Source organism: Acidimicrobiales bacterium (assembly GCA_041394245.1).
Lineage (GTDB): Bacteria > Actinomycetota > Acidimicrobiia > Acidimicrobiales > Aldehydirespiratoraceae > JAJRXC01.
On the sequence record JAWKIR010000004.1, the window covers coordinates 1 to 56,719 of the forward strand.

Sequence of the window (56,719 nt, forward strand, 5' to 3'; positions counted from 1 at the left end):
TTCGCGGTGAGCTGTTCGTCGCCTTCGATGAGCGGGTCGCTGTCCAGCTCCTTGCGGGTGAGCCGGAGCATCGCTCCACCCGGGGAGACGACGGAGCAGACGTAGCCGTCTCGACCCAGCGCGAAGTACTTGAGCTCGCTCATTCTGCCGGGTGCCTCCGCTCGCACGCTTCTGATCTCGAGTCAGCATCGCACGCTTGTGGTCAACGGTGGAGTCTGCTGGATCTGACTCGTTCTGCGTCAAAGAACATGCGCAAACCCCGACTGACGACGAGGCCTGGCAGGTGCGATCTCAGACCTTGGTGACCTGCAACCCGGCGACGTTCGGGAAGTCGTCGTCCTGCGTCACGACCGGCACGTCGAGCGCGAGCGCGGTTGCGGCGATCCACGAGTCGTTGACCGGCATGCGCTGACCGCTGTCACGCAGCTGCACCCGCAGGCGCGCCCACGCAGCGGCAACGTCGTCGTCGACAGGGACGGGCTCGAGCCGGAGCGCCGCGGTGAGGGTGGTCAACCGGCGGTCGCGAGTCTCCACGGACTCGGCGGCCAGGACGCCCGCTCGCAGTTCGCCGATCGTGATGATCGACACCGCCAGCTCGTCCGGCAGCGCCTCGACGTCCAGCGGCCTGCCGCCCTCACGGGCGATGAAGACCGAGGTGTCGGCGAGTCCGCGGCTCACAGCGGCGGGAGTTCGTCGGTCATCTCGCCGGCGAGATCGGCGAGGTCTTCGGCGAGCCCGGGATCGGCCTGATGTTCCAAGATGGTCGCAGCGAACTCGGACCGGGCGAGCCAGCGCGGCCGGTGACCGATCGGCGCCAGCACCGCCTTCGGTCGGCCGTCGACCGTGATCGTGATCGTCTCGCCCGCCTCGACGCGATCGAGCAGCGATCGTGTCGAGTTTCGCAGCTCCCGAGAGGCAACGTCAGACATGCGACAATCGTAGCGAATGTGCGACAGCGCACCAAGGGCTACTTTCATCCCCGGAGCTGACCGAGCACACTCGCGAGAAGCATCGACCGGACCGCGCTGCGTATCCTGGCCGACGAGACGACGCCGGACGGGCCGGCTCCGGGGGGATCGCGATGCTGACATGGCAGATCGGTGACGTCACCGTCACTCGGGTCGTAGAGCTGGAGATCCCGGTGCCGTACCACCCGGAAGGGGCGTTGCTCGCCGATGCGACTCCCCAGGCCCTGGCCGAGATCCCGTGGCTGTCGCCGCACTTCGTCACCGAGGACGGGGCGCTGCGGCTGTCGATCCACGCGCTGGTGGTGAACGCGCCGGGTCTCAACCTCATCGTCGACACGTGTGTCGGCAACGACAAGCCGCGGGCGCTGCTCGGGGGCAGCGCGCTCCAGACGGAGTTCCTCCGCAGTCTCGAGGAGGCCGGCTGCCCACCGGACACGGTCGATGCGGTCGTGTGCACCCACCTGCACGTCGATCATGTGGGCTGGAACACGATGCTCGTCGACGGCGAGTGGGTGCCGACGTTTCCCAACGCCCGCTATCTGATCGGTCGTCGCGAGTTCGATCACTGGACCAGCGAGGGCGACGACGATCAGCAGGCGATCCTCGGCGACTCCGTCCAGCCGATCTTCGATGCCGGCCTCGCCACCTTCGTGGAGATGAACCACCGGATCAGCGACGAGATCAGCCTCACCCCGACCCCGGGTCACACCCCCGGCCACGTGAGCGTGAGCATCGAGTCGAGGGGCGAGCGGGCGCTGATCACGGGCGACGTGATGCACCACCCCTGCCAGTTCGCTCGCCCCCACTGGTCGCCCTCGTTCGACTCCGACCCCGTGGCCGGCGCCCACATGCGCCGCGCCGTCATGGAGCATGTCGCCGACGCGCCGGTGCTCGTGATCGGCACCCACTTCGCCGCGCCCACCGCCGGCCGGGTCCTGCGCGACGGCGACGCGTTCCGCCTCGACATCGGCTGATCCACCACGCTCGACCTCGCGGCGCTCGTTCTTCGAGCGGGACGAGTCGTCGTGCCACTCGCCCGGCTCCGTCGATCTGGGTAGCGTCGACGTGTGCGCGCAACTCTCACGTTCACCGAGCCGGGCCATGTCATGCCCGACGCCGAGCGTTCCGGACTCCTGCGAGCCGACTTCGCGGCCGAGGACGGCACCGGAGATGTCCGCGGCTGCGAACTCACCGACCTGTCGGCGCCCGGCACGACGGAGCCGGGACTGGAGGCCGCGGGGTTCGAGACGATCGACCTCGAGGCCAACACGGCGCTGCAACGCGCGCTCGACGATGTCCGCCGGCGTGACCGGTTGACCGGCGACGCCGAGGCGGCCATCCGACAGAGCCTGACCGGCATGGAGGTGGCGCTGGCGAACGGCACCCGCCTGCGCATCGACCTCGTCGTCGACGACGGCTTGTTCTACCGCCGATCCGGGCCTGCCTGGACCGACGTGAATCCGGGCGGGATCGACGGTGTCAACGGTCACGGTGGTGCCAAGTACGTCCACGGTGATCAGGACGTCTACGGCACACCGCTGCGCCAGCTGATGCACGGCACCGCCCCGGACACCTTCCGTCATGTCACCCCCGACGGCCGCAACGACGATGCCACCACGTTCCTGCTCAACCTGTGGATTCCGATCCACGCGCCGGTGCAACCCCTCGCGCTGATGGATCAGCGCACCGTCGACGGCGTGCGCCACCAGCTGCGGTTCGGTCTCCCCGTCGACGGCTTCCTCGAACGCGACGAGGACGCGGAGATCAACGACATCTGGCGCTTCCTGTACCACCCGGACCAGCAATGGTTCGCGCGGACCGACATGGACTCCCGCCAGGGCTACCTGTTCAACACGCTCGGCACCGGTCACGGTGCCGCGTGCCTGGCCGGCGAGGACGCACTCGCCCCGCTCTTCCTGGCGTTGTCCGAGGCCGTCGGCGCGATCGAATCCGGCGACACCGACCCGACGATGGCCACCATCGACGTGTCGACGCCGGAGCCACCTGGCGACGCGTCCGGTGCGATCCGCGACGCATGGAAGCGGTTGACGCGGCAGGTCGACGCGGCGAACGCCATCATCGCCGGTTCCGGCTCCGATGCCCTTTGGGACGAGTGGCGCATCCAGACCCGCGAGGCGCTCGACTCGGTCGTGCGACGCTCGGTCGAGCTCCGCCTCGTCGCCTCGGTCATCGACGACGACTAGGGACCACGCGTGGGCCCACTCGATCGGGGTGACGGCGGCGCATCGTCGCGCTGGGCGCCGCGGGTCAGGCGGTCTCGAAGCTCCCCAGCCCGTAGTCGCCGGCGATTGTCGTGCGGTGCATGCAGCGGGGATGCTCGGGCGGCATGCCCGATACCGAGTGCAGCACCCGCCAGTTGTCCCAGATCACCATGTCGGTCGGCTCCCACTCGTGGAAGTAGCTGAGATCGCGGGCGGCGGCGACGATCTCGTCGCACACCTCGTGCAGGAGCGCGGCACCGTCGGCCGGGGAACGCCCGGCGATGCCCTTCGCCATCCACGGGGAGACGTGGAGCACCTTCTCGCCGGACGCCCGGGTCCACACGGCGGGATGCAGGGCCAGCGGCCGATCGGCGTATTCGTCCATCACGTTCTGGGCCTGGGCCGCCGGTCGGACCTCCTCGAACCCGTCGGGTCGTCCGAACTCGAGGTTGTCGAGGATGACGTCCATCGCATAGCGGACCGTCTCGCCCTCGATCCGGTCGCGCACCTCGGGCGAAATGGCGTCGTACAGGGCGATGCCGTCGACGAAGCCGGTGCGACCCCCCTCCGGCGGGATCTCGACGGCCCGCAGCACGCCGGCCCGGTTGAGCTCGTTGTTGTAGCAGTGGTCGAAGTGCCACGGCAGCCACTGCGACAGCATCTCGCCGCCCATCCGCACCATGCCGCCCTGCTCGGGGTTGTGGCGGATCTCGATCACGCCGAGGAGGTCGTCGCCGTCGCCGACCCGGGGAGTGGCCTTGCTCGGGTGGTCCTTGAGTGGCCCGAACACCGTGCTGAGGGCGACCTGCATCGCCGACGTGGGCTCGACATCCTCGAAGATCAGCACCCCGCGCTCCTCGAAGAGGGCGTTGAGCTCCGCCCGGAGCGCGTCGTCGGCGAGACCTTCGGGGGTGATGCCACCCACGCGGGCGCCGAGATCGAGGCCCTCGCGGGCCGGCTGGATGCTGAGGGTGGTCATGATCCTGCTCCGATCGTGCGGTCCGACCATTCGATGAGCTGCGGCACGAGGAGCGGCCAGCGCACGAAGAGCGAGCCGGTCTCCTCCACCGCGGCACGGCGTTCGTTCCATTCCTCGTCGCCCCACGGCGGTTCGGCGAGTTCAGCGCCGGGGAGTCCGACGGCCAGCGCCTCCGATGTCGCCCGGGTGTGCGACATGTCCGATGCCCCGCTGCGGAACACGAGGATCGGTGCGGCCAGGGCGGCGACGTCGTCATCGGACAGACCGGGGACGAGCGTGTCCTCGCACGGGCAGTAGGCGAGCATCCAACGATCGATCACGTCCATGAACTCCTGGCGATCCATCGCCAGGAACCGGTCCCGGTTGGCCGGGTTCTTCGCGATGACCTCCTGCCACTGGTCGAGCTCGACCACCGCCTCCATGCCGCCGTGCCACGCGGCATCGGCCGAGGGCATGCAGTAGTAGTTCGCCAGCTGGATCAGGCCCGGTGCGCCGCCGCTGATCCACAGCATCGCGAGGCCGGCGGTGACATCGGGATTGCGGGCCGCGGCGATGAGCGACACGCGGGCACCGCCGGAGCCACCGACCATCACGGTCGGGCCGAGATCGAGATGGCGCAACAGGGCGCCCAATGCCTCGGCCTGGACCTCCGACTCCGATGCCCCCCGGAACACGACCGACGATGCCCCGCAGTTGGGCCGGTCCCACGTGAGCACCTGTTTGCCGTGGTCGACCAGCGTCTGCGCCATCTCCGGAAGGCCGCCGACCTCCTTGGTGAAGCGACCCCCGGGCGTGAGTACCCACGGCTGTCCCTCGCCCACGAGCTCGTAGGCGATCTCCATCCCGTCCAAGTCCGCGATCGGCATGTGACGACCCCTTTCGTCGAAACCCGTTTCTAACACTCGCGTCAGGTCCCGTCACGGCCGACCGCGCGGGTGATGGGTCAGCCGAGCTCGGCGGACAAGGCCGTGAGAACGTCGGCAGCGACGGCGGCGCCCGCGTCGGCGTCCATCCGTTGCTCGAGCTCCTCCGCACTGTCCGCGAGGCCACCGGCCGACATGAAGTCGGGTGTGACCATCACCGTGATCAGGTTGGTGCCGTCGTGAGTGATGGCCCGGTAGGAGTTGGCGGTGGCCTGACCGTCGTCTTGATCGACGAAGCTGCGGAAGTAGATCGCCAGCACGGTTCGTCCGGCGAGCTCGACCGGGCCGATCTCCTCGACGAGGTCGGGGTTGTCGATGTGGAGACGCGGCAGCAGGCTGCGGGCGTTCTCGCGGCGCTGCTCGTCGATCTCGGCGTTGAGGTCGGTGCAGCTGAACGGGTCGCACGCCTGGAAGGTGACCAACGCCGACAGCGCCACCGGCCCGGCGGGGACGTCCTCGAGGTACTGCACGGTCGCGTTGCCGAACTCGGAGACGTTGGGGTTCTGGAGCGTGTAGCCGTCGACCTCGAGGGTCACGAGCCGTTCGAGGTCGACGTCGGTCCAGGCCGTACCGCCTGCGTCGCTGCCGTCGCTCTCGCCCGCCGGTTCCCCGGTGTCGATGGTGTCGCCGTCATCGCCGCACGCACCGAGCGCGAAGCCGCCGACGGCGAGCATCGCGACGAGCCAGGTGAACGTGGACTTCTTCCGCTGCTTGTCTGCCATCGCACGAAAGTAGTCCGGACCATGGCGGGTTCGGCCGATGTCACCGGGTGTTCGACGCGGTCCGGCTAGCCCGATCGTCGGGCGTCGGTCGGCTCGAGCTGCTCGGTCTGGCCGAGCTGCTCGGTCTGGTCCAGTGGGCGCGTGCCACGGAGCCGCTCGTAGGGGCACACGATGTAGCAGAACTCCACCAGCCGACGCATCACGGTGGGTGAGATGTCGTCGAACACGGTGCCGAGCTGGAACTCGTCGCCTTCGGGTCGGCACAGCACGACCCGGGCCCGGAGCTCGGCATCGAAGGGCGCACCCATCGCGTCGCACAGTCGGGTGGTGAGGGTCACTTCCGTTCCCGGCTCGATGGCCGCCGCGACGACCACACGGGCGCCACGCGTGGAGATGTCGAGCAGGCGGCCCGCCGTCGACAGGGGGGCGACGCGCAGCGCGCCGGACTCGATCGTGATGATCTCGGCCGGTTCGTGACACGGGAAGCGGAACTCGCTTCGTCGCTGGCGTCGCCGCGCCACCAGCCGCAGGGTCCGAGCGACGCGTCGCAGCTCGATGACGGCGAGTACCGGCACGATCGACGAGGCGATGCCGGGCAGCGAGGGCAACACGTCCGGTCCGAAGAGCCCGATGATCCGAAGGATCACCCCGAGCGTGAGCGCGCCGGCCACGGCCATGACGACCTTGAGACGACGCAGGTTCGCCAGGCCGGCATCGTCGGTCCCGCTCTTCGGCGTCACCTTGAAGGCGGTCTTCGCCGGCCTGACCGCGCAGCGCAGCGCCCGGCCGTAGACCTCGGCCGTGCAGAGCTCGAAGTGGGTCGAGTCGGCGATCTTCATGAACCCCCGGGAGAGCGCGGACGCGGCCAACAGGGACAGCACGACCGAGGGGAACCAGAACACGGCTAGCGGCAGCAACGATGCCCGCAGCGGGAGCGCCCCCGTCCACAGTGTGCCGACCAGGATCAGCAGCGACAGCACCCGGACCGGACCGGCGGCATACGACGTGAGCGACGCGAAGAACGACAGCCGCTGCTTGGCGGTGAGCTCCGACGCCCGCAGCGGCGACTCCGGGGTCGTGAACACGGCGAGGTTGCCGCGGGCCCAGCGATCGCGCTGCAGCAGGTAGCCGTCGAGGTCGTGCGGGCCGAGCCCCTGCACGAGCACCTCGTTGTGGTACTTCGTCGTCCAACCCTTGCGGTGCATCTTGATCGTCGTGTGGAAGTCCTCCGCGATGGTCTCGACCGCCACGCCCCCCACCTCGACCAGCGCCTCACGGCGGATCAGTGTGGCCGATCCGCACCAGAACGCTGCGCCGTGGCGGTCCTTGCCCGGGCAGATGACGTCGTAGAAGATCGATTGTTCGTGACGCCCCACGGCGTAGTGCTGGGCCGAGTCCTGGTTGTAGAAGTCGTGCGGGGTCTGCACGAGCGCCAGGTTCGGATCGTCCATGTAGCCGACGACGGCGCTGAGCGCGTCGGGCATCGGGACGTGATCGGCATCGAGGATGAACAGCAACTCGCTGCCGGTGCAGCCCAGCGCATGGTTGATGTTGCCGGCCTTGGCGTGGCTGTTGTCGGGGCGGGTGAGCCAGATCGCACCCATCTCCTCGGCGAGCTGTTGCATCTCGGGGCGACGCCCGTCGTCGAGCAGGTACGTCGTGTGTGGGTAGTCGAGGGCGGCGCAGCCGGCGAGTGTGGTGCGCAGCAAGTCGACACTCTCGTCGTAGGTGCACACGAGCACGTCGACCGAATGATCCGCCGACACCGGCGGCCGGATGCATGCCGGGCGTTCCCACCCGAAGAACGTCAGGGTGAACAGCGACCAGAACCCGAACATCTCGGCGACGAGAAGGGGAAGCCACAACCACCACACGGTGCCCTCGCCGCTCCAGCCGACCCGCCAGGTCAGGTACACCGCCGTCCACAGCAGTGCCCCGACCGCGACGGCCTTGATCGCCCGCGGGTGATCGCACCACCAGGCCCCGAGACGGGTCTGTGTCGGGCCGGGATGGGTCTGAGGTTCGCTCGCGTTGTAGCGCTCCGGCGCGCCCAGCACGCGGTCCACCACGTCGAACGGACGCGGCATCCGGCGGCGCCGAGGCGCAAAGGGCGGTCCGTCCGCAGGCGCGTCGAGAACGTTCGTCACGGGGGGAAGCATCGGCAGCCCGACCGCGAATACGACAGCGCGGCCCGGGGCTGTCGGTCGCGGTAGCGTGGCGATCGCGGACGAGGGGAGTCAGCCATGGGGATACGGCGGGTCGTGACCGGCCACGACGACAAGGGCGCGGCGGTCTTCGCGAGCGATGAGATCGTCGAACCCATCACCTCGGACCTCGTGCCGGGGATGGAGTTCTTCCGGCTGTGGGGCAGCGACGAGACCTGCCGCTTCCCTGACGACGGCTCGCCGCCCTCGGCGGTGCAGTACTTCCCGCCGGTCGGTGGCTTCCGTTTCGGCCTGTTCAACGTGCCGCCCGACGCGACGGCGATGCTCGCGGATCTCGATCTCGGGGCCGCCTTCGCCGAGGCCGAGGTCAAGTTGCCGGGTCTGCTCGAGCACATGGAGCCCGACAACCCGGGCATGCACACCACGGCGACGGTGGACTACGAGTTCGTCGTCTCGGGCCGTGTCATCCTCGAGCTCGACGACGGGGCGACCCGCGAGCTCGGCCCCGGCGACACCGTGGTGCAGAACGGCACCCGCCACGCGTGGCGCAACCCGTTCGACGAGCCCTGTGTACTCGTGGTCGTGCTCATCGGCGCACACCACGACGCGACGGGCTGACCCGAGCACCTAACGTCGACGCATGGACTTCGACATCCCCGCCGACATCGAGGATCTCCTGCGCCGGCTCGACGAGTTCATCGCCGACGAGATCACGCCGCTCGAACGGGAGAACGACAACATCCGGTTCTTCGATCATCGTCGGGAGGACAGCCGCACCGACTGGGACCGCGACGGCTGGCCCAACGCCGAGTGGGAGGCGCTGCTCGGCGAGATGCGGCGGCGGGCCGATGCCGCCGGGTTCCTGCGCTACCACCTGCCCGAGCGCTTCGGCGGCCAGGACGGCACGAACCTGGCCATGGCGATCATCCGTGAACACCTCGCCGCCAAGGGCCTCGGTCTCCACAACGACCTCCAGAACGAGGCGTCGATCGTCGGCAACTTCCCGACGGTGCTGATGATGGAGAAGTACGGCTCACCGGCGCAGCAGGAGTACTGGATTCCCCGGATGCTGGCGGGTGAGGCCCGCATCGGGTTCGGACTCACCGAACCGATGTACGGCACCGATGCCACGCGGATGGAGACGACCGCCCATCGCGACGGCGACGAGTGGGTCATCAACGGCGCGAAGCGCTGGAACACCGGCCTCCATTCGGCCACCCACGACTACATCTTCGCCCGCACCTCGGGGGAGCCCGGCGAGGCCGGCGGCATCTCGAACTTCATCGTCCCGGTCGACACGCCGGGCTTCAACGTCGAGTTCATGTGGTGGACCTACAACATGCCGACCGACCACGCCGAGGTGACCCTGACCGACGTGCGGGTGAGCGATGCCGACATGCTCGGACCCGAGGGCCACGGCCTGGCCACCGCCCAGCTCTTCGTGCACGAGAACCGCATCCGCCAGGCCGCCTCCAGCCTCGGCGCCGCCCAGTACTGCATCAACGAGGCGGTCAAGTACTCGCGCGAGCGCATCATCCACGAGAAGCCGCTGTCGGCCAACCAGGCGATCCAGTTCCCGCTCGTCGAGCTCCACACCGAAGCGGCCATGCTGCGTGAGCTCATCCGCAAGACGGCGTGGCAGATGGACCAGCTCGACGACGCAACGGAGATCTCCGACCGCGTCGCCATGTGCAACTACCGGGCCAACCGACTCGTCGGCGAGGCCGCCGACAAGGCGATCCAGGTCCACGGCGGGATCGGCTACAGCCGTCACCTGCCCTTCGAGCACATCTTCCGTCACCACCGCCGGTACCGGATCACCGAGGGCTCCGAGGAGATGCAGATGCGCCGGGTGGGGCAGTACCTGTTCGGTTTCGGGGGCGACCGCTCGATGTTCGACACCCCGTCGTTCGCGAGCCGGTTCAATCGGGTGCAACGAGGTGCGCCCGCCAGCTGGCTCGACTGACGGCCCACGGGGCGGGGGCCCCGGGCCTACGCTCGGGGCGTGGTCTCCGGTCGCCGCCTTCCGATCCTCATCCTGGCCATCCTCGCCGTGCTCCTTGCCGAGCTGCCCGTTGCCGCCCAGGTCGCCGCGCCCGCCGGGCTCTCTGTGTTGGTCACCGATCTCTCGGGTGGGCCGCTCCCTGGGGTGACGGTGGAGGCGGGAGCCGTCACGGCGACCACCGATCCGGCCGGTCGGGCGCACCTGGCGGGCGTCGGTGCCGGCGTCGTCACGGTCACCCACCCCGCGGCGGGGTCCCGATCCGTGGATTGGGACGGCACCGGGGATCGGCTCCGGATCCCGCTCGGGCGTTCCACGCTGCGGGCGCTCCACATCCCGGGCTCGTTTCCGACCCGCAGTGAGTGGGCCGATCTTCTCGCGCTGGCTGATCGCACCGCGCTCAACGCGGTGATGCTGGACCTGAAGGACGAGAGCGGCCTGGTGCACGCGGCCTGGAGCGGATCCGCGCCTGCGCCACCCGGGCTCGGTTCCTGGGACCTCGACGCGGTCGTCGACGAGGTCCACGCCCGCGGTCTCGCCGTCATCGTCCGTGTCGTCGCCTTCCAGGATCCCCGGCTCGCCGGTCTCGCACCGTCGTCGGCCGTCTTCGACAGTCGGACCGGTGGACCGTTCACCCGAGGGGGGCAGGTGTTCCTCGACCCCACCGATCCGGTACCCCGCCGCTACGTGCGTGAGCTGGCCGAAGCTGCGTGCGCGGCCGGTGTCGACGAGGTCCAGCTCGACTACATCCGATTCCCCGACGGGCTGCGGCCGGAGCTGCGGTTCGACGGCGTCGATGCCACCGACGAGGCCCAGCGGGTCGCGACGATCACCGACTACGTCGCCGAGTTGCGGTCGGGGCTTCCCGCCGGTTGTGCGTTGTCCGCCGACGTCTTCGGTTTCGTCACCTCGATCGCCGGTGACGGGGGTATCGGACAGGATCTCGACGTGCTGGCGGGCGCACTCGATGTGCTGTCGCCGATGGTCTACCCGAACCACTGGGGTCGGGGATGGTTCGGCTTCGCGGTCCCGGCCAACCATCCGGGCGAAGTGGTGACCGCGTCGATGTCCAACGCACGCGACCGCCTCGGCGATCGGGTCGGGCTTCGCCCGTGGCTTCAGGACTTCGGCGGCTACGGCCCTGGTGAGGTCCGGGCCCAGATCGATGCCGCCGATCGTCTCGGCATGGGATGGATGCTGTGGAACGCCAGTGGCCGCTATACGACCGCCGCGCTGCCCACCGACGCCGAGATGCGCACGCCGGCCGACCCGCCCGCGGCCCGAGTCCAGTGGCTCCCGCGGTCGGGCTTCTGGGACGTCACGGCAGGCCACACCTTCGCCGCCGACGTCGAATGGACGGGGTCCGAGACCATCACGCGGGGCTGCAACCCGCCGTGGCGCGACGAGTACTGCCCCGAGCGTCCGGTCACCCGGGGTGAAGCGGCGACGTTCTTGGCCCGAGCGCTCGACCTCCCGCCCGGGCCCGACCGGTTCGCCGACGACGACGGCACGACCCACGAAGCATCGATCGACGCACTCGCCGCGGCCGGGATCACCCGCGGCTGCGGCCCGGATCGTTACTGCCCCCACGACTGGCTCACCCGAGCCCAGATGGCATCCCTACTAGCGCGGGCCCTCCAACTGCCCGTGGCAACGGGGGACACCTTCCGCGACGACGACGGCTCCACTCACGAGGCCGACATCGAGCGCATCGCGGCCCCGGGGATCACGCGTGGCTGCGGTCCGGGGCGCTTCTGCCCGCTCGAACCAGTGACCAGAGGGCAGATGGCGGCGTTCCTGCACCGGGCCCTGGGCGATTGAGCGGAGGTGCGTCAGACCATCAGATGGCGGGCGGAGTAGACGGGCAGGTCGAGCTGGGTGAGCACCCCCGGCTCGGCCTCGATCACGTGGGGGATCGCGTTGAGCACGTGCATGGCGGTGGCGAGACAGCCGGCGTGGTTGTGGTCGCCCTTGCGTGACGACAGCTGGAGCTCCACCTTCAGGTCGGGCTCGCCGTCGATGAGGATGCGGTAGCCGTCGCCTTGCGGCCAATCGGGCGCATCCTGATCGCGCATACGGGTGACGTGTTCGACGACGATCCGTGGTTCGTCGCCGATCATCCCCCGGATCTCGAACCTCATGCCGGAGATCGTGCCGGCCCGGATCCTGCCGCTGGCGATCTCGATGTCCTCGTCGGCCCGGATGACCTCGTGGGTCTCGGTGATGTCGTCGAGCTCGACGCCGAGGGCGTCGGCGACCGTGGCGACCACCGGGCCCCACGCCATCGTCGTCGAACCGGGGGAGAGCAGCAGTGACTGGTGCGGCTCCGCCTTGCCGAACCCCATGATGTCGAACAGCGTCGGCGCGTTGTCCCAGGTCGCGTAGTTGATGATCTCCATCATGCGGACGCGCTCGACCTCCTTGCAGAGGGCGAGCGTGTGCACGGCGAGGCCGACATTGCCGTAGCCGGGGTCGATGCCCGACGTGTAGAACGAGGTGCCGCCCTCCTCGCATGCCGCCTGCAGCTGGTCGTGGAACCCGGCCTGGCGGGGGTTGAGCAGGGGGACGAACGAGGTGTTCACGACGTTCTTGCCGCCGGCCAGCATCCGGCAGAGGTCGTCGACCACCTCGGCCGGCCGCACGTCGGAATGGGCCATGTAGCTGACGCAGTCGGCGTCGAGGGCGAGCAGGGCGTCGGCGTCCTGCGTCGCCGTCACCCCGATCGGACCGATACCGCAGATCTCACCGGCATCGCGGCCGGCCTTGTCGTCGGAGTGCACCCACAGGCCGGCCAGCTCGAGGTCGGGATGCGCGTGGATGGCCGGCACGGCATGGACGCCGACCGTGCCGGTCGCCCATTGGATCACTCGATAGGTCATGTCGTTCCTCGTGTCGGTCGGTCGCGGAGCCGGCCGACCCGCAGTGTTGCACCTCCGGGTCGGTCAGAGGGCGGCGTAGAGCGCGTCGAAGATGCCCTCCCAGCGGGGATCGGACCTCGTCGGCCCCCACCACAGCCGGTTCATGGCGTAACCGAGCGACACGCCGGTGTCGGGGTCGACGATCCCGAGCGACCCGCCCGAGCCGTTGTGCCCGTAGGTCCGCTCGCCGGGACCGAACGGCCACTCCGGGATCGTGTGCTCGAACCCGAGCCCGAACGCGGTCGGCAACTCCATGACCAGGTCGTCGCCGCGCACGTGGCAGCGGCCGAACTCCTCGACCAGCTCGGGCGACGCCACCCGCAGCTCCGGCACCGACCCGCCGCAGGCCAGCACCGCGTAGAGGCGGTCGAGCGCTCGCGCGTTGGCGTGCATGTTGGCGGCCGGGATCTCGGCCCGGCGAAACATCGGGGTCGTGCAGTGGTTGGGATCGTTGCTGTCGGGCGGATTGCCGAACGACTTCGGTCCGAGCGACGTTTTCGGGTCCCAACGATCGAAGAACGTGCCGTCGGGTGCCATCTCCACGACCAGATCCGACGTGCGGGCGTCGTCCCCGGCCGGCAGCGGCATCAGCAGATCGACGCCGAGCGGACTGCCCAGTTCGTCGCGCACGATCTCGCCGACGGTGCGGCCGGTGGCCCGGCGCAGCACCTCACCGATCAGATGGCCGTAGGTCACCCCGTGGTATCCGTGCCCCGAGCCCGGCTCCCACCACGGCGTCTGCGCGGCGAGCGCCGTGGTCATCGCGTCCCAGTCGCTGAGGGAGCCGAACGGCATCCGCGTTCCGATGGCGGACAGGCCGGCCTCATGGGTCAGCAGCCATCGGACCGGCAGGTCGGCCTTACCCTCGGCGGCGAACTCGGGCCAGTACTCGGCAACCGGACGGTCGAGATCGACCAGGCCCTGCTCCACCGCCCACATCGTCGCGATCGCCACCACACCCTTCGTGCAGGAGAACACGCATACGAGCGACTCGCGCTGCCACGGCCGCGTTCGGGCTGCATCGAGATGACCGCCCCACAGGTCCACCACGTTGCGACCGTCGATACTCACCGCCAGCGACGCGCCGAGCTCGAGCCCCGCTTCGAAGTTGGCGGCAAACGCGTCGCGCACGGCGGCGAAGGCCGGGTCGACGGTCCCGTCGATCGGCGCGGCGGCCACGCCGTTCATCGCAGCGCCTTGGTGGCGTCGGGGTTGTGGAACTCTTTCCAGCCGCACACGAGACCGTCGCGGAAGCGGAGCACCCCGATGTAGCTGTTGCGATAGTCGTTGCCGTTGTGGGTCACCACGGCATCGCTGTGGTACTCGGCGATCAACGTGTCGGGGTCGACGAGGTCGTACACCGCGTCGACATGCTGCACGAACGACGAGAACATGGCGAACGTCTGGGTGGTGTTGGCCATCCAGGCATCGCGGCCCTCCACGGGGTTGGGCATGAACGACGGGCCGTAGGGGAGATCGAAGAGCAGGTCTTCGGTCACCAGCGCGCCCAGCGCCTCGTACTCGCCGGCCGTGATGGCATCCATGATGGCCGTGAACGTGGCCCGGTTCGCTGCTCGCCGCTGATCATCGGCGGTGTCGGTCATGGTGATCGTCTCCTGTTCGGTGAACCCGGTCGGTTCGGTGATTCGGGTCGTGGGTCATGTGCGGGCGAGCTCGCTCAAGGTGGCAATGCACTCGGCTTGCGACGCAGCCGGATCGGCGCCGACCCCGAAGGGCGACAACACCACCTCGTCGGCCCCGGCGGCGAACAGCGCGCTCACCTGATCACCGATGCGGGCGGCGTCGCCCCACACCACGGCGGCGTCGATCATGTCGTCGCTCCACCGTCGACCGTCGAGTTCCACACCCGCGGCCTCGAACATGTTCCGGTAGTAGGGCATCTGCGGATAGATGCCGAGGTCTGTGGCCGCCATCGCGTGCACCTCGTCGCGGTCGGTCGTGAGCGCGCAGGGCAGCTCGGCGATGAGCGGGGGCGGCGTGTCCCGCTCGGTGTCGTCGGCGCCGCGGGCCATGGCCGGCGCGACCACGGCGGTCAGGTACGGCGCCGGCGTGAGCCAGCACAGGGCGCCGTCGGCGTGCCCGCCCGCCACCCGGGCCATCTGGGGCCGCAGCACCGCCAGCAGCACGGGTGGCGCGGTGTCCGGCGACCCGATCCCGGCCCCTTCGACATCGAGGAAGGCCTGCACCCGGAAGCGATCGCCCTGGTGTTCGACGGCGCCGGTGTGCAACAGCGTGCGGACGACATCGAGGTACTCCCGGCTGTGCGACACCGGCCGGTCCATGTCGATGCCGTACATGCCCATGACGGGCACGTGGCTGGGGCCGACGCCGAGCCGGAAGCGGCCCGAACAGGCGGCGTTGGCGGTGGCGGCCTGTTGTGCGGCGACCACGGGATGGCGGGGCCAGCTCGGGATCACGGCGACACCGAGGGCGATCCGGCTGGTCGCCGGGCCGGCCATCGCCAGTGCCATGACGGGGTCGAACCCGAAGGCGGAGCCCAGCCACATGCCGTGGAAGCCCTGCGCCTCCGCCGCGACCGCGAGGTCACGTACCGCATCGAGGCTCCGGGTCTCGGGGAACAGCAGTGAGAGCTTCATCGCGGCAGGTTGGGGGATCCGATGGGACCGCTGAGGTACCCACCATCGACCACGAACTCACCGCCGGTGCAGTACGACGCTTCGTCGGAGAGCAGGAAGGCGACCAAGTGGGCCACCTCGGCGGGTTCGCCGACCCGACCGAGCGGCACCACGCCGCCCAACGCCTCGATGTGGTCGGTGCCGGGCGGCATGCCCCCGGCCAGCATCGGCGTGTCGATCGGTCCGGGATGGACCGAGTTGACCCGCACGTTCTTGCGAGCCAGCTCCAGCGCCGCCACCTTCGTGAGTCCCCGCAGGGCGAACTTCGACGACACGTAGCCGGCGATCCCCCACGCCCCCACGAACCCGTTGACCGACGAGACGTTGACGATGCTGCCCCCGCCGGCCGCCACGATGGCCGGCGCCACCACGTGGACGCCGGTGAACGCCCCGATCTGGTTGATCTCGATCAGGTTGCGGTAGTCGTCGACCGAGGTCTTGACGATCGGCTTGGGCTGCCCGCTCACGCCGGCGTTGTTGACGAGGCCCGTCACCGGACCGAAGGCGGCCTCGGCCGCGGCGAGCGCAGCCCGCCAATCGGCCTCGGACCGCACGTCGAGGTGCTGGTAGATGGCCGGGTCGCCGATGTCGTCGGCCACGGCCTGGCCGGCCCCGTCGTCGACGTCGGCCACCACCACCCGGGCGCCCTGGGCGGCGAGGAGGCGGACCTCGGCCGCGCCCTGACCGCCGGCCGAACCCGAGACGATCACCACCTGCCCGGCGAGTCGGTCGGACATGTCGGTCATGTGGAACTCCCTTGGTCGAAGACCGGGATCAGCTCTTCGCCGACGCGGCGAATGCTGGTCATGACCCGGTCGTGGTCGAGATGGCCGAACTGCATCAGGCACATGAGACGGTCGAACCCGACGTCTCGGTACTTCTCGATCTTGCGCCGGCACGTCTCGACGTCGCCGATGATGACCGAGTCCTGGTCGGCCAGGGCCTCGTAGGCCTCGACCGGGTCGATCGGTTGGCCGAGCACCTGGCGGTTCATGAGCCGGATGATGGGGTTGGGATCGTCGGGGTCGAGGTCGACCATGATCTTCGACTCGTCGTCGAGGGCCGCTCGCCCCCGTGAGTCGCCCGCGTTCACGTTGCCCCGGATCATGTTGGTCCAGATCTTGCGAGGTACCGCGAACACCTTCGGCGCGGCGTTGACGTACCACATGGCGGCCTCGGCGGCCCGGCTGGCGATGGCCTCGTCGATCGTCTCGGTGCAGTGCACGAAGGTGAACACCGCCCGCTGGTCGTTGGGCTCGACGCCCACGATGTCGGTGGCCTCGGCTCGGCCGGCGTCGTACTCGGCGAGCATCTCCTCGAGCACCGACACGGGCGACAGCAGCGTGGTGCTCAACACACCGAGCCCGAGCTGACCGGCCAGCCGGAAGCTGCCGGGCGACGAGACGGTCTGCCACAGGCGCGGGTGGGGGCGCTGCACCGGCTGTGGGACGAGGGTGCGGGAGGGGATGTCGAGCCGCTCCGACGACCAGCTGAACTCGGGCTCGGTCCAGGCGGTGACCATGAGCCGGGCCGCTTCCTCGAGCTCGGCCAGGGTGTGGTCGCCGTCGATCTCGAACGTCGCCCACTCGGCGCCGCCGGAGCGGGCCAGGCCGACCTCGGCCCGACCACCGGAGAGGTGGTCGAGCACGGCCACCCGCTCGGCCGCGCGCAGCGGATGGTTGATGCGGAACGGGGTGAGCACCCCGGCATGCCCCACACGGAGTCGTGAGGTTCGCATGGCGATGGCCACGTTCATCAGTTCGGGGGCGCCGGAATGCGAGAACTCCGGGGTGCAGTGGTGCTCGACCGACCACCAGCAGCCGTAGCCGAGCCGGTCGGCCAGCTCGGCCTGCTCCAGGGCGTCGGCGAAGACGCGGCTCTGGGTGGCGGTGTCGGTCGGGCCCGGTCGCTGGAGCTCGTTGAACAGGTCGACGATCATCTCAGAGCACCGCCACCGGATTGATCGGCGAACCGGTGCCGCCGGCGATGCGCAGCGGCGACACGACGAACTGGAACTCGTACCGCCCCGCCGCCGCGCAGGCATCGGCGAGGGCGTCGAGCCGGAGGTTGTCGAGCAGGTGTACCCCCATGCCCACGAGCAGGCACTGGTGCAGGGGCATCGACCACCGATGGTCGTTCGCGGGCAGCGGATCGGTCACACCGTCGGCGCCGACCACGGCCGGGTCGGCCTCGACCAACCAGGGCACGCACTCGGGGTGGAGCCCGGCGAGGCCACCCCGGTTCGGCTCCCACGGCCCGAGGGCGGACCGTCGCCGGTCGCGCCCGGTGTGCACGAGGAGGATGTCGCCCGGCTCGGTGGCCACGTTCTGTTCCGCCAGCGCGGCGTCGAGCTCGTCGGGGCCGGCGGCATCGCCGGGCTCGAGCCAGTCCACCCCGCGGTGTGCAGCGAGGTCGATCAGCACACCCCGGCCGACGAGACCGCCGAACCCGGCATCGATGCCGCCGTGGCGGGCGCCGAGGGTGGTGACCGCGGCGGCCGGGTGCCCGTTGTACATCTGGCCGTCGACGAACACGTGACAGAGGGCGTCGATGTGCGACACCGACATGCCGTGGAACGCCACGCCCACGAAGTCGAGCGACGCCTGGAGGGCATCGGGGCCGAAGGCGCCGCACACGTCGCCCCCCATGACCATGTGGTGCATGGCCGGGCTGGGGTTGTCGACTCCGGGACGCACCGCCAGATCGCGCCCGCACGACACCACGGTGCCGTCGACCACCAACCCGGCGGCCCGGCGGGTACGTTCGGCGGTGAGCAGGTTGAGCGCGCCGCGTTCGTCGGCCTCGCCGAAGCGTCCCCACCGCCGGGCCTGGGCGAACAGCTCGTCGCCGCGCTCGGCCGTGATCCGCTCGATCGACGGGTCAGCCATCCGTGGTCCTCTCGGGTAGGTGGTCGATCCGGCTGCCGAGCAGGCCGTCGGCGTATTCGATCAGCTCGACGATGTAGCCGTCGGGGTCGCGGCACGAGCAGACGTTGACGATGCCCGCCTGCTCCGCCGACTGGGGCTGCGACACGAACTCGATGCCGCGCGCCGAAAGGTCCTCGTAGGCGGCCGCGACGTTGCGGGTGCGCAGCGCGATGATGCGGGGGACGCGTTCCTCGCGTGGCCCCGCTGGTGGCGGCGCCAGCTCGGGTTCGAGCCACTGGATCAGGTCGAGTCGGGTGTGGTCGGGGCCGTCGCCGATGCCGAGCAGCGCGCCGCGGCCCTGGGCCACCGGCATGCCGAAATTGCGGGCCACCATCCGGGGCCAGACCACGTCGCGGTTGTCGCGCAGGACCCGGAAACCGAGCGTCGTGTAGAAGTCGAGCGACCGTTCGAAGTCGGTGACCTCGACGGTGAAATGGAACAACGACTGGACCTCCCAGTCGCGTCCGTCCGGCTGGTCGTCCATCACCCCACCCTCCGCTCGTGACCCGCCCAGTACCGTTCGCGCAGGGCGGATTTGAGAATCTTCCCCCCGGCATTGCGGGGGATCGCGTCGGCCACCTCGATGCTCTGCGGCGCCTTGAAACGGGCGAGGAAGACGGCACAGTGCGCCACGAGCGCATCGAGTTCGATGTCGTGTCCGGCCGCGGGCACCACCACGGCATGGACCGCCTCTCCCCACCGCTCGTGGGGGACGGCGATCACTGCGACGTCGGCCACCGCCGGGTGGGCGAGGAGCACCGACTCGACCTCGCGCGACGCCACGTTCTCCCCGCCGCTCACGATCATGTCCGCCCGCCGGTCGCAGACCGTGAGCAGGTTCTCCGCGTCCACGAATCCGAGATCGCCGGTATGGAGCCATCCGTCGGCCAGCGCGGCGGCAGTGTCGTCGGGTCGGTTCCAGTAGCCGTCCATGAGCTGGGGTCCGCGGGCCACGATCTCGCCGACCGTGCCGACCGGAACCGGGGCACCCGCGTCGTCCACGATGCGGATCTCGGTGCCGGGAAGCGGTCGCCCGCACGATGCCAACAGCTCGGGTCGCTCGGCGAGAGCGGTGCGGTGGTCGGCCTCGGTGAGATAGGTGAGTCCGGCCGACGACTCGGTCTGACCGAACCCCTGGTAGAAGTCGCAGTCGAAGACTTCCATGGCCCGGCGAAGCACGGGCTCGGCGATCGCCGAGCCGCCGTAGGCGATCGACTGGAGGTCGGGGTACTCCCGCCCGTCGACCCCGGGAACCGCCAGGCACGCCTGGATCATCGCCGGCACCAGCGTCGTGAGCGCGATCCTGTCGTGCTGCAGTGCCTCCACCACACGGGCCGGATCGAAGCCCCGGTGGATCACCAGGCAGCCGCCGCCGATCACACAGTTGAAGGCGGTGATCACCGCGGCGGCGTGGAAGAGCGGTGCCACGATCAGCCACCGATCGCCGACGTCGACACCGGTCGCCACGCCCGCGGTGACCTGGGCACAGTTCGCCAGCACCGAGCGATGCGACAGGATCACACCCTTGGGGGAGCCGGTCGTGCCGCTCGTGTACATCTGGTAGAGCGTGGCATCGGGGTTCGGGCGCGGGTGCCCCACGGGGAGCGGCTCGCCGTCGATCCACTCGTCCCACGCCACCCATCCTTCGGGAGGTACACCGACCGCCACGTGGATGGGCAGGTCGACGGAGTCCTCGACGGTCGCCGCCACCTCGGTATCGGCGATCAGTGCCCGCGCGCCGCTGTCGGCCAGAACGAACGCGATCTCCGCCGGGGCCAGTCGGGGGTTGAGCGGCACGGGCACCGCCCCGACCATCGAGGCCGCGTAGTAGACGATCGCGTGCTCGACCGAGTTGGGCCCGGCGAAGGCGAAACGGTCGCCCGGGCCCACGCCCGACCGCACGAGGGCGCCGGCCGCCCGCCGCGCCATGTCGAGCGCGGCGCCGTACGTCAGCGTGCGGTCACCGTCGACGGCGAACACGATCTCGGGTCGGGACCGGGCATGGAACTCGAAGACGTCGTGCAGCAGCACCGATCGACCTCCCCCAAGGCTCTCGACCGAGACCGGACCGTACCCTGCCGACCCGCACGCCTGCCAGCGGCACGTCCGGGCCGGTCGTGTCGATCGATCTGGGCATGAGGGCGCCGATCCTCTAGCGTCGCGGCGCGCCGCAACCGGCACCCGAGCCAGGGGAGACCTCCATGCCCATCGCCATCTCCGACGATCACCTCACCCTCGGCGAGACCGCCGCCGACCTGCTCATCGCCCGCGACTCCCGCGGCGCCAACCGGGCGCTTCTCGACGCCGCGGAGGAGACGCTGCCCGATCTGTGGAGCGAGATCGTCGGGCTGGGATGGCTCGGCCTCCACGTGCCAGAGGATCTGGGCGGCTCGGGCTACGGCCTCGAGGAGCTCGTGGTCGTCGTCGAGGAGATGGGTCGGGCGCTGACGCCCGGTCCGTTCGTGCCCAGCGTCATCGCCAGCGCCGTGCTGCTCGCGTCCGGCGACGAGAACGCCCGCCGGTTCGTCTCCGGCCTGGCCGACGGATCGGTCACCGCCGGCATCGGTCTGCGGACGGGCGTGCGGGTCGACGGCGGCACCGTCTCGGGAACCTGCGACGCCGTCCTGGGTGGTGCCCTCGCCGACGTGTTCGTGCTGGCGGCGGGAGACGACCTGGTGGTCGTGGAGAACGGCGCCGGCGTGACCGTCACCGTGCCTCCGGCCCTCGACCCCAGCCGGCGCTCGGCCCGGGTGACGCTCGACGGCGCCGACGCGACCGTCGTTCCCGGCTCCGCCGCTCACCTGGTCGACATCGCGCGGCTCGTGCTGTCGGCCGAAGCGGTCGGGGTGGCCCGGGAATGCACCCTGCTCGCCGCCGACTACGCCCGTGAACGAGAACAGTTCGGCCGCCCGATTGCGATGTTCCAGGCCGTCAAGCACCACTGCGCCAACATGTCGGTGGCAACAGAGATGGCGACCGCAGCGGTGTGGGACGCGGCGCGGGCCGCGTCGACCGGTGGCGACCAGTTCGCCTTCGCCGCGGCGGTGGCGGCCACGCTGGCCGCACCGGCCGCCGATCTCTGCGCCAACCTCAACACCCAGGTCCACGGCGGCATCGCCATCACCTGGGAGCACGACGCGCACCTCTACATGCGCCGGGCCACCACGCTGCTCCACTACCTCGATGCGGCCGGTGCCGCGGAGGACGTGACCGACCTCACCCGTCGGGGCGTCGCCCGCGCCAAGGCGATCGAGCTCCCACCCGAAGCCGAGCAGATGCGGGCCGACGTCCGCTCCTTCATCGGCGAGCTCGAGGGTTTGGGCGACGACGAGCGACGCGACCGGCTCGTCGAGTCCGGCTATCTCCTGCCCCACTGGCCCGAGCCCTACGGTCGTGCCGCCGGGGCCGTCGAGCAGCTGGTGATCGAAGAGGAGTTCACGGCGGCCGGGGTCGAGCGCCCGTCGCTCGGCATCACCGCGTGGAATATCCTCACCATCATCCAGCACGGCACCGAGGACCAGCTCGAACGCTGGGTGCTCCCCGCCCTGCGCCAGGAGGTGGTCTGGTGCCAGCTCTTCTCCGAGCCCGACGCCGGGTCCGACGCCGCCGGTGTGAAGACCAAAGCCACCCGGGTCGACGGCGGCTGGCTGGTCAACGGCCAGAAGGTGTGGACCTCCGGTGCCCACGTGGCCGGGATGGGGTTCGCGACGATCCGCACGAACCCCGACCTGCCCAAGCACGAGGGCATCACGATGATGGCCATCGATATGCACGCCGAGGGCGTGGAGGTGCGGCCGCTGAAGATGACCACGGGCAACTCCGAGTTCAACGAGGTCTTCTTCAACGACGTGTTCGTGCCCGACGACGACGTGGTCGGGCCCGTCGACGGCGGGTGGACGGTCGCCCGCGCGACCCTCGGCAACGAGAGCGTGAGCATCGGCAGTGGGACCGGCGGGGGCGCGTCGCTGTCGGCCCAGCTGATGGTGGGGTCCTTCGACGCCCACCCCGAACGGCTCGCCGGCGGTGCGGCCCGAATCGGTCGCCACCTGGCCGACAACCAGGCGATCGGCCTGCTCAACCTGCGCTCGGCCCATCGGGCCGTGGCCGGCGGCGAGCCGGGCCCCGAGGGCGCGATGACCAAGCTGGTCCTGTCGGAGATCGGTCACGAGGCGGCCGCCATCGGCACCGAGCTCGCCGGACCCGATGCTGTCTACCTCGATGGCGCCGGCTTCGCGAGCAACATGATGGTGCTGATCCACCGGGGCATGTCGATCGCCGGCGGGACGTCGGAGATCAAGCGCAACCAGATCGGCGAACGCATCCTCGGTCTGCCGAGGGATCCGCTGATCCGCTGATGGTCAGGCGCCGGTGAGTCGGGTGCGTTCCGGTTCGATAGCGAAGCGGTCGCAGTAGGAGCGAATCGGCGCACTGGCGAGCACCTGGTCGTGCTCGTAGCCCATCGTTGCCAACTCGGCAGGCGGCGACGACCGCCGTCCGGCCCGTTGCGCATCCAGGAAGGCGTCGATGCCGGCTGCGTCGTCATCGTCGAACGCGATGTCTGCGGCGCCGAAGACGTCCGATACGACCGCGCTCGGGTCCGAGACCAGCGCCGGATACGCCACATGGGTCGGTCCCTCCTTCGACGTGTCGGTGAAGGCGTGCAGCGCAGCGAGTTTCGGCTCCACGCCCGCTTGGATCACTCGACCTCGTACACCGTCATCGGTCATCGGATTGTTCACGCAGAACGGGTCGACGATGGATTCGCCCATCGCCGCCATCGACACGATGCATCGGAACGGGTCACGGTCGGTGATGACGAAGCGTGCTTCGGGGAACACCGTTGCGAAGGAGTCGATGTGTCGCCCGATCTGGGGTGCCTTCAGCACCAGAAATCCGCCGGGCTCCACCGGGTGCTTCCACAACAGGAGCTGGACCACGCGTCGGTAGTTCTCGTAGGAACGGCGCTGATCTTCGAGCGCCAGGAAGTCGGCCCATGCCGGCATGCACAGGCCAGCAGCGCCCCCCAGCATCGAGACACCATCGATGAATCCCCACACGCACTCTTCGGGTTCGTCGGCGTTGACCCAGTGCATGCGTTCGAGCAGTGATCCCCGGAGCTTGTCGACGGACTGCTGCACCATCTCGATCCGTGGGTCGGTGTCGAAGGTCGCGGTCTGCGGCGGTGGCAGCGGTTCCATCAACTCCCACCGCAGCAAGGAGCGTCCGTGTCGATGGGTGGCGAGCAGATTGTGGAGGAGTGTCGTGCCGCTCCGTTCGAGTCCGGTGATGTAGAGAATCGGTGGGAGAGCGACCTCGGCGATCTCGGGATGGGCGTCCAGCGTCGCGATCACCCGAAGCCGCCGGGCCACGTCTCGCACTGCGAGACTGCGGAGGAACCGTCGTCCGAAGTCGGTCAGATTGTCCTGTGCGAGATCGTTCACCCACGCCGCGAGGGGCGCGAGAAACCAGTCGTCACCGAAGTCGTCGAGGCCGGTCTGCCGGCTCGCCTCGTCCAGAATCCCCTGCACGGATCCGGTGTCCATGCGAGCCGACGCTAGCGGACGGCCCGAAGTCCTACCGGCGTCGCTCCGAGCGGACCGCGGCGCCGCCGAGGCGGAGGAAGCGGAGATCGCCGAACGGCGTGCCCGCCACCGCGTTGCACACGAAGGCGACCGCCAGGCCTGAATCGGGGTCGCCCCAGCCTCCCGAACCACCGAATCCGAAGTGCCCGAACCCGTGCGGCAACACCCCGGCCGTCGTGGCCGCCATGTGGTAGCCGAGGCGCCAGCGCATGTTGAACCCGATCACCGAGTCGCGCGCGCTCGTCTGGATCTCGGTGGCCCGCGCGGTGGTCTCGGGCGACAGCAGACGCGGCTGGTCGAACGCATCGGGAGTGGCGAGGGCGGCGTACATGCGGGCCAGGGACCGGGCGGTGAACACACCATTGGCGGCCGGGATCTCGCCGTCGTGGATCCGGTCGGTCAGGGTGAGATCGAGGAAGCCGTCGACCAGGAGCGCTTCGACGAACGGGCGGTAGCGGTCGCGCGTCTCCAGCCGGCGGCCCAGCCGCTCCAACCGGTCGACGGATTTGCGCGACATCAGCAGGTCCGCCGCCCGCGCCCGCTCGGACTCGGGGAGACCGATACGGAGCCCGTCGAGACCGAGAGGCTCCGCGATTTCGCGTTGGACGGCCTCGTCGACCGTGAGCCCGGTGACGCGACGGATCACCTCGCCGACGAGCCACCCGTAGGTGACGGCGTGGTAGCCGGGTCGAACGCCCGGCTCCCAACGCGGTGCGGCCGCGGCGAGACGCGCGGTCATGTCGTCCCAGTCGAGGAGCGTCTCTGGTGTACTCACCAACCTCCGCACGTCGTGCATGCCGGCCTGGTGGGTGAGGAGGTGACGGATCGTGATGCGGTCCTTGCCCGCCGCCGCGAACTCGGGCCAGTAGCGAGCCACCGGATCGTCGTAGTCAAGTTCGCCGCGATCGACGAGCCGGTGCACGACCGTCGCGACCACTCCCTTCGTCGTGGAGAAGCTCGTCGCCATGGTGTCGCGCTCCCACGGGTTGCCGGCTGCGTCCTTGACGCCGCCCCACGCGTCAACGACCAGCTCGCCGCGGTGGTACACCGCCACCGCCGCGCCACCGCGGCCGTTCCGGAACCGGCCACCGCCCAGCGCGCGACGCAGCTTCTCGGCAACCGGGGCGAAATCGGGGTGGACGTGTCCGTGCATGAGCGAGAGCTTGCCTCGGCTAGCCCTCGCTGCCGGGCTCGTCCGGGGGTGTGGCTGGGACGACGGGCTTCCAGTCGTCGGCCGCGTTCTGGACCACAGAGGTCGAGACGATCTCGATGCCGGCCCGCTCGAGGCTCGTATGGATCCGGCGCGTCACGTCGTCTTTCACCGTCCGGGCGTTTCGAATCGGGACGACGAATCGGACCGCGAGGCGCATGTAGTCGGTGTCGGCGGACGCGAAGACCTTCGGCTCCACTTCGGCCGCGGGCACCGGGAAACGCCGACGTACGTCACTCATGGCCTGCCGCGCCCCTTCGGAGGCGGACTGGCGGCGGGCTTCGCGTTCGAGGATCTCCGAGGCGCCGTGCCAGTCGCCGTGGTGCGGGATGGCTACTTCGAGTTCCTCCCAGATGAACTCGAAGTAGCTGCTGTAGTTGTAGACGGGTTCCGTGAACGACGACTTGTTCGACACGGTCACGACCCGGCCCGTGTATTGGTTGCCCTGCACCCAGGTGGACCCGCCGGCCGACCCGATCTCCATCAATCGCGTCTTCAGCAACGAGATGTCGATCACGTCGCCGTGCACACCGGCCATCTGGACCCGGTCACCGACCCTGAAGATCGAGCCGAAGGTGATGTTGAACCAGCCCGCGATCGCGCCGATCACTTCCTGCATGGCGAACGCGACACCGGCCGTGGCCAGTCCCAGTGCCGGCGCGAGGTTGCCGTCGAGTGGGCGCCAGATCAGGATCAGCGCGACCAGGAGCGCGAGCCAGCCGCCGGCGCGGATCAGCCGCCGGGCGTTGTAGCTCTGCTGAGGGTCGTCGAACGCCCGACCCACGCCGCGGCCGAGGCTCCACGTCACCAGGAGCGCCACCGCGGCGATCGCGACCGTCAGTGCGCCTCGCCCCCACGCCGAGTCGACTTCGAGGGCCGCAACCACTGTCGGGTGCTCGGCCGCAACCGTCATCAGTTTCGTCGTGTGCACGTGGCGTGCCCCCTTGCCGGGTTCGGGCCCCTGCCCAGCGGCTCCCATCGACCCTAGCGATGTCGGCGTCGGTCGGTGCGGGCTCGGTCAGCGGCCGCCGAGGGCGAGATCGTGGAGCATCCGTTCGGCGACGTCTCGACGGGCCCGGGTCGGTCGGCTGTTGGCGATCCCCACGAACTGACGGACGGTGCCGGCGCGGAGCTCGAGGGCGGCGACGAGTGTGCCGCGCTCCTCGAGGCCGACGACCACCGACCGGCCGCTGCGCACCGGACCGGCATAGTCCGCGAGGCAGTTCGAGAGCCGCCGACCCCACCGCGCCAGCTCCGCCGGGTCGCGGGGCAGTACCAGTCGGTGCTCGCCGAGTCGATAGCCGTGGGCGATCCCGACACTCGGCGGATAGTCGAACACGCCGGCGCCGGCGGGGCCGTCGTTCGGGGCGATGCGGGGCACGGCCGGGAGGGGATCCGGCTCCGCCGCGGGTGCGGGGTCGACCGGCTGGGCACACGGCGTCCGCTCGACCCTGGGGACGGCTGGTTCGCGCCGCTGGAGCGGCACGGCCCGTGCGGCCTGGCGTTCGAGATCGGCGACGTTGCGGGCCAGGGTCAGCTCCGCGACGACCGCGAACGGCTCGACCACCGTCAACGCCCGTCGCAGCCGGGCGCCGCCATGCTCCACACGGAGCGCATCGACGGCGAGCTCCGTGGCAGTGGTCTCGCCGACCGTGCGCCACAGTCGGCGCAGCTGCGCGATGTCGTCGTCGCTCGGCCAGTGCTGTGGTGGCAGCCATCGGCCCCCGCCGGCGAGGACCGTGGCCAGCCGCTCCGGCGGGAGGTGGTCGGCCAGCGAGATGGCGAGTCCGAGGGGCCGCAGGTCGGGCGCGGCCCCGGCGGGTGCGCCGTCGCCGGGCATCATTCCCCGAGGGAGGGCGCGAGCGACACCGCGCGTTGCCGTAGGGCCGAAGGCGACCCGGGCCGCGGCACCGGCCGACTTCGCCCGCAGGATCGCAGCCGCCCAGCGGGGAACGTGCGGAAGGGGCCCGGCGCCGCCCCGCCGGGCCAACAGGGCAAGGGGGAACGACAACGACGCGAGCAACGCATCGAGATCGCCGCGGTCGCGGTCGGGGAGGTCGCCGAATCCCCACCGGTCGGCCTCGTCGTACGCGGCGCCGGCCACACCGGCGCACCACCGATTCGGGTCCTCGCGCCGAGCCCGCGCCTCACGGCGCAACATGGTGGGAAGGGTTCCGGGCTGGGTGCTGACATCGATGCAGCGGTCGCCGCCGAGCATGGAGATCCACACGTGCACGACGCCGTCGTGATGGTCGATCCGCGCCACCGTCCGGTCGAGGATGGTGATGTCGAGCCGACCGCTCGAAGGGGTCGCCGAAAGAGAAGAGGTGATCACAGGCATGGGGAATGCCGGCCCCGCAACCGGCTCGACCCATACAAGTGTTCGCCCGGGCCGCCGTCAAGCGCGTCGTTGCGATCGGCTCGTAGGGTCGTGGTCGTACCGGCCGAACCGATCAAGGGAGACTCACGACCATGCCCACCACCGTCACCTACCTGGTTCCCGGCATCAGCTGCGATCACTGCAAGCGGCGCATCGAGAACGGAGTCGCGCCGGTCGACGGCGTGGAATCCGTGGATGTCGACGTCGATGCGAAGACGGTCGCGGTGACGGGTGGTGACGCGGCCGCCATCGAGGCGGCGCTCGTCGAAGCCGGCTACGCCCCGACGAGCAGTTCGCGCTGACGGGTCGACCGGCGGCGGTCAGGTACGCGTGGGTTTCGCGCCGGCCGCCGTCACCCGGATGACCGGCCGGCCGGCGAGGGACTGACGTGACGCCTCGACGTCGGTCAGGCCGGCCGCGCGGAGCAGCACGCCCATCTCGTCGGCGTCGACCATGGTGAAGCCGTGGTGTTCGGGACCGTGCTCGCGCCCGAAGCGTTCGTAGTCGGGGTGCGACGGATCGGTGAACAGTTCGTCGACCAGCAGCACCCGGCCCCCCGGCTGGAGCACACGGGCGATCTCGGCCACACCGCGTTCGACGTCGTTCCAGTGATGCATCGTGTTCACCGCCCAGATCGCGTCGATGGTGTGATCGCCGACGGGGAGACGCTCGGCGGTTCCGTCGACGACCTCGACGTTGCGGCGGCGGCTTCCCATACGGCGGATCGTGAGCACCCGCCGCATGAACGGTGTCGGTTCGACGGCAACCACATGCACGCCGGTGCCGGCGGCCCGCATGGTTCCGGCGCCCATGCCCGCACCGATGTCGAGGACCCGCTCGCCCGGCTGCGGATCGATGCTGTCGACCACGGCGTCGTTGAGCGACGACCGCCACATCGTCGGCAACCAACGGAGGTAGCGCAGCGCACCCTTGATCCCCTGGTCGTTCTCGTGACCGTGATGGTGATCGTGGTGCTCGTGAGCGTGCTGCTCATGGTCGTGCTCGTTCGGCATGTGGTCAGTGTCGCAAGACTTCGTGGGGTTCGCTCGACTCGAGCGCCGTCGGTGGCCGTCTGGTCTACGGTTCGGAGAGGCGAGCGACTTCCGTCTCGTCGCTCGGGCTCCCCCGACGATCGGCGGGACCCCGTCACCGGCGATGACCGTACGTTCGATCCGTTCACCCTCGTGGCCACCTGCGGCGGGTGACATCAGGGGAGTAGACCGGTGCATGTGATCTTCGCCGCAGCACAGTCGATCGACCCGAATCCGTTCCTGCTCACGCTGGCCCTGGCCGCGGTCGTAGGTGCCGGCGCGGTGCTCGTCGTGCTGTGGGCGACCACCCGGCCGCCGCGCCCGGAGGTCGGATCCGTCACGATGGATGTCGGCGCGGAGCCGCCGGCGATCGTGGATCTCCTGACCGGTGGGTTCGAGGTGGAGGACGATGCGGTGCCCGCCACCGTGGTCGACCTCGCCGCCCGGCGATGGTTCGACATCGAGGAAGTGGCCGGCGGCAATGTGATCGTGCGCCTCCGTCGACGCGAGGGCAAGGGTGAACTGGCTCGCTACGAGGCGCGGGTCATGCGTCACGTCGAGCAACATGCCGTGGACGGCGTCGCCCCTGCCGCCGCGCTCACCGTCGGCCCCGAGGGTGTGTCGAAACGATGGTGGAGGGGATTCGTCCGCGAGGTCACTCGTCACGGTCGCGATCTCGGCCTGTGCCGTCGGCGGTGGGACTTCGTCCATCTCGCCATCCTGTGGGTGCCGATCGTCGTGGCGTTCGCTCTGCTGTACCTCACGGTGGCCACGGCCGAGCGGGTGGAGGCGGCCGGCGGCTGGGGGGAGCCCGGCTCGGTGCTCGCCACCGTCGGATTCGCAGCTGCGATCGCGATTGCGGCCATCGCCCGCCGGATCACCAGGTCCGACGCGCAGGCCGAAACGGCCGCCGGGATGGAGGCAGCCTCGCGCTGGCTCGGCGTGCGCGAGTACCTGGCCCAGACGGGCTCGTTCGACGAGGCCGGCGCCGCCTCGGTGGCGATCTGGGAGCGACAGCTCGCCTACGCGACGGCGATGGGTCTGGCTCCGGTCGTGCAACGCCAGCTCCCGTTCGAGACCGAACACGACCGTCATGCATGGAGCCTCGCCACCGGTCGATGGCGACGGGTCAAGATCCGCTACGTGTCGCTGCGCCCCGGCTGGGGCGAACCGCCATGGTGGGTTGCCATCGGTGGCGCCGTGCAGACGGCGCTGCTCGGTGTGGTGGTGTGGGTGGGTCTGTCGCTGGCCAGGGAGGACTTCGACCTCGGCGACTTGCCCGACGGCGCGCAGACATGGCTTCCCGTCGCGGGCACCGTCGCTGCGGCCATCGCCGCTGTCGTCATCGTGTGGACCGCCGCGAAGGCGGTGTTGGGTGTGCTCGACCTCTTCCCCCGCCGCGAGATCGAGGGTGTACTGGTCCGACGCCGCGAGTACCGGACCGGCCATCGCCTGCCCAAGGTCGTCCAGTGGGCGATCTGGTCCGGACGCGACTCCGGGGGCATCTCGCGAGATCAACGACGCCGGCGGCGGTACATGCTGGCCATCGACGACGGAACCGACGAACGCATCGTCGCGTACCGGTGCCGGCGTTCGGTGTTCGACGCAGTGCAGCAGGGGGCGACGGTGAAGGCGAAGGTGACCCCACGGCTGGGCTATGTCGCGTCCATCGAGCAGCGGCGGGCCCCGCTCACCGGCGGCGAACCCGCCGTCGTCCACGAACTCGTCGAAGACATGACCGGGCGGGCCACGGCCGCGGCCGGAGCGTTCGCCGCCCAGGTCGCCGAACGGTTCGGTCAACTCGAACACATGACCGACGAGGATGGCCGACCGGTGCTCGATCGGCGCGACGAGAACGGTCGTTCGATGCGAGAGGCGTTGACCGGGGCGCAGGAGCAACTCCGGGGACTCCAGGTCCCGACGACCGGTGTCGGCCCGCGAGACTCCGCGGGAGCGAGCGTCCTCGGGGGGTTGATGAGCAGTGTCGCGGAGGTCGTCCGCCGTCTCGAGGAGCCGGGCGACACGACGGTCGACGACCCGTCGACGCATCCGTCGGAGTGACCAGTGCCTGATCCGGGACCGATGGCTCGGTGGATCCCGGGTCTGGCGCGTCTGCGTACGCCCACGCCAGGCGGCCTGCGGGCCGATCTCGTCGCCGGCCTCGCGGTCACATCGCTGCTGATCCCGCACGGGATGGCCTACGCCGAACTGGCCGGTGTCCCCGCGGTGACGGGTCTCTACACGACGGTGTTGGCGCTGATCGCCTACGCCCTGTTCGGGCCGTCGCGGCTGCTGATGCTGGGGCCCGACTCGGCGCTCGCCCCGCTCATCGCCGCAGCGATCGTGCTCGTGGGGGCCGACGGCGACCCGGGCCAGGCGGTCGCCGCCGCCGGAATGCTGGCCCTGCTCACCGGCGCGGTGTGCCTTGCCGCGGGTCTGGCTCGGCTGGGCACTCTGGCCGAGTTGCTGTCACGGCCGGTGCGGGTCGGTTACCTCAACGGGCTGGCGATCGTGATGGTCGTCAGCCAACTCCCGAAGCTGCTCGGTTTCGCCACCGACGGCGACACGACCCTCGAGACTGCGATCGACGTGGTCGAGGGCGTGGCCGACGGGGCGACCGACACCACCACTCTCGTGGTCGGGCTCGCCAGCCTCGCGGTGATCGCGGCGTTGTACGTGCGCTCGCCGCGCGCGCCGGGGGTGCTGGTCGCCGTGGCCGGGGCGACGTTCGCGGTGGCGGTGTTCGATCTCGACATCGCCATCATCGGCGAGGTGCCGTCGGGGTTCCCGCGACCCGATTGGCCCGGGATCGAGGCCGGCGACGTGGCGCCCCTGCTCGGTTCGGCCGTCGGCATCGCCTTGCTGACGCTGAGCGACACCTCCGCATTGTCGCGAGGTTTCGCGTCCCGCCACGGGCAACCGGTCGATCCCAACCGGGAGATCGCGGCGTTGGGGATCGCCAACCTGTCGGTCGGGGTGTTCCAGGGCTTCCCGGTCAGCGCCAGCACCACCCGGACGACGGTCGCCGAGGTGGCCGGCGGGCAGTCGCAGCTGGTGGGTGTCATCGGCGCGGTGCTCGTGTTCGCGCTCGTCGCGCTCGGGAGCGGCCTCGTGCACGACGTGCCGTCGGCCGCGCTGGCTGCGATCGTCATCGCCGCGGGCGTGCGGCTCTTCGACCTCGCAGCCTGGCGATGGTTGCTCTCGGCCCGCCGCAGCGAGTTCCTCCTGTCGCTGACCGCGACGGTCGGTGTGGTCGTCATCGGTGTGCTCGAAGGGATCGTCGTCGCCACGATGCTGTCGCTGGGCGTCTTCATCCGACGCGTGTGGCGTCCACACGACGCCGTGCTCGGCCGGGTGGAGGGTCGCAAGGGCTACCACGACCTGGGGCGTCACCCCGACGCTCGCCAGGTCCCGGGGCTGCTGCTCTTCCGTTTCGACGCACCCCTCTTCTTCGCCAACGCCGATCACTTCGCCCGTCGGGTGTGGCTGGGGATCGACGCTGCCGCTGATCCGGTGCGTCGGGTAGTGGTGGCGGCCGAGCCGATGTCCGACATCGACACCACCGGTGCCGAGGTCCTGTCGCGTCTGCTCGACGAGCTCGACGAGGCCAACATCACGCTGGTGTTCGCCGGCCTCAAAGGCCCGGTCAAGGACCGTCTGCACCGCTACGGCCTGTACGAACGGATCGGGGCCGGTGGTTTCCACTCCACCCTCGGCCGCGCCGTGCAGGACTATGTCGACGCGAGCGGGGTCGAGTGGGTCGACTGGGAGGAACGTCCCGAGACTCCCGACTGATCCTCGGACCGCCCGTGTCGAGGTCGATCAGAGGTCGCCGAGGAGATCGGCGAGGAGACGGGCGGCGTCGGGATCGAGCACGACGGTGCGGTCGAACGCGTCGGTGTGGAGACGAAGTCGTACGGAGTCGTCCTCGCGGGCGACGCCGATCCCGCGCCAGCGTGGGTCGTCGATCAGCGGGCCGGTGGTGCGGCCCGGCCTGTCGCCCAGGGCGATGCGAACCCGCTCCGCCAGCCGGTGGGCGCCCGGATGGGGCAGATCGGCGCGTACCGGCAGTCGACCCCTGGTGAGAAAGATGACCGATGGTCTCGACGGCCGGGACAGGAGGACCAGACCAGTGGCGCCGCGCTGCTGCCAGGCGCTGCGGGGAACGAAGCGGGCGCCACCTCGTCGGAGGACGTCGATGTCCTCGGCGAAGAGCTCGTCGCTGTCCGGAACCGGAATCGCATTGCGTTCCCCGGCCCGCAGAGTGGTGATCGACAGTCCGCGCATGGGGTCCCGCGGCCGTGTCCGGCGCCTCGGGCGAGGCTCCCGCAGCTGTGCGATGGCGCGCTGGAGTTCGGTGCGGTTGTCGTAGGGACCCGAACTGCGGTCGTCGGACATCGATCGAGTGGGCTCAGCTGCCCGTGAGTCGCAGGGCAAGTCGGACCGCGGCGACGACCGCGGCCCAGCTGGCAAGTGCGAGTCCTGCGATGACCACCGCCCGTCGTCGTCGCTGCCGCCAGGTCTCGTGTCGTTCCGCCATGTGGGAATTGTCGCTCGTTGCTGTGACATCCGGGAGTGTCACACCCCCTCTGCATCATGGGGATCGTGACATCGGGGGATGTCACGGACTTCCCCGACTGAGGAGATGCAATGGTTGAACAGGCGATGAACGAATCCGACGACCCCCTGAATCAGGTGATGGCGGGCATGGCCGCGGGCGATGCTGCGTTCCTGTTCGCCTTCGTCGACGAGTTCGGTCTCAAGGTGCGCTGGGTGGTGCGCTCCATCCTCGAGGGGATGGGTCGCCACGACGTCGTGCGCAATGCCGATGAGCTCGATGGGCTCACGCTCGACGCGTGCGACGTGATCTTCCGTCGGGCCGGTGGGTGGAAGCCCGGCGGCGCGGCGCCGTGGAACTGGGCGTTCAAGGCGATCCGGGCCGACGTGGCTCGCTCGATCGGTCATCGGGTCGTGGAGCTCGGCACCGACGACGATCGCGACGGCGAAGTGGAATCCCACGGCGACGTGGTGTTCGACTCCGCCGTCGACGATCTGGCGGTGCTGATCGGGCGACATCCACGGGTCGGGGTGCTCGACCGGGCGATCCGCTCGGTCGGTTCCGAACGCGATCAACTCGTGTACTGGGAGTACCGGATCCAGCAGGGTATGGGCGATCCGTCGCCGGCTCATACGGTGGGCGCGAGGTTCGGGCTGAAGCCCGACAACGTGCGCCAGCTGTGTCGGCGCCACGGCAAGAAGGTGTGGTCCCTCGTCGAAACCGATCCCGACTTCGCCGAGCTCCGCGATCATGGATGGTTCGCCGCATGAGCGGCATCGATCCGACCGTCGTCATCGAACGCATGGCCCGGCGGCTCAGAGCCGACCGTGCGCCGCATCCGGTTGCCGGTGCGGTCGCGCTCGCGGCTCGGGGACACACCTGCCTGACGCTGCACGAGTTCGCCGCTGTGGTGGATCTGCCGGCGGCGACGGTCAGATCGGCCGAGCTCGGCTGTGTCGCGTTCGGCGAACTCCCATCGGCGATCGGTGCGCAGGCGGGGGAGACGGGTGCCGACCTTCTCTCCCTCGCCGATCTCGAAGTCGAATGGCGCAGCGGCCCACCGGCCAGCGCGGCCGCCCCGTGACCGAGCTTTTGGGCTGTCCAGCGGCGCCTGAGCTGCGTGCGGCGGCCGCGGCTGGACGCCGCAGAGGTCGCGATCAGAGTGTCATCGAACCCGATGGCGAGTTGATTCTGGCCCGCAAGGGAGCGATGTCGATCCTGAGGTTGCCGCGATCGGCGGCACTCTTGGGCTGAGACTCGGACAAGTGTGTGGCCAGCACTTCCCTGACTCCGGGATCGCCCCGCTCGATGTGATCGGCGATCGAGCGATGGAACGAGAGGGCGTCTCGGCGCTCGGCCATAGTCGGATGGTTGCCCGCGTGGACGACCTCGGACACCCAGCGATGCTCGTGTGCAGACCACAGGCGCTCGAGAGCTCCGGTGACGAGGCTCAACGCGCCGTTGCCACAGTTGGCCACGAGCGCCTCGTGGAACTCGCGTGACAGCGCAACCGCCGAGATCGCGTCGTCGAGCTGTTCCTCCATGCCATCGTTCAATCTCGTGAGCAGGGGAACGACGGCTTCCGCTCGGTCTTCGCGCAGGGCGCAGAACACTGCACACTCGGGTTCGAGGACTCGGATCGCATCGCCCACCTCGCCGAGGGTGACACTGTCGGCGGTGAGGACGAGGCCCAAGGTGTAGGCCGCCGACGCACTGGTCGGGAGGTGGATGTCCGATCCGCCGACATTGCCGCGACGCACGGTGATGAGGCCCTCCGCCTCCAGAATCGCGAGGGCCTCGCGGATCGAAGCCTTTCCGACCCCGAAGCGGGCCCGCAGCTCGTCCTCCTTCGGGAGGTGGTCGCGCAACGAGCGGTCGAGGATGTCCTCGCGGATGGCGTCGGCGACCAGCTCAGAGGTCTTCATCGGTCGTACGCTGCGTTGTTCGGCCGCCGTCGACGGTTCGGAATTCATCTCGTTGGTTCCTCAAGCGGTGCTAGGGCCGACAATCGGCGATGTGCGGATCCCGCCATCATTCGTACCATATGCACGTCGCGTCCTGACGGCCCGATCGTTGCTCGGCGCCGACGCGCCGAGGCGCATTCTCCGGTTCCGGGTGGTAGCGGTTGCTGCAAGGGCCAGGCGGCAAGGGTGCCAAGCGAGACCCGACCCGGTCCCTGCCGGTGCGCCCGACGGGTCCGAAGCCATGTCGGAGACACGGCGAGATGTGGCAAGGGACGCTGCGACGGACTCGGTCGATGCGATGAGGGGATCATCATCGGAGTCATGCTCGAGGGCATGAGTTGCGCTCCAGTCGACAGGCATATCATCAGTATGATACGAATCATACGCCCACCGCACTGGTACGGGCCGTAGATCATCTCGTGAGGGGAAGTTGATGAGGAACGTCCGATACTGGGTGTGCCTGTTGTTGGCGCTGATGCTGATTGCCGCATCGTGTGGTGACGACGACTCGGGCACCGCCGACGACATCGGCGGTGACAGTGGTGACAGCGGTGGCTCCGGCGACGCTGAAGACAGTGGGGACTCCGGCGACGCCGGTGACGCGACCGAGTGCACGGCAGAGAACGTCGGCGGTGATTTGACCTTCGGAACTTTCGCCCCGACGGCGGGTCTCGATCCGGTCCAGATCACGGGCGGCGGCACGTCGGGCGAGATCGAGAGCGTGGCGGTGTTCGACACGCTCGTGCGCTACGACCAGGCGTTGAACGACTTCGTGCCCCACATGGCCGAGTCGGTCGAACCCAACGACGACTACTCCGAGTGGACGGTTGTGCTCCGTCCAGGTATCTCCTTCTCGAACGGCGATGCTCTCGACGCCACCGCGGTGAAGGCGAGTATCGAGCGACACACCGCCGAAGACAGCACCTCTCGGCTTCGCGGTCTCGTCGCCGGCAACGTGGTGGCCATCGAGATCGTCGACGATCTCACCCTCTCGTTCGAGCTCGCGGAGTCCTGGCCGAAGTTCCCGTACCTGCTGAGCCGCCCGCCCGGAATGATCACGAATGAAGCCGTCGTTGCCGATGTCGGCGCCGAGGCATTCCAGCTCGATCCGGCCGGCGGTGGTGCGGGTCCGTACACCGTCGCTCGTTTCGTGCCGAACGAGGAACTCGTTCTCGAGGCCCGGGCCGATTACTGGGGTGGCCCGGTGTGCATCGAAACGCTTCGTTTCATCTGGGTGCCCGGGGGGCAGGGAACCTGGGAGGCTTTCCAGTCCGGTGAGATCCAGGCCGGGTTCCTTCGGGAGCCGGCCGCGAACGCCGACGCGATCGATGCCGGTGTCGACGTCTTCCGCTACCTCAAGAACGCAGGTGGCATCGTCGTTGCGAACAACGGTGCGAGAGGTTCGGACACGCCGACGTCGGACGTTCGGCTCCGCCGAGCGCTCCAGTTGGCGATCGATCCGGTGCTGTTCGACGATCGCGTGAATGATGGTGAGAGCCTCCCGACATCCGCGGTCGTCCACCCCGACAGCATCTTGTCGACGGGAGCCGAAGGCTTGCCCTACGATCCCGACGCTGCTGCGGCGCTGGTCGAGGAAGTGAAGGCCGAGGGCGAGTGGGACGGTTCCATCCGTCTGTACTGCCACAACGCTCCGAGTCGTGCCGACTGGCCAATCGCCATGGAGGCGCAGCTCGAAGCGGTCGGCTTCGACGTCGAGGTGAAGAACGACTGGGACATCCACTCGATGATCAAGGCGGTGCTCATCGATGGTGACTTCGACCTGGCGTGCTGGGGTTTCAACATCGAAGAGGAGATTCCCTACAACGCCATGCAGCTGAATTTCACGACGGACAATCCCTCGAACTTCATCGGCTACTCGAATGCCGAGATGGATCAGGCGATCGCCGATCTGAAGGCTGCGGACTCGCTCGAAGCGGAACAGGCAGCGATCGCGGACATCCAGGAGGTCTGGAACGAGACCGTGCCCAGCCCGATCTACGAGGCGCTCGAGGAGATGATCATTGCCGACGATTCGGTCCGGGGTCTTCTCAGCGGTTCTGCAGCCAGCGTGGTGTTCAGCGACGCGTACCTCGTCGGCTGAGACGGGGCGTCGGGCGATGTGCGCTGAGGTGCTCACGCCGAACGGTCGGAGGACCCCTCGTGGGGGTCCTCCGACCGGAGCGCCATGACTGCGGGGCGGGTACGAGTATCGCTGGGCCGGGTCGCATCCCAGCTTTTGCGGTTGGTGGTCGTGTTGCTGATCGTTTCGATCGGCACGTTCGGGTTGGTCGAGTTGATCCCGGGCGATCCGGCGCAGAACTTTCTGGGGGAGACGTCGACGCCTGAGGAGTATGTGCGGATCCGGGGTGAGCTCGGGTTGGATCGGCCGGTGGTCACCCGTTATGTCGATTGGTTGGGTTCGGTGCTGACGGGTGATTTCGGCAAGACGCTTTCCCAGCCGGTGCAGCCGGTGAGTGATGTGATCACGGCGGCGTTGCCGGTCAGTTTGCAGTTGGCGGCGATGGCGATGGCGATCGCGTTGTTGATCTCGATTCCGGCGGCGATGTTGTCGGCGCAGAGGCCCGGTTCTCGGCTTGATCGGGTGATCGGGGTGGTCACGTTCAGTGCGGTGTCGATTCCGAGCTTTCTGGCGGCGTTTTTGTTGATTCTTTTCTTCGTGCGGACGTGGTCGTTCTTTCCTCGTGTCACGTGGGTTCGGCTCAGTGCGGACCCGCTCGACAATCTGCATCATGCGTTCCTTCCGGCGTTGTCGATGGCGATCGTGGAGATCGCGGTGTTCACGCGGCTCCTACGGAGCGATCTGATCTCGTCGTTGCAGGAGAGCTATGTCCTCGCGGCGCGGGCGCGCGGCATGGGGAAGTGGGAGATCATGTTCAAAGAGGTTCTGCGGCCGTCGTCGTTCTCGCTGGTGACGCTGGCGGGTGTGAGCCTCGGCCGTCTGATCGGCAGCGCAGTGATCGTGGAGACGATCTTCGGCCTGCCGGGCCTCGGCCGGGCGATCGTGGGTGGTGCCGGGCAACGTAATTACACCCTGGTGCAGGGTGGGGTCCTGGTTCTGGCGTTCATCTATGTGCTGGTCAATGCTGCGGTCGATGTCGGCTACACGCGACTCGATCCCCGTCTACGGAGGCGTGCGACATGACCGACACCATGCCCGAGCCGACACTGGCCGACAACGCAGCCACCGGTGAGGACGAAGCAACGGCGTCCAGAACCCAGCTGGTCGGCGCCGGGCTCTTCGTGCTCGGTCTGGTGGTCGTGTGGGTCGGTCTCGATCTGATGTCGGGATTGTCGGCGTGGCCCCGGTCGATCGTGTCGGTGGTCGGGGTGACGGCGTTGTATCAGGGGTTCGATCAGTTTGTCCGGCTGCGCTACCCGAGTGTGGAGCCGGGCCTGGTCTTGGCGGTTGGCTGGCTCGTTCTCGTCGTGTTGGTGGCCGTTTTCGCTGGTGTTCTGCCGTTGGGTGAGCATCAGAACGCGTCGGCGACGCTTCGGGTGCCGTCGTATGAACGCCCGGACCTGTTCAGTTCGCACCCGCTCGGGACGAATCAGCAGGGTCTCGACATGCTGGGCCGTCTTGTGCACGGGGCGCGGGTGTCGCTGGTGGTCGGGATCGGCGCGGTCGCGGTCGGCATGTTCATCGGTGGCATGGTCGGCCTGATCGCCGGTTTCTACCGGCGCGGTGTCGACACGATCGTCGGCATCATCACCGACGCGTTGTTGGCGTTCCCGCCGCTGGTCATGCTGGTGGCGTTGGCGTCGGTGCTCGACCGGAACCTGCGCAACACGGTCATCGGTCTCGCAATTCTCGCGGTGCCGACCAACATCAGGCTCGCGCGGGCCAACACGATGCGGTTCACCGAGCTCGAATTCGTCCAGGCCGCGCGGGGCATGGGGGCCAAGAACCGACGCATCATCCTGCGCGAGCTGCTGCCCAACATCGCGTTGCCGATGCTGTCCTACGCGTTCATCATCGTCGCAGTGTTGATCGTCGCCGAAGCATCGATCAGCTTTCTCGGTCTCGGTATCCAGCAGCCCAAGCCGACCTGGGGCAACATGATCGCCGAAGGCGACGGCGGCGTCTTCGAAGACCACCCCCACATCGTTCTCGTGCCCGGCCTCACGATGTTCCTCACCGTGTTCGCGTTCAACCGGGTCGGGGAGTCCGCCCGCAACAGCCTCGGAGCCAGCGAGCTCAGCCTGTAACCGAACCCGCTCCGCCGACCGCCACCGGAACCTCGGCCGGGTGATGGCACGCCACGAAACGGCCCCCGCCGAGCGCCCTGATCTCGGGCTCCTCACGGGCGCACAGATCGCTCGCTCGGTCGCAACGCGTGCGGAAGCGACAACCCGACGGCGGGTCGAGCGGGGACGGCGGCTCCCCGACGATCGCAGTGTCCGGCAACAGCCGGGTCGGATCGGGTTGCGGGATCGAGTCGAGCAACACCCTCGTGTACGGATGCGCCGGCGACTCGTAGAGCGCCTCGGAATCGGCGATCTCACAGATTTTGCCCAGATACATCACGATGATCCGGTCACTCACGTTCTTGACCACCGCGAGATCATGCGAGATGAACAGCATCGTCAGCCCGTAGCGGGCCTTCATGTCCTGCAGCAGATTCAGGATCTGAGCCTGCACCGAGACATCGAGCGCCGACACCGGCTCATCACACACCAGCACCGCCGGGTCGAGCATCAACGCCCGGGCGATGTTGATCCGCTGGCACTGACCACCGGAGAACTCGCCCGGCATGCGATCACCCACCACATCGGGATCGAGACCCACGTCGAGCAGGATCTTGTCGATCCGCTCCTCGGTGGAACGGGCCGGATCGGCACCCCAGATATCGATCGCCTCGGCAACGATGTCGCGCACCTTGCGGCGCGGATTCAGCGCCGCGATCGCGTCCTGGAAGATCATCTGGAGCCGGGTCCGGTGGCGACGCATCTCCTCGCCATGCAACGTCGTCAGTTCCTGCCCCTCCAGCTTCACCGACCCACTCGTCGCCGGCTGCAACTGCACCACCGCACGACCAGTGGTCGACTTCCCACAACCCGACTCACCAACGAGCCCGAGCGTCTCACCGCGAAGAACGTCGAAGCTGACCCCCGACACCGCGTGGACCTTCTGGCCACCGGCGGCCGGATACTCCACGACCAGATCCTCGACCGAGAGGACGACATCGCCATCGCGAAGATGCGCCGTACCCGTACCCGCCATCAGACCGGAACCTCCACGTCCACACGCAACCCCGCAGCGGTCACCCCCGCACGACGATTGATCTCCAACGCCTCTTCACCCGCCTCGGTACCGATCGGGAAGTGACACCGATGCCAATGATCTCCATCGACCGCAACCGGCGCCGGTTCCGTCTCGAGACACTCAGGCTGCGCAAGACGACACCGCGGCGCATACCGACACCCCGCCGGCGGCGCCGCCAGATCCGGTGGCCGTCCACCAATCGCCTGCAACCGTTTGCCCGGCGGATCCTCGATCCTCGGGATCGACCTCATCAGATCCACCGTGTACGGGTGCCGGGTCTCCGCGAACAACGCACCAGTCGGCGCCGACTCCACCACCCGCCCCGCATACATCACCAAAATCCGATCCGTCCGCCCGGCGACGACACCGAGATCATGCGTGATCAAAATCACCGACATGTGATGACTCTGCTGCAACGACTCCAGCAGATCGAGAATCTGCTTCTGAACCGTCACATCCAACGCAGTCGTCGGCTCATCCGCAATCAACAACGCCGGATCACAACTCAACGCAATCGCAATCATCACCCGCTGACGCATCCCACCCGACAACTCATGGGGATACTGACGAAGCCGCTTGGTCGGCTCAGGAATCCCGACCTGCCCCAACAACTCCACCGCCCGCGCCGTCGCATCCGCACGACTCCCCCCGAGATGACGTCGGATGTTCTCGACCAACACCCGCCCGATCCGGCGAACCGGATTCAACGACGTCATCGGATCCTGGAACACCATCGAGATCTGATCACCCCAGTAATGCTTGCGCTCCGACGAAGTGATCGCCGAGAGGTCCACGCCATCGAACACGATCTGCTGCCCGGACCCGGTCACCGCCGAGGACGGCAACAAATCCATCAACGAACGAACCAACACCGACTTCCCCGAACCCGACTCACCCACGATCCCGATCGTCTCCGCCCGCCGCAACGAGAACGAAACATCATCCACCGCCACCAACGGCCCACGAGGCGTCGAAAACGTCGTCCGCAGCGACCGCACGTCCAACAGCACGTCGTTCTCAGCCGCCATCAATCGCCCCCTGTGTAAGTATCGTAAAATATGTATAATAGTCGGGTTGGCGTCAGCGCACCCCTTCCGTCGGGATTGCGAACGCGGCGCCTTGCTGTCGTATGGTCCGCCGTCCGTCTGACTCGAGGGGGTCATCGTGCTGGAACCGCAAATGAGCTGGGATGAGGCGGTCGCGATCCTGACGGCGCCTGGTGCCGACTTCGAAACGGTCGAGGAGATGGTGCTGGGCGAGTCGATGCTCGTCTTCAAGAACCGGGCTCGCACGTTGCCCGATCTCCTTCGCTCTACGGCGGAACGATTCGGCAACGCGGACTGTCACGTGTTCGACGGTGGCCCCCGCGCCACCTTCACCGATGTCGCGGATCGGGCTGCGTCGGTCGCCCTTGCGCTGTCCCGTGACCACGGCATCGGACCCGGCGACCGCGTCGCGATTCTCGCCGCGAACTGCATGGAGTGGATCGACGCCTTCTGGGCCGTCGTTTCGTTGGGCGGGATCGTCGTTGCCATGAATGGCTGGTGGACCGCCGAGGAAGTCGACTACGGCATGGCCCTCACCAGCCCGAAGCTGCTCGTGGTCGATCGGCCCCGTCTCGAACGCATGTCCGAGCCGCCGGATGTGCCGACCATCGTGATCGAGGACGACTTCGCTGATCTGCTTGGCACTGACGCCTCCGCCGGACTCCCCGAGGTCGAGATCGCCGAGGACGACCCGGCGGCGATCCTGTTCACGTCGGGTACCACCGCGCGGCCGAAGGGTGCCGTCACCTCTCACCGTTGTTTCGGCGCGTTCGTGTCGATGTCCCACGTCGGTGCGGCCATCAATGCGCTTCGATTCCCACCGACCGATCCTGCGCCGGCTCCAGCCGGGCTCGCGACGAGCCCGCTGTTCCACGTGTCGGGGCTGCACACAAGTGCCATCACGGGCATGGCCAGCGGCGTCAAGTCCGTTTGGCCGGCGGGTCGTTTCGACGCCGACAACATCATGCGGCTCACCGCCGAGGAGAAGATCTCCCATTGGGGAGGAGTCACAACCCACCTCTGGCGGCTCGTGCAGTCTCCCAACATGGCGAACTACGATCTCTCCAGCGTCCGATCGGTCGGCGGTGGGGGGTCGGTGTGGTCGCCCGAGCTGCAGCGCACCATCAGACAGGCACTCCCGAACGCCTCCCACTCGGTCATGGTCGGGTACGGCCTCACCGAATCCGGTGGGCTCGCCTGCACCGCGCACGACGAGCTGCTTCGCCGTCATCCCGACTCCGTCGGGCGGCCGATTCCCACGGTCGAGGTTGCGATCAAGGACCCGTCGGACGTCGACCTGCCGGAAGGGGAGGAGGGTGAGGTGTGCCTGCGGGGGCCGGGGATCATTCCCGGCTACTGGAACAACCCGGAGGCGACCCGACTCGCCCTGCGCCCGGGCCGGTGGCTTCGCACCGGCGACATCGGCCGGTTGGTCGATGGCGTCCTGTATCTCTCCGCGCGCAAGGGCGACATGATCATCCGCGGCGGCGAGAACATCTCCCCGGTGGAGATCGAGAACCGCCTGGATGAGCATCCGTTTGTCGTCGAAGCGGCAGTCATCGGCGTCGAGCATCGTGAGCTGGGCCAGGAAGTGAAGGCCATCGTCGTGCATGCTCCGGGTGCTCCCGTCACGTCAGAGGAACTGTCGGCCTTCGTCGGCCAGGCGCTGTCGTACTACAAGGTGCCGAGCATCTGGGAGATCCGCACCGAGCCGTTGCCGCGCAACATCACCGGCAAGGTGCTCAAACGTGAGCTCCTCGAGGGCTAGGCATGTCCGGGCATGGCGATGCCGGCGCGCCAAAGGGGTGAGAGCTTCGTAGCGGGGTGAGCATGCCGGTTGCGCGCCGCCGCGCCTATTGGCGAGGCCCACTGAAAGGAGCGCGACACCGTTGCACCGCCCTGGGATCTATCATTCGTATGATACGATTAATTCGTTCAGAAAGGACGACCCCCCATGGCGAATCTCCAGTGGAAGATCGGTGATGTCACCGTGACGAAGATCGTGGCCCTCGAAACCGCGCTGCCGGAGGGCATGCTCGTCCCGGAGGCGACCACTGCGGCGCTCGAACCGTACCGTTCCTGGTTGGCCCCGAACTTCATGACGAGCGACAGCCAGCTGCGCGTGTCCTTCCATGCGCTCGTCGTCCAGACGCCCACCTGTCGAATCGTCGTCGACACCTGCGTCGGCGAGCACCGGATCCCGGGGATGGGAGGGCTCTTCGCCGGCGCCAAGAGCCTGCCTGACGCACTCGCCGAGAACGACACACCTCGCGAGAGCATCGACTACGTGATGTGCACCCACCTTCATTTCGATCATGTGGGGTGGAACACCATGCAGGTCGACGGTCGCTGGGTACCCACCTTCGAGAACGCTCGCTACATTTTCGCCCGGGAGGAATGGGAACACTGGAGTTCGGTCGAGGAGAACCATTTCGCGATCAACTTCAATGATGCGGTCCGTCCCGTAGTCGATGCCGGTCTCACCGAACTCGTCGACACCGACCATCAGCTCTGCGATGAGGTCCGGCTGGTCCCGACTCACGGCCATTCTCCGGGCCATGTGTCGGTGCTGATCGAGTCGGGCGGCCAGCAGGCACTGATCACCGGGGATTCGGCCCACCACCCGGTCCAGTTCGCAGAGCCCGATTGGGGCGTGCCCGCAGACAGCGACACCGTGGCTGCCGCAGCGACCCGCCGCTCCATGCTTGCCGAGTACGGAGACCGCGACGTGCTCGTCATCGGTACCCACTTCGCCGGCTGTACGGCGGGTCATCTTGTCCAGACCGACGAGGGCTGGCAGTTCCGTCCCCACGATGGGGGAACGGACGCAGCGTGAACGAAGACATCCGCGCGATGGTGCAAAGCGCGCCGGAAGTGCTCTCGCTCGAGTCCTTCCGGAGGCCGAAGACGGGTGACAACGACGGCTTGGTGCGCATCGAGGTCTGTGGCATCTGTGGCACCGATGTCGAGACGCTCTCCGGTTCAGGGCCCAAGCTGACGTACCCGCTGATTCCGGGCCACGAGCCAGTCGGCATCATCGAAGAGATCGGAGAGCGTGCGGCGCAGCGTTGGGATCTCGTCCCCGGTGATCGCGTCGTTCTCCAGTCGGACTTCGGGTGTGGGCGATGTCGTCGCTGTATGGACGGCCATTTCTGCGCCATCGCCCCCGGCAACTACGGCTTCATGCCCACGGCTGTCGAGCCGTCGCTCTGGGGGGGATTCTCCGAAATGCTGTACCTCGCCCCCGGCGCGGTTCCGCACAAGATCTCGAAGGACCTCGATCCCCGTATCGCTGCTCTCTACAACCCGTTGGGTGCGGGGTTCGCGTGGGCGATCGAAGCCCCCGGACTTCAGTTCGGTGACACCATCGCGATTCTGGGGCCGGGGCAGCGCGGCCTGGCTTGTGTCATCGCCGCGAAAGCGGCCGGCGCTGATCGCATCTTCGTCACCGGGCTCGGGTCGAAGGACCAGATGAAGATGTCGTTGGCGGTCGAGTTCGGCGCCGACGTCGTCATCGACGTCGAAGAGGAAGCCGCACTCGAGCGCGTCCTCGAGGAGACGGACGGGCGCGGCGTCGATGTCGTGGTCGATACCACCCCGTACGCCACGCAGCCGGTGGTCGACGCCATCCGTATGGCGTGCCTCGGCGGCACGATCGTCCTCGCCGGCATGAAGGGTGCGGACACGGCCATTCCGGCCTTTCCGTCCGATGAGGTGCTGCTGCGCTATCAGACGATCAAGGGCGTCCGTTCGGTCGACTACAAGAGCTTCCAGCGTGCCGTCAAGCTGATCGAGTCGGGCACTGTTCCGGTGGAGAAGCTCCACACGCACCATTTCCCGCTCGAAGCGGCATGGGAGGCAGTTCACGCGCTGGCGGGAGAATCGGACCGTCCTGCGGTCTCCGTCACCGTCGAGCCATGACTCAACTCGGCGGCGCAGCGAGACCGCGCCGCGTTCGTCGACCAACTACAGAAGGATTGCCAACCATGGAGCATGAGCATTTCGCCACTGCGACCTACGTCACCTACTCGCTCGAGCGCACGCTCTCATCGGAACCCGACGCGGTCTGGGAGGTGGTCAGGGACTTCGGCAATGTCGGCTGGATTCCGGGCGCGACCAAGGCGGTGTCCTATGACGGCGGGCCGGGGGTCGGACTTTCCCGCATTCTGCACAACCGGGACCAGGGTCCGATTCGGGAGACCCTGATTGCGTTGAGCGAGGCGGATCGCACGATCACCTACACGGTCAGCCGCAACATCCCGTTTCCGGTGAACTACTACTGCGCCACCATGCGGGTTGGCGAGGACGGCGGCAAGGCTCATGTCACGTGGTCCTGCGTGTACGAACCCGAGGACGCCACTCCCGAGCAGGCAGCCGCGGCGATCGAGGCGCTCTACAACCTCATGCTCGACTGGATTGACGACTTCGCCGCCTGATCGCGGTCAACCCGCGTCGGGACGGTGCCCATGGTCGCCGAAGAGTTCGGTGACGCGGGCGCGGAGTTCGGCCTTCGCGATCTTTCCACCCGAGGAGATCGGCAGCGCATTGAGTACGGCGATGTGTTCCGGCCACCATTCCTTCGAGACACCCCGCCGGTCCAGGTGCTCGGTGATGTCGCCGAGTTCGAGTGAGTGGCCGTGGCGTGGCTGGATGCAGATGCCGACCCGTTCGCCGAGTGCGGTGTCGGGGACTGCGATTGCTGCGGCGAAGGCGACGTCGGGGTGGGTGAGTACCTCTTCCTCGACTGCGGGGGCGCTGATGTTCTTGCCGCCGCGGACGATGAAGTCGGCGGATCGGCCGATGACTGTGAGCCATCCGTCGTCGTCGATCTCGACGATGTCGCCCATGAGCATCCAGCCGTCGTCGGTGAACAGCTCGTCGTTGGCGCTGTCGTCGTCGAAGTAGCCCGGGCTGGTCGCCCGGCCGCGGCAGGCGGGTCGGCCGATTCCCTGGTCGCCGGGGATGCGATGGCGCTGCTCGTCGTAGAGGCGGACCTGCATTCCGGGAATGCATCGACCCCCGGTTCGGATGCGCTTCTCGAGCGGATCGCTGACACGCGTTCCGGAGAGAAGGCCCGTCTCGTTCGAGCCGTAGAAGTTGAGGACGGCGCACCCGGTGGCTTCTTCGAAGGCGCGCGCTTTGGCGATCGGGAGCCGCTCGCCACCGGTGAACAGCACCCGCAGCGAGGACAGGTCGAGACCTTCCGCCTGATCGAGAATCATCGCGAACTGAGAGCTGACGGCGCACAACACGGTGACCCGGTGGCGTTCGATCAGCTCGGCGGCGGCGCGGGAATCGAACTTCCGCTGCACGACGCAGGGCACGCCAAGGATCGTGGGGCTGTAGTGGCTGGTCCAGAGTCCGAAGCCGAACGGGGCCGGCACGACACTCATCCACACCTCGTCGCGTTGAAGCTCGCCGAATTCCGCGGCCAGCTCATGGAAGTAGAACCATCGGTCCTGCGTTTGCATGACGCACTTCGGGAGGCCGGTCGTCCCGGATGTCGAGTTGAGCATGCAGAGCTCCGAGGGCCCCACCGGTTGGAGGGGTTTGGCGGTGGGACCCTCGTCGAGCCCGGGGGATCCGTCACCGTCGTGAACGGTGATGAGATTCGCAATTCCGAGCCGCCCGCACAGCGATCGAGCGGCGCCGAGCCTGGTGCTTTCCGGCATGATCGCGATCGTCGGGGACGTCTTGGCGACCAGGCTGGCCAGTTCGCGCTCTCCCGCGCGCCATCCCACTCCCACGGAGACCACGCCGGCGCGTTCGCAACCGAGCAGGGCCGCGTGGACGGCGCCGCCGTCGGGAAGGAGGACCACGGCCCGTTGGCCGTACCGCACCCGCATACCGGCGAGGCGCTCGGCAATCGCGTCGCCCAAGGCGTCGTACCCGGACCAGGTGAGGGCGGTGTCGCCCCAGCGGTAGGCATCGTCCGTAGGCCGTCCGGCGGCGAGCGACCGGACCTTGTGGTCGAGTGTCGAGGGCACCATTGAATCAGACATAAGATACGAATGATAAACCTAGCTGACGGCGTTGATCGCGTCGAAAGTGGTGTAATATCCGAATGATTCTGATGTAGAGACCTTGGAAAGGTGTCGAGCATGGCACTCCAGCAAGATGCGTTGGCCGTACCGCCGCTGGGGGTCACGTTGCGCCCCGAGCAGGAACTCGCCTGCGCGTTTCGCGCGCTCGCCGCGGATGGGTTCAGCGAGAACCTCGCCGGCCACATCACCTGGGTCGATCGCACCGATGGGTCCATGCTCGTCAACCCCTGGGGTCTCTGGTGGGGAGAAGTCTCGGCGTCGGACATCTGTCGCATCAGTGCGGGCGGCGCGGTCCTTCAGGGTCATTGGGATGTCACGCCGGCGATCCACATCCACACCGAGCTTCATCAGGCGCGCCCCGACGCGGCGGTAGTCGTCCACAACCATCCCTACTGGTCGACCGTCCTCGCCGCACTCGGTGAGCTTCCTGAGATCTTCCACCAGACGGGTTGCCTCTTCCACGAGGAGATGGTCTTCGTCGACGAGTACGACGGCACCATCGAGACCCCGGAGATGGGTTCGGCCCTCGCGGCGGTCATCGGCGACGCGAACATCGCGCTGCTCGCCAACCACGGCGTCATCGCGATGGGCGCCACTCTCGCCGAAGCGGTGTACCGAGCCGGGACGTTCGATCGGCAGTGCCGGTTGGCCTACGACGTCCTCCGGGCGGGCGGAAGCCCTCGCTCGGTCCCGGAGGCGGCCCGGCGTCCGTTGCAGAGGACCTTGGTCGAGCGGGCCGCAGACGTCTACTGGGCCGGCGTCGTGCGTCGCGTGGTCGGGTCAGAGCCGAGAGTGTTGGCGTGACCTCGCGCCGCCGAAACGACGGAATGAGGACTGAGCATGGCAAGTCTTGAGGAACTCCAGAAGAACACTGCGTTCACTGTTGCCGGCAGGGAGGGCAGCAGGGCGGTCACCTTCCTTCCCGAGCCACCGAGGGCGAGACGTCGCTTTCCGGTCATCTCCGTCGACGATCACATCGTCGAACCCCCGCACACATTCGAGGGCCGCTTTCCGGCGGCGCTTGCGGACCGCGCGCCCCGCGTCGTCGAATCCGACGACGGCGGGCAGGCGTGGGTCTACGACGGTCAGGTGATGCCCAACGTCGGATTCAACGCCGTCGTCGGTCGTCCGGTGTCGGAATACAGCTTCGAACCGGCACGATTCGATCAGATGCGGCGCGGCGCCTGGGACATCGACCACCGCGTCGCGGACATGGACCTCGCCGGGATCTGGGCATCGATGTGCTTTCCGTCCTTTTTGCCCGGGTTCGCCGGTCAGCGTCTTCAGCTGACGGTCGACGACCCTGCGCTGGCGTTGGCATCGGTGCGCGCGTGGAACGACTGGTGCATCGAGGAATGGGCCGGAACTCATCCAGGCCGGATCATCCCGATGCAGCTCCCCTACCTCCTCGACGTCGAGATCGCCGCCGAGGAAGTGCGGCGCAACGCCGATCGGGGGTTCAAGGCGATGACGTTCTCCGAAGCACCCGACAAACTGGGTCTCCCCAGCCTCCACAGCGGTCACTGGGATCCGCTGATGGCCGCCTGCGAAGAAACGGACACGGTCGTCTCGTTGCACATCGGATCGTCGGGAGAATCGCCGTCCACCGCGGCGGACGCTCCGCCAGATGTCGTCGGCGTGCTGTTCTTCGGCCACGCGATGTTCTCCGCCACGGACTGGCTCTACTCGCAGATCCCCGTCCGGTTTCCCGGTCTCAAACTGTGCATGTCCGAGGGGGGCATCGGGTGGGTCGCCGGTCTCCTCGACCGACTCGACCACGTGCTCAAGTACCAGGAGATGTACGGCACCTGGAAAAGCGACCTCACGCCTCGCGAGGTCATGCAGCGCAACTTCTGGTTCTGTGCAATCGATGATCCCGCAGGCTTCGAAACCCGCCACCACATCGGGGTCGATCACATTCTGATCGAGTCCGATTACCCACACGCCGACTCGAACTGGCCCGACACGCAGGCACACTTCCAGCGTCAGTTCCGAGACATCCCCGACGACGAAGTCGCGCGGATGGCTTGGCAGAACGCGGCAGACCTGTTCCGCCTCGACGTCCCGGCCCCTGTGATCGCCGACCCCAACGCGCTCTGGCCCAGCGAGCGCTGATCTTCGCAGGGTCAATCGTCGTCGGTGGGGAGCGTCTCGCCCTCGTTGTCGCAGATCCGCGGGTTCTGCGCGAGTTCGACGGATTGCATGGCCAGGCTTCCGGCGATGACGGCCCCGTGAATCGTGAGGGCGAAGACGGCGACGCCGATGATGAAGATCCAGATCTCACTCATTGGTGACCCTTCCGGCCGGCTGGGCGGCAGCATCGTTCTCCCAGACGGCCTGCACCTCGGGATCGGCCGCGACCTCGGCGTTGACCGGCAGATACGAGCCCTTGGGGTGGATGATCTTCTGCTGGCCGGCCTCGGAGCGGTCGGGGAACGGCGCGACGTCGACGTCGATGGTCAGGTCGGTCGTGCCGACGGCCTCCGGGTCGAGTCAGGCGTCGGCGATCAGGTCCGACAGGTTCGACGTCCCGCCGAGCACGCCGGCGATCGTGGTCGACGCCGTGGAGGTCTCGAAGAGCATCGACGCGGTGCCCGGGTTCGCCAGGGCAAGGAACTGGCCGACCTCGCCGGGCACGTTGCTGAACGGGAGGATGAGTCCCTCGTCGTTCATCTCCTTCAGGAGTTCGTAGATCTCGAGCGCCTCGGGACCGTTGAAGATGGCTTCGGTGGCGTTGCCGGCCCGGCCGTTGTCGGCGTTGATCAGCGCGACGTCGGCACCGGTGAGCCAGGTGTCGACGAATAAGCCCTGCATCAGGAACGACAGGGGGGTCGTGGCGACGCCCGCTGCCTTGATGGCCCGGCCGGCGTCGCGCACCTCGGCGAGGGTCTGCGGTGGCGAATCGGGATCGAGGCCGGCCTCCTCGAAGTGGGTGCGGTTGTAGTAGAGGAAGTGGGTGCGGTTGTAGTAGAGCACCGGCGTCGAGATGAAGGTGGCGGACGGATAGAGCGTCCCCTCGATGCTGAACGACGAGCGGATTAACTCGTCGATCCCGGTCAGGGGCAACTAGTTGTAGATCCCAGTGAGGTTGTTCAGTCGTCTTCGTGGTGAAGGCGACTGATGGGTGTCTTGTGGCCGAGGGCGCTGTGGAGTCGTTGGTTGTTGTATCGCCAGACCCAGGGTCCGCCAGACCCAGGGTCCGAGTGCCTCGCGGCGCTGGTCTGAGCTCTGGTAGACGGCAGCGTAGGCCCATTCGCGCAGCATGGTTTGAATGAAGCGTTCTGCTTTGCCGTTGGTGCGGGGACGGTATGGCCGGGTCCGGAGGTGTCGGATCTCGAGCTCGGTGCAGTGCTCGGCCCAGGCTTTTGAGACGTAGGCGGAGCCGTTGTCGGTCATGACCCGTTCGATGGTGATGCCGTGGGCGGCGAACCAGGCGATGGCCCGATCCAAGAACCCGATACAGGTCACGGTTTTCTGGTCGGGGAGTACTTCGTGGTAGGCGACGCGGCTGGTGTCATCGACACAGACATGCACGGCTTCCCAGCCGGCCTGGTGGGTGTGGTGTCCGGGTCCGCGGCCGGTCACGCGATGGCCGGGCTTGTTGAAACGGCCGAGTTTCTTGATGTCGATGTGGATCAACTCGCCGGGGTGGCGGCGGCAATACCGGTTCGGTGGCTCCGGCGGTTCGAGCTTCGATAACCGGTTCAGACCGATCCGTTTCAACACCGAGGTCACGGTCGACAACGGCATCGACAGCTTCTCCGCGATCTGCGGACCGGTCATCCGCAACCGGCGCAGCGCCTCGATCACCGCTTCGGTCTCGGCCGGCGTGCGCGTCGGCGAAGAGTGCGGCCGCGACGATCGATCGGTCATTGGTTCGCCGGCGTCGAAACGAGCCAACCACTTCTGGACGGTTCGTTCGCTGCACCCGGCCGCCGCTGCGGCCCTGGCGATCGGCCAGCCCTGGCGGCGGACTCGGCGGCACATCAGCTCGCGCTGAAACGGACAAAGGCGGGCGTTACCGTGAAGATCCACGGGTCTCCTTGAGGTGTGAGTGACTAAGCACCCTCATTCTCAAGGAGACCCACCAAACCGAACAACGTCCTCAGGATCTACAACTAGTCGGCCTCGACACAGCTCTGGGCCGGCAGGATCGTGCCCGAGTCGACGACGTCACGAAAGGCCTGGGCGTCGGTGACGGCCAGGGCCGGGAGGTCATCGAACGCGATCGACTCGCGGTACTTGGCGAGCAGTTCCTCGTAGCTCCCCTGCGCCTGGGGCGTGACCACGATCTTGTCCTGGTTGGCGTTGAATCAAAGCCGGACGAGGAACGAGGAGTTCGCGGTCGAGCGCGACCGCCGGGATCAGGCGACGAGCAGGCGCTCGTCGACGCCTTCGAGCACACGTGCGGAGATCGCCGGGCACGCTCGCAACAGCGAGGTGAACTCTCGCCGGCTGAACGCGTAGACGATGCTGTCGTGCGTCGCGGTCACGGTCGCGTTGCGCGGCTGCGAGGTCAGCAGAGCGATCTCGCCCATGAAGTCGCCGGGAACGAGGTCGGCGATCCACTCGCCGTCGCGCTCGACGACGAACGAACCGTCGACGACGACCATGCATTCACGGCCGACGGCGTTCTCGACCATGGCGGTGCGGCCTGCGGCAATGCGGACTGCGGTTCCCATGGACTGCAGCACCTGGAGCTCGCGGGCCGGGACGGCCTCGGCGAGCGCGCTCTCGGAGAGGGGGGTGGGGATCGGGTTGATGCGTCGGAACATGTCGACACCTCCTGCTGACAGGCTACGGAGCCTGCGGTTCTTCCGGATGCACGCGTGGTCGCGCTCCACAGATTCCATCGGCGCACAGTGAGGCTGCCTTGACCCGAATGCGCGTGACCTCGGTCGCACCCTGGCTGGCGGTCGTCGGTCACCCGACGTAGACGTGACCTACGGCCCTGCCCGCTGTCTCCCCGGTTCTGCCATCATCACGACGTGAGCGACACCTCGGATCCGCGTCTCGATGCGCTCGAAGCGCGCGTGTTGCAGCTCGAGTCCGAACTCGCCGAACTCCGTCGCCCGTCCTCGCTCGTGGAAGCGGCGCCGCAGCCTCCGCCGCCGTCGCCCGATTCGTTGTTCGTTCCCGGCGCCCCGCAACCGTCGGTCCCGCCCGAACCCCGAACCCCGATCGCCGTCGAGAGCGAGACGGTGCTCAAGTGGGTGGGAGTGACGCTCGTCGTCCTCGCCGTCGGTTTCGCGGTGAGCACGGCGATCAGTCGCGGATGGATCGGGCCCGAGCTCCAGCTGGCCGGCGCGGTGGCGCTCGCCATCGCGTTGGTCGCCGCCGGGCTGCGGCTGCGCGACACCCGCATCGCGTGGGCCCACGCACTGTGCTCGGGCGGCGTGGCCGCGCTCTTCACGACGTTCGCGTCGAGCCTCTTCGTCGATCAGACGAACACCGATGTCGCGTTCGCCGCCATCGCTGCCGTGGCGGTGGCCGGCTACGCACTCGCCCGGTTGGTGCCGTCGGAATGGGTCGCCATCGTCGCACTCGCGGGAGCCCTCGTCGGATGGTTCGTGGTCGCCGACGGCACCCCGCCCTTCGAGAGCACGCTGGCACTCGCCGCCGGGCTCGCGCTGGTCGCCGTCGGGCTGTCGCTCGACCGCGGCTGGTTCGGGCTGCGCCTGCTCGGGCATCTCACGGCACTGGTGATGATCCTCGCGCTGGCGTCCGACGCCGACACCGGTCCTCGCCAGGCCGCCATCGTGGCCGCCGTGATCGCGGCATTCCTGTCGCTCGCCCGGGTGCCGAGCATCGGAGACCAGGACAACCCCTGGGTGCAGATCGAGACCCAGCTGGCGATGGTCGGTGCGCCCTGGGCGGTGGCGGTGGGTGCAGCGACATTCGAGATCGACGACCGCTACGAGATCGGGTTGTCGGCCTTCGCGGTCGCCCTTGTGACCGCAGGTGTCGCGGTCGCGCTCCAACCCGTTCTCCGCCGAGTCCATCTGACATCGCTCGTGGTCGGCGCGAGCGTGGCGGTCACGATCGGGCTCGCCTCGGTGCTCGACACCGAAGCCGTGTTCGTGGCGCTCGCCGTGCAGGGCGCCGGGCTGCTGGCGATCGGGCGTCAGTTCGGCAGCACGATCAGGCTGCCGATCAACGCCGGCATCCTGCTCTTCATCGCGGCGATGTCTGCGCTGGTGGGCGGCGTCGACGCGTGGAGCGACGACGCGTCGGTCGGCGTCGACCTCGCCCATGCGGCCGTGATCGTCCTCCTGGGTGTCGCCTCTTGGCAGACCGGTAGCGACCTCGTCCGCCGCTGGGGCGCGGCCGTCGTGCTCGGCCTCACGCTGATCTGGCTCGGTTCGGTGCTCGTCCATCTGCCCGAGGGTCAGGCCGCCGTGTCGGTTTCGTGGGCAGTCGTCGGTACGGCCCTGCTCGTCGCCGGCGCCGTCCGCAAGGTGCCCGAGCTCGGCGCGGCCGGCCTGGCGGTGCTGGCGCTCACCGTCGGCAAACTGCTCCTCGTCGACATGCAGGAGGTCGACACGCTGTGGCGGGCCGGACTCTTCCTCCTCGTCGGCCTCGGTCTCATGCGGCTCGGGTTCCTGCTGCCTCGCCTCACCGGAGTCGACGACCGCGACCGCCGGTGAGGGTCCTGCGATGGTGGTTCGAGAACCGCGAGACGGGCGCCATCACCGTGGCCCAGTTCCCCAACTGGCCGCTGTTCGGCGTCGGTTCGGCCTGGCTCGTCGGCTGGATCGCGAGTGACGGTTCACGGCTCCACGACATCGCCGGCGTCGCCGCGACGGGGCTGTGGCTCTACTGGGGGGCCGATGAGCTGGTCCGTGGGGTGAACCCGTGGCGGCGCCTGCTCGGGTCCACCGCGATCGCATGGCAGCTGGGCGGACTGGTGCGCTGACCGGGTTGAAGTACCGCAACTGGCAGTCGATCGGGTCGACGTGCGTTCTCCATGTTCCGGAACGGGTCCCCGTCGGCGCCCGGCGTCGGCAGGTCAGTCGCGGGTCGACCAGTAACGCGCGACGCGATCGACGAACGCGGTCGGGGTCTCCGCGTAGAGCCGTGTCGCCAGCACCGACGCCACGGTCATCAACTCGCCGCGCTCGTGCCCGCACAAGGATTCGACGACCGCGGCGGTGATCTCGTCGACGGCGACAGGCCGAGAGTCGTCGGGCCCGGGCTCCAAGGTCGATCGGAGCGCCCCGATGTGTGCGTACTCGGCGAGGACATCGGCCAGGTCGAGCGACGTGGCGACGGTGCCGGCCATGCCGTCGGGCCAAGCAGCGCTGATCAGCTCGACCTGATGGGCCAGGTCTCGCGCATGACGCTGCCACATGGGCGACTCGCGTTCTTTGCCGGCGCACTTCCGACCCTTGCGGTAGCTGCGCTCGAGGCCCTCGGCGAAGGCGTCGAAGGAGTCGGGCACCGGCCGTTGGCCGTGCATCGGCTGATCCACGGGCCAGGCCGCGAAGCGGGCCCGGGCCCGACGCAACTGGTGGACCACGTCCTCGAGCGCGCCGCCCGGCTGGAGCGCGGGCAGCTGCTCGAGCCGTGCCAGTTGATGGCGTTCCACGAGCTGGTCCCGGAGATCGGCGAGTGCGTCGGGGCGCAAGGCCGATTCGTAGCGGGAACGGATCTCGTCGAGCGAGCGGATCTCGATGGAACCGGCAACCAGCCGATCGAGAAGCGCCGTGGCATCCCGCAGGATCGCGATCTCTGCAGCGCAGGTGTCGGCCCCGATCGACGAGCGGACGAGCCGCAGGAGCGCGGCGATCCGACCGAGACTCGATGCTGCGGTCGACACGGCGGCGCCGATCTCGATGCCGGGGTCGGACAGCGCATCGATCGCGACGCTGAACTGGTGTGTGGTGATCCGCTGCAGGGCGGTCGCGACCGACTCGTCGGTGCCGATCACGTGTGGTTCGGCGACGACGGCGGGGAGATAGCGCCGGCGTGGCATCGCCGCCTTCACCCGAGTGAGCTGCACGGGCATCCCCATCACGCCGCCCCGCTCCGTTGGCTCCACAGCGAACGGCATCCGGTCCTCCACACAACCCGCTTCGGACGGTCAACCTACTGCCGGAGGGGGCGCCTGTCCCGTTCGGGCGCGGCGGTGCGCTAGACCGGCCCGATGACCCGATGGGAATCGACGTGAGCGGAGAGGCGCTCGATGGCCGAGACGTTCTCGGCCTGTGGGTCGACGCGCACGGGCCGTTGGACGCGGCGAAGCAGGCTGCGTTTCTGGCTCGGCCCGAGCTCGACGAGTTCCGGCGAATGGATCGAGACACCGTCAGAACGGCGATCGGGTCCTCGCCGAAGCTGGCGGAGGCGCTCGAGCACGCTCGCGCGCTGATCGGCACGAGACGGCACCCCGGCGAGCGAACCGATGACCGAAAAGGCGACCCGGGCGACTTCGACGGTGAAGCCCACCGACACCTCGCGGCCCTCACCCAGCGAAGCGATGCCGAGTTCCGTGCCGGGCAGCTCGACGCGATCCGTGCCCTGGTCGTCGACCGTCGGCGCACGCTCGTGGTGCAGCGCACCGGCTGGGGCAAGTCGGCCGTCTACTTCCTGGCGACCCGCATGCTGCGCGACCGCGGTGCGGGCCCGACCCTGCTCGTCTCGCCGCTCATCGCCCTGATGGACAACCAGGTGCAGGCCGCGGCCCGGATGGGTCTGCGGGCGGCCATCGTCAACTCCACGAACCGCGACGAGTGGGACGACATCAGGGCGCGGATGGAGAACAACGAGATCGACCTGCTCCTCATCGCCGAGCAGCGCCTGTCGAACCCGAAGTTCCGCGACGAATGGCTCGACCGGATGGAGAGCCGCATCGGTCTCGTGGTGGTCGACGAGGTCCACTGCATCAGCGACTGGGGTCACGACTTCCGGCCGCACTATCGGCGGATCGGGTCGTTCCTGGCCGGCCTGCCGGCGACGCTTCCGGTGATCGGTTGCACGGCGACGGCCAACGATCGGGTGGTGGCCGACGTCGAGAGCCAGCTGGGCGACGACATCCTCACGATCCGCGGTGGGCTCGGCCGGGAGGGTCTGCGACTCGAAGTCCACACCGACAAGCGTCGGCCCGACGCTCGTCTCGCCTGGCTCGCCGAGAACGTGCC

The 56,719-nt window shown here is 68.5% G+C and carries 54 protein-coding genes and 1 pseudogene (1 of these 55 cut by a window edge); 23 read left to right on the forward strand and 32 right to left on the reverse strand.

Annotated elements, in window-relative coordinates; all coding sequences use genetic code 11:
• Positions 1-291: 291 nt before the first annotated feature.
• Together R2707_18805 and R2707_18810 are read right to left on the reverse strand one after the other, a co-directional pair.
• Entirely contained in the window at positions 292-678 is a 387-nt protein-coding gene (locus R2707_18805) for a type II toxin-antitoxin system VapC family toxin (GenBank protein ID MEZ5247144.1), read from the reverse strand.
• On the reverse strand, positions 675-929 hold the full coding sequence (locus R2707_18810; GenBank protein ID MEZ5247145.1) for a type II toxin-antitoxin system prevent-host-death family antitoxin: 255 nt from the start codon (positions 927-929) through the stop codon (positions 675-677). The genes R2707_18805 and R2707_18810 overlap by 4 nt, the downstream gene beginning before the upstream one ends.
• Before the next feature lie 152 nt (positions 930-1,081).
• Between R2707_18810 and R2707_18815 the strand changes: the two genes are divergently transcribed.
• Positions 1,082-1,942 (forward strand): MBL fold metallo-hydrolase, encoded by an 861-nt coding sequence (locus R2707_18815; GenBank protein ID MEZ5247146.1) that lies wholly within the window; start codon positions 1,082-1,084, stop codon positions 1,940-1,942.
• 93 nt (positions 1,943-2,035) lie between these two features.
• Positions 2,036-3,172, forward strand: a complete 1,137-nt coding sequence (locus R2707_18820) for a hypothetical protein (GenBank protein MEZ5247147.1) — start codon at positions 2,036-2,038, stop codon at positions 3,170-3,172.
• Between the two features lie 64 nt (positions 3,173-3,236).
• On the opposite strand, the gene R2707_18825 is transcribed toward R2707_18820, so the two are convergent.
• The 4 genes from R2707_18825 to R2707_18840 form a co-directional block, all read right to left on the reverse strand.
• Complete coding sequence (locus R2707_18825) at positions 3,237-4,169, reverse strand: TauD/TfdA family dioxygenase (protein ID MEZ5247148.1); 933 nt, start codon at positions 4,167-4,169, stop codon at positions 3,237-3,239.
• Positions 4,166-5,035: an alpha/beta hydrolase gene (locus R2707_18830; protein MEZ5247149.1), complete on the reverse strand. Its 870-nt coding sequence runs from the start codon at positions 5,033-5,035 to the stop codon at positions 4,166-4,168. The genes R2707_18825 and R2707_18830 overlap by 4 nt, the downstream gene beginning before the upstream one ends.
• Before the next feature lie 77 nt (positions 5,036-5,112).
• Positions 5,113-5,814 carry a hypothetical protein gene (locus tag R2707_18835; protein MEZ5247150.1) on the reverse strand — a complete coding sequence of 234 codons (702 nt, stop codon included), beginning with the start codon at positions 5,812-5,814 and terminating at the stop codon, positions 5,113-5,115.
• A 65-nt stretch (positions 5,815-5,879) separates the two neighbouring features.
• The gene (locus R2707_18840) at positions 5,880-7,901 is read right to left on the reverse strand and encodes a glycosyltransferase (GenBank protein MEZ5247151.1); all 2,022 of its coding nucleotides are present in this window, start codon (positions 7,899-7,901) and stop codon (positions 5,880-5,882) included.
• 156 nt (positions 7,902-8,057) lie between these two features.
• On the opposite strand from R2707_18840, the gene R2707_18845 reads away from it, so the two are divergent.
• Genes R2707_18845 through R2707_18855 form a run of 3 tightly spaced genes read left to right on the forward strand, consistent with a single transcriptional unit; the run spans position 8,058 to position 11,802 of the window.
• Entirely contained in the window at positions 8,058-8,597 is a 540-nt protein-coding gene (locus R2707_18845) for a cupin domain-containing protein (protein MEZ5247152.1), read from the forward strand.
• 22 nt (positions 8,598-8,619) lie between these two features.
• On the forward strand, positions 8,620-9,945 hold the full coding sequence (locus tag R2707_18850) for an acyl-CoA dehydrogenase (GenBank protein MEZ5247153.1): 1,326 nt from the start codon (positions 8,620-8,622) through the stop codon (positions 9,943-9,945).
• Positions 9,946-9,984: 39 nt separating this feature from the next.
• Entirely contained in the window at positions 9,985-11,802 is a 1,818-nt protein-coding gene (locus R2707_18855; GenBank protein MEZ5247154.1) for a putative glycoside hydrolase, read from the forward strand.
• 11 nt (positions 11,803-11,813) lie between these two features.
• Here the strand turns inward: R2707_18855 and R2707_18860 are convergent, their stop codons facing one another.
• The 9 genes from R2707_18860 to R2707_18900 form a co-directional block, all read right to left on the reverse strand.
• Positions 11,814-12,860 (reverse strand): hypothetical protein, encoded by a 1,047-nt coding sequence (locus R2707_18860; GenBank protein MEZ5247155.1) that lies wholly within the window; start codon positions 12,858-12,860, stop codon positions 11,814-11,816.
• A gap of 63 nt (positions 12,861-12,923) precedes the next feature.
• Positions 12,924-14,087, reverse strand: a complete 1,164-nt coding sequence (locus R2707_18865) for a serine hydrolase domain-containing protein (GenBank protein ID MEZ5247156.1) — start codon at positions 14,085-14,087, stop codon at positions 12,924-12,926.
• Positions 14,084-14,503, reverse strand: a complete 420-nt coding sequence (locus tag R2707_18870; protein MEZ5247157.1) for a nuclear transport factor 2 family protein — start codon at positions 14,501-14,503, stop codon at positions 14,084-14,086. Before R2707_18870 ends, R2707_18865 begins: the two co-directional genes overlap by 4 nt.
• 54 nt (positions 14,504-14,557) lie before the next feature.
• Entirely contained in the window at positions 14,558-15,517 is a 960-nt protein-coding gene (locus R2707_18875) for an LLM class flavin-dependent oxidoreductase (GenBank protein ID MEZ5247158.1), read from the reverse strand.
• The gene (locus R2707_18880; protein MEZ5247159.1) at positions 15,514-16,302 is read right to left on the reverse strand and encodes a glucose 1-dehydrogenase; all 789 of its coding nucleotides are present in this window, start codon (positions 16,300-16,302) and stop codon (positions 15,514-15,516) included. Before R2707_18880 ends, R2707_18875 begins: the two co-directional genes overlap by 4 nt.
• Positions 16,299-17,495 (reverse strand): LLM class flavin-dependent oxidoreductase, encoded by a 1,197-nt coding sequence (locus R2707_18885; protein ID MEZ5247160.1) that lies wholly within the window; start codon positions 17,493-17,495, stop codon positions 16,299-16,301. The genes R2707_18880 and R2707_18885 overlap by 4 nt, the downstream gene beginning before the upstream one ends.
• Position 17,496: 1 nt before the next feature.
• Positions 17,497-18,444, reverse strand: a complete 948-nt coding sequence (locus R2707_18890) for a cyclase family protein (GenBank protein MEZ5247161.1) — start codon at positions 18,442-18,444, stop codon at positions 17,497-17,499.
• Entirely contained in the window at positions 18,437-18,967 is a 531-nt protein-coding gene (locus R2707_18895) for a VOC family protein (protein ID MEZ5247162.1), read from the reverse strand. The genes R2707_18890 and R2707_18895 overlap by 8 nt, the downstream gene beginning before the upstream one ends.
• Positions 18,967-20,514, reverse strand: coding sequence for a long-chain-fatty-acid--CoA ligase (locus R2707_18900; GenBank protein ID MEZ5247163.1), 1,548 nt, complete (start codon positions 20,512-20,514; stop codon positions 18,967-18,969). The genes R2707_18895 and R2707_18900 overlap by 1 nt, the downstream gene beginning before the upstream one ends.
• 170 nt (positions 20,515-20,684) lie before the next feature.
• On the opposite strand from R2707_18900, the gene R2707_18905 reads away from it, so the two are divergent.
• Positions 20,685-22,838, forward strand: coding sequence for an acyl-CoA dehydrogenase (locus R2707_18905; GenBank protein MEZ5247164.1), 2,154 nt, complete (start codon positions 20,685-20,687; stop codon positions 22,836-22,838).
• A 3-nt stretch (positions 22,839-22,841) separates the two neighbouring features.
• Here R2707_18905 and R2707_18910 read toward each other — a convergent pair whose 3' ends face one another.
• The 4 genes from R2707_18910 to R2707_18925 form a co-directional block, all read right to left on the reverse strand.
• Entirely contained in the window at positions 22,842-24,026 is a 1,185-nt protein-coding gene (locus R2707_18910) for a sulfotransferase (protein ID MEZ5247165.1), read from the reverse strand.
• Positions 24,027-24,057: 31 nt separating this feature from the next.
• Positions 24,058-25,218, reverse strand: coding sequence for a serine hydrolase domain-containing protein (locus R2707_18915; protein MEZ5247166.1), 1,161 nt, complete (start codon positions 25,216-25,218; stop codon positions 24,058-24,060).
• Positions 25,219-25,237: 19 nt separating this feature from the next.
• Positions 25,238-26,206, reverse strand: a complete 969-nt coding sequence (locus tag R2707_18920; GenBank protein ID MEZ5247167.1) for a mechanosensitive ion channel — start codon at positions 26,204-26,206, stop codon at positions 25,238-25,240.
• Positions 26,207-26,293: 87 nt separating this feature from the next.
• Positions 26,294-27,616, reverse strand: coding sequence for a hypothetical protein (locus tag R2707_18925; GenBank protein ID MEZ5247168.1), 1,323 nt, complete (start codon positions 27,614-27,616; stop codon positions 26,294-26,296).
• Positions 27,617-27,747: 131 nt separating this feature from the next.
• Here R2707_18925 and R2707_18930 point away from each other — a divergent pair, with 131 nt between their 5' ends.
• Complete coding sequence (locus tag R2707_18930) at positions 27,748-27,957, forward strand: heavy-metal-associated domain-containing protein (protein ID MEZ5247169.1); 210 nt, start codon at positions 27,748-27,750, stop codon at positions 27,955-27,957.
• Positions 27,958-27,975: 18 nt separating this feature from the next.
• Here the strand turns inward: R2707_18930 and R2707_18935 are convergent, their stop codons facing one another.
• Positions 27,976-28,668 (reverse strand): class I SAM-dependent methyltransferase, encoded by a 693-nt coding sequence (locus R2707_18935; GenBank protein ID MEZ5247170.1) that lies wholly within the window; start codon positions 28,666-28,668, stop codon positions 27,976-27,978.
• Between the two features lie 210 nt (positions 28,669-28,878).
• On the opposite strand from R2707_18935, the gene R2707_18940 reads away from it, so the two are divergent.
• Positions 28,879-30,747, forward strand: a complete 1,869-nt coding sequence (locus R2707_18940; GenBank protein MEZ5247171.1) for a DUF2207 domain-containing protein — start codon at positions 28,879-28,881, stop codon at positions 30,745-30,747.
• Positions 30,748-30,768: 21 nt separating this feature from the next.
• Positions 30,769-32,481, forward strand: coding sequence for a SulP family inorganic anion transporter (locus R2707_18945; GenBank protein MEZ5247172.1), 1,713 nt, complete (start codon positions 30,769-30,771; stop codon positions 32,479-32,481).
• A 27-nt stretch (positions 32,482-32,508) separates the two neighbouring features.
• On the opposite strand, the gene R2707_18950 is transcribed toward R2707_18945, so the two are convergent.
• Together R2707_18950 and R2707_18955 are read right to left on the reverse strand one after the other, a co-directional pair.
• Positions 32,509-32,973, reverse strand: a complete 465-nt coding sequence (locus R2707_18950) for a hypothetical protein (protein ID MEZ5247173.1) — start codon at positions 32,971-32,973, stop codon at positions 32,509-32,511.
• 124 nt (positions 32,974-33,097) lie between these two features.
• Positions 33,098-33,226, reverse strand: coding sequence for a hypothetical protein (locus R2707_18955; protein ID MEZ5247174.1), 129 nt, complete (start codon positions 33,224-33,226; stop codon positions 33,098-33,100).
• Between the two features lie 110 nt (positions 33,227-33,336).
• Here R2707_18955 and R2707_18960 point away from each other — a divergent pair, with 110 nt between their 5' ends.
• On the forward strand, positions 33,337-34,014 hold the full coding sequence (locus tag R2707_18960) for a hypothetical protein (protein ID MEZ5247175.1): 678 nt from the start codon (positions 33,337-33,339) through the stop codon (positions 34,012-34,014).
• Positions 34,011-34,328, forward strand: a complete 318-nt coding sequence (locus R2707_18965) for a hypothetical protein (GenBank protein ID MEZ5247176.1) — start codon at positions 34,011-34,013, stop codon at positions 34,326-34,328. The genes R2707_18960 and R2707_18965 overlap by 4 nt, the downstream gene beginning before the upstream one ends.
• Positions 34,329-34,401: 73 nt before the next feature.
• On the opposite strand, the gene R2707_18970 is transcribed toward R2707_18965, so the two are convergent.
• Positions 34,402-35,169 carry a GntR family transcriptional regulator gene (locus tag R2707_18970; protein ID MEZ5247177.1) on the reverse strand — a complete coding sequence of 256 codons (768 nt, stop codon included), beginning with the start codon at positions 35,167-35,169 and terminating at the stop codon, positions 34,402-34,404.
• A 472-nt stretch (positions 35,170-35,641) separates the two neighbouring features.
• Here R2707_18970 and R2707_18975 point away from each other — a divergent pair, with 472 nt between their 5' ends.
• From R2707_18975 to R2707_18985, 3 genes are all read left to right on the forward strand, one after another.
• Positions 35,642-37,309 (forward strand): ABC transporter substrate-binding protein, encoded by a 1,668-nt coding sequence (locus R2707_18975; protein MEZ5247178.1) that lies wholly within the window; start codon positions 35,642-35,644, stop codon positions 37,307-37,309.
• Between the two features lie 84 nt (positions 37,310-37,393).
• Positions 37,394-38,371, forward strand: a complete 978-nt coding sequence (locus tag R2707_18980) for an ABC transporter permease (protein MEZ5247179.1) — start codon at positions 37,394-37,396, stop codon at positions 38,369-38,371.
• Positions 38,368-39,435 carry an ABC transporter permease gene (locus R2707_18985; GenBank protein MEZ5247180.1) on the forward strand — a complete coding sequence of 356 codons (1,068 nt, stop codon included), beginning with the start codon at positions 38,368-38,370 and terminating at the stop codon, positions 39,433-39,435. The genes R2707_18980 and R2707_18985 overlap by 4 nt, the downstream gene beginning before the upstream one ends.
• Here the strand turns inward: R2707_18985 and R2707_18990 are convergent.
• Positions 39,425-40,450, reverse strand: a complete 1,026-nt coding sequence (locus R2707_18990) for an ABC transporter ATP-binding protein (GenBank protein ID MEZ5247181.1) — start codon at positions 40,448-40,450, stop codon at positions 39,425-39,427. The two genes, R2707_18985 and R2707_18990, sit on opposite strands and share 11 nt — an antisense overlap.
• Entirely contained in the window at positions 40,450-41,520 is a 1,071-nt protein-coding gene (locus R2707_18995; GenBank protein ID MEZ5247182.1) for an ABC transporter ATP-binding protein, read from the reverse strand. The genes R2707_18990 and R2707_18995 overlap by 1 nt, the downstream gene beginning before the upstream one ends.
• A gap of 136 nt (positions 41,521-41,656) precedes the next feature.
• Here R2707_18995 and R2707_19000 point away from each other — a divergent pair, with 136 nt between their 5' ends.
• From R2707_19000 to R2707_19015, 4 genes are all read left to right on the forward strand, one after another.
• Positions 41,657-43,306, forward strand: a complete 1,650-nt coding sequence (locus tag R2707_19000) for a class I adenylate-forming enzyme family protein (GenBank protein ID MEZ5247183.1) — start codon at positions 41,657-41,659, stop codon at positions 43,304-43,306.
• 186 nt (positions 43,307-43,492) lie between these two features.
• Positions 43,493-44,374 (forward strand): MBL fold metallo-hydrolase, encoded by an 882-nt coding sequence (locus tag R2707_19005; protein MEZ5247184.1) that lies wholly within the window; start codon positions 43,493-43,495, stop codon positions 44,372-44,374.
• On the forward strand, positions 44,371-45,459 hold the full coding sequence (locus tag R2707_19010; GenBank protein ID MEZ5247185.1) for an alcohol dehydrogenase catalytic domain-containing protein: 1,089 nt from the start codon (positions 44,371-44,373) through the stop codon (positions 45,457-45,459). The genes R2707_19005 and R2707_19010 overlap by 4 nt, the downstream gene beginning before the upstream one ends.
• The gene (locus tag R2707_19015; protein MEZ5247186.1) at positions 45,456-45,974 is read left to right on the forward strand and encodes an SRPBCC family protein; all 519 of its coding nucleotides are present in this window, start codon (positions 45,456-45,458) and stop codon (positions 45,972-45,974) included. The genes R2707_19010 and R2707_19015 overlap by 4 nt, the downstream gene beginning before the upstream one ends.
• A 6-nt stretch (positions 45,975-45,980) precedes the next feature.
• On the opposite strand, the gene R2707_19020 is transcribed toward R2707_19015, so the two are convergent.
• Positions 45,981-47,540 carry a class I adenylate-forming enzyme family protein gene (locus R2707_19020; GenBank protein ID MEZ5247187.1) on the reverse strand — a complete coding sequence of 520 codons (1,560 nt, stop codon included), beginning with the start codon at positions 47,538-47,540 and terminating at the stop codon, positions 45,981-45,983.
• Positions 47,541-47,639: 99 nt separating this feature from the next.
• On the opposite strand from R2707_19020, the gene R2707_19025 reads away from it, so the two are divergent.
• Both R2707_19025 and R2707_19030 read left to right on the forward strand, forming a co-directional pair.
• On the forward strand, positions 47,640-48,386 hold the full coding sequence (locus R2707_19025; protein MEZ5247188.1) for a class II aldolase/adducin family protein: 747 nt from the start codon (positions 47,640-47,642) through the stop codon (positions 48,384-48,386).
• 36 nt (positions 48,387-48,422) lie between these two features.
• Positions 48,423-49,697, forward strand: coding sequence for an amidohydrolase family protein (locus R2707_19030; protein ID MEZ5247189.1), 1,275 nt, complete (start codon positions 48,423-48,425; stop codon positions 49,695-49,697).
• Between the two features lie 11 nt (positions 49,698-49,708).
• Here the strand turns inward: R2707_19030 and R2707_19035 are convergent, their stop codons facing one another.
• From R2707_19035 to R2707_19055, 5 genes and pseudogenes are all read right to left on the reverse strand, one after another.
• Positions 49,709-49,870 (reverse strand): hypothetical protein, encoded by a 162-nt coding sequence (locus tag R2707_19035; GenBank protein ID MEZ5247190.1) that lies wholly within the window; start codon positions 49,868-49,870, stop codon positions 49,709-49,711.
• Positions 49,871-50,075: 205 nt separating this feature from the next.
• Complete coding sequence (locus R2707_19040; protein ID MEZ5247191.1) at positions 50,076-50,648, reverse strand: extracellular solute-binding protein; 573 nt, start codon at positions 50,646-50,648, stop codon at positions 50,076-50,078.
• Between the two features lie 26 nt (positions 50,649-50,674).
• A pseudogene (locus R2707_19045) lies at positions 50,675-51,617 on the reverse strand (IS481 family transposase).
• 83 nt (positions 51,618-51,700) lie between these two features.
• Positions 51,701-51,871 (reverse strand): hypothetical protein, encoded by a 171-nt coding sequence (locus R2707_19050; GenBank protein MEZ5247192.1) that lies wholly within the window; start codon positions 51,869-51,871, stop codon positions 51,701-51,703.
• Between the two features lie 75 nt (positions 51,872-51,946).
• Complete coding sequence (locus tag R2707_19055) at positions 51,947-52,357, reverse strand: cyclic nucleotide-binding domain-containing protein (protein ID MEZ5247193.1); 411 nt, start codon at positions 52,355-52,357, stop codon at positions 51,947-51,949.
• Between the two features lie 213 nt (positions 52,358-52,570).
• On the opposite strand from R2707_19055, the gene R2707_19060 reads away from it, so the two are divergent.
• Positions 52,571-54,229, forward strand: coding sequence for a DUF2339 domain-containing protein (locus R2707_19060; GenBank protein MEZ5247194.1), 1,659 nt, complete (start codon positions 52,571-52,573; stop codon positions 54,227-54,229).
• Positions 54,226-54,498: a hypothetical protein gene (locus R2707_19065; protein ID MEZ5247195.1), complete on the forward strand. Its 273-nt coding sequence runs from the start codon at positions 54,226-54,228 to the stop codon at positions 54,496-54,498. The genes R2707_19060 and R2707_19065 overlap by 4 nt, the downstream gene beginning before the upstream one ends.
• Before the next feature lie 93 nt (positions 54,499-54,591).
• On the opposite strand, the gene R2707_19070 is transcribed toward R2707_19065, so the two are convergent.
• Entirely contained in the window at positions 54,592-55,635 is a 1,044-nt protein-coding gene (locus R2707_19070; protein ID MEZ5247196.1) for a hypothetical protein, read from the reverse strand.
• A gap of 101 nt (positions 55,636-55,736) precedes the next feature.
• Between R2707_19070 and R2707_19075 the strand changes: the two genes are divergently transcribed.
• Positions 55,737-56,719, forward strand: partial view of a RecQ family ATP-dependent DNA helicase gene (locus tag R2707_19075; GenBank protein MEZ5247197.1) — the beginning only. It continues 1,348 nt past the right edge of the window; the window shows 983 of its 2,331 coding nt (coding positions 1-983); it begins with the start codon at positions 55,737-55,739; its stop codon lies beyond the right edge, outside the window.

What these genes read in the sequence shown, in the direction of transcription:
- R2707_18810 (MEZ5247145.1), bottom strand. Translation starts at nt 929, where the DNA reads ATGTCTGACGTTGCCTCTCGGGAGCTGCGAAACTCGACACGATCGCTG.
- R2707_18815 (MEZ5247146.1), top strand. Translation starts at nt 1,082, where the DNA reads ATGCTGACATGGCAGATCGGTGACGTCACCGTCACTCGGGTCGTAGAG.
- R2707_18825 (MEZ5247148.1), bottom strand. Translation starts at nt 4,169, where the DNA reads ATGACCACCCTCAGCATCCAGCCGGCCCGCGAGGGCCTCGATCTCGGC.
- R2707_18830 (MEZ5247149.1), bottom strand. Translation starts at nt 5,035, where the DNA reads ATGCCGATCGCGGACTTGGACGGGATGGAGATCGCCTACGAGCTCGTG.
- R2707_18835 (MEZ5247150.1), bottom strand. Translation starts at nt 5,814, where the DNA reads ATGGCAGACAAGCAGCGGAAGAAGTCCACGTTCACCTGGCTCGTCGCG.
- R2707_18840 (MEZ5247151.1), bottom strand. Translation starts at nt 7,901, where the DNA reads ATGCCGCGTCCGTTCGACGTGGTGGACCGCGTGCTGGGCGCGCCGGAG.
- R2707_18845 (MEZ5247152.1), top strand. Translation starts at nt 8,058, where the DNA reads ATGGGGATACGGCGGGTCGTGACCGGCCACGACGACAAGGGCGCGGCG.
- R2707_18850 (MEZ5247153.1), top strand. Translation starts at nt 8,620, where the DNA reads ATGGACTTCGACATCCCCGCCGACATCGAGGATCTCCTGCGCCGGCTC.
- R2707_18860 (MEZ5247155.1), bottom strand. Translation starts at nt 12,860, where the DNA reads ATGACCTATCGAGTGATCCAATGGGCGACCGGCACGGTCGGCGTCCAT.
- R2707_18865 (MEZ5247156.1), bottom strand. Translation starts at nt 14,087, where the DNA reads ATGAACGGCGTGGCCGCCGCGCCGATCGACGGGACCGTCGACCCGGCC.
- R2707_18870 (MEZ5247157.1), bottom strand. Translation starts at nt 14,503, where the DNA reads ATGACCGACACCGCCGATGATCAGCGGCGAGCAGCGAACCGGGCCACG.
- R2707_18875 (MEZ5247158.1), bottom strand. Translation starts at nt 15,517, where the DNA reads ATGAAGCTCTCACTGCTGTTCCCCGAGACCCGGAGCCTCGATGCGGTA.
- R2707_18880 (MEZ5247159.1), bottom strand. Translation starts at nt 16,302, where the DNA reads ATGACCGACATGTCCGACCGACTCGCCGGGCAGGTGGTGATCGTCTCG.
- R2707_18885 (MEZ5247160.1), bottom strand. Translation starts at nt 17,495, where the DNA reads ATGATCGTCGACCTGTTCAACGAGCTCCAGCGACCGGGCCCGACCGAC.
- R2707_18890 (MEZ5247161.1), bottom strand. Translation starts at nt 18,444, where the DNA reads ATGGCTGACCCGTCGATCGAGCGGATCACGGCCGAGCGCGGCGACGAG.
- R2707_18895 (MEZ5247162.1), bottom strand. Translation starts at nt 18,967, where the DNA reads ATGGACGACCAGCCGGACGGACGCGACTGGGAGGTCCAGTCGTTGTTC.
- R2707_18905 (MEZ5247164.1), top strand. Translation starts at nt 20,685, where the DNA reads ATGCCCATCGCCATCTCCGACGATCACCTCACCCTCGGCGAGACCGCC.
- R2707_18910 (MEZ5247165.1), bottom strand. Translation starts at nt 24,026, where the DNA reads ATGGACACCGGATCCGTGCAGGGGATTCTGGACGAGGCGAGCCGGCAG.
- R2707_18915 (MEZ5247166.1), bottom strand. Translation starts at nt 25,218, where the DNA reads ATGCACGGACACGTCCACCCCGATTTCGCCCCGGTTGCCGAGAAGCTG.
- R2707_18925 (MEZ5247168.1), bottom strand. Translation starts at nt 27,616, where the DNA reads ATGCCTGTGATCACCTCTTCTCTTTCGGCGACCCCTTCGAGCGGTCGG.
- R2707_18930 (MEZ5247169.1), top strand. Translation starts at nt 27,748, where the DNA reads ATGCCCACCACCGTCACCTACCTGGTTCCCGGCATCAGCTGCGATCAC.
- R2707_18935 (MEZ5247170.1), bottom strand. Translation starts at nt 28,668, where the DNA reads ATGCCGAACGAGCACGACCATGAGCAGCACGCTCACGAGCACCACGAT.
- R2707_18945 (MEZ5247172.1), top strand. Translation starts at nt 30,769, where the DNA reads ATGGCTCGGTGGATCCCGGGTCTGGCGCGTCTGCGTACGCCCACGCCA.
- R2707_18950 (MEZ5247173.1), bottom strand. Translation starts at nt 32,973, where the DNA reads ATGCGCGGACTGTCGATCACCACTCTGCGGGCCGGGGAACGCAATGCG.
- R2707_18955 (MEZ5247174.1), bottom strand. Translation starts at nt 33,226, where the DNA reads ATGGCGGAACGACACGAGACCTGGCGGCAGCGACGACGACGGGCGGTG.
- R2707_18960 (MEZ5247175.1), top strand. Translation starts at nt 33,337, where the DNA reads ATGGTTGAACAGGCGATGAACGAATCCGACGACCCCCTGAATCAGGTG.
- R2707_18965 (MEZ5247176.1), top strand. Translation starts at nt 34,011, where the DNA reads ATGAGCGGCATCGATCCGACCGTCGTCATCGAACGCATGGCCCGGCGG.
- R2707_18970 (MEZ5247177.1), bottom strand. Translation starts at nt 35,169, where the DNA reads ATGAAGACCTCTGAGCTGGTCGCCGACGCCATCCGCGAGGACATCCTC.
- R2707_18975 (MEZ5247178.1), top strand. Translation starts at nt 35,642, where the DNA reads ATGAGGAACGTCCGATACTGGGTGTGCCTGTTGTTGGCGCTGATGCTG.
- R2707_18980 (MEZ5247179.1), top strand. Translation starts at nt 37,394, where the DNA reads ATGACTGCGGGGCGGGTACGAGTATCGCTGGGCCGGGTCGCATCCCAG.
- R2707_18985 (MEZ5247180.1), top strand. Translation starts at nt 38,368, where the DNA reads ATGACCGACACCATGCCCGAGCCGACACTGGCCGACAACGCAGCCACC.
- R2707_18990 (MEZ5247181.1), bottom strand. Translation starts at nt 40,450, where the DNA reads ATGGCGGGTACGGGTACGGCGCATCTTCGCGATGGCGATGTCGTCCTC.
- R2707_18995 (MEZ5247182.1), bottom strand. Translation starts at nt 41,520, where the DNA reads ATGGCGGCTGAGAACGACGTGCTGTTGGACGTGCGGTCGCTGCGGACG.
- R2707_19005 (MEZ5247184.1), top strand. Translation starts at nt 43,493, where the DNA reads ATGGCGAATCTCCAGTGGAAGATCGGTGATGTCACCGTGACGAAGATC.
- R2707_19015 (MEZ5247186.1), top strand. Translation starts at nt 45,456, where the DNA reads ATGACTCAACTCGGCGGCGCAGCGAGACCGCGCCGCGTTCGTCGACCA.
- R2707_19020 (MEZ5247187.1), bottom strand. Translation starts at nt 47,540, where the DNA reads ATGTCTGATTCAATGGTGCCCTCGACACTCGACCACAAGGTCCGGTCG.
- R2707_19025 (MEZ5247188.1), top strand. Translation starts at nt 47,640, where the DNA reads ATGGCACTCCAGCAAGATGCGTTGGCCGTACCGCCGCTGGGGGTCACG.
- R2707_19030 (MEZ5247189.1), top strand. Translation starts at nt 48,423, where the DNA reads ATGGCAAGTCTTGAGGAACTCCAGAAGAACACTGCGTTCACTGTTGCC.
- R2707_19035 (MEZ5247190.1), bottom strand. Translation starts at nt 49,870, where the DNA reads ATGAGTGAGATCTGGATCTTCATCATCGGCGTCGCCGTCTTCGCCCTC.
- R2707_19055 (MEZ5247193.1), bottom strand. Translation starts at nt 52,357, where the DNA reads ATGTTCCGACGCATCAACCCGATCCCCACCCCCCTCTCCGAGAGCGCG.
- R2707_19070 (MEZ5247196.1), bottom strand. Translation starts at nt 55,635, where the DNA reads ATGCCGTTCGCTGTGGAGCCAACGGAGCGGGGCGGCGTGATGGGGATG.